53 protein-coding genes are annotated in these 50640 nt (G+C 75.0%); 27 read left to right on the forward strand and 26 right to left on the reverse strand.

Annotated elements, in window-relative coordinates; genetic code table 11:
- A partial coding sequence (locus tag ACI795_RS17385; protein WP_457076822.1) for a superoxide dismutase [Ni] occupies positions 1-184 on the reverse strand: 184 nt, incomplete at its 3' end.
- A 124-nt stretch (positions 185-308) separates the two neighbouring features.
- Positions 309-1811, reverse strand: coding sequence for an amidohydrolase family protein (locus ACI795_RS17390; RefSeq protein ID WP_457076823.1), 1503 nt, complete (start codon positions 1809-1811; stop codon positions 309-311).
- A 232-nt stretch (positions 1812-2043) separates the two neighbouring features.
- Between ACI795_RS17390 and ACI795_RS17395 the strand changes: the two genes are divergently transcribed.
- From ACI795_RS17395 to ACI795_RS17415, 5 genes are read left to right on the forward strand one after another with little or no spacing between them, the layout of a single operon-like run.
- Positions 2044-3249, forward strand: a complete 1206-nt coding sequence (locus tag ACI795_RS17395) for a CaiB/BaiF CoA transferase family protein (RefSeq protein ID WP_457076824.1) — start codon at positions 2044-2046, stop codon at positions 3247-3249.
- A complete protein-coding gene (locus ACI795_RS17400) occupies positions 3246-4103 on the forward strand; it encodes a citryl-CoA lyase (RefSeq protein WP_457076825.1) in 858 nt (285 codons plus the stop codon). The genes ACI795_RS17395 and ACI795_RS17400 overlap by 4 nt, the downstream gene beginning before the upstream one ends.
- Positions 4096-4977 carry a DODA-type extradiol aromatic ring-opening family dioxygenase gene (locus tag ACI795_RS17405; RefSeq protein WP_457076826.1) on the forward strand — a complete coding sequence of 294 codons (882 nt, stop codon included), beginning with the start codon at positions 4096-4098 and terminating at the stop codon, positions 4975-4977. The genes ACI795_RS17400 and ACI795_RS17405 overlap by 8 nt, the downstream gene beginning before the upstream one ends.
- Positions 4974-5333 carry a hypothetical protein gene (locus ACI795_RS17410; RefSeq protein WP_457076827.1) on the forward strand — a complete coding sequence of 120 codons (360 nt, stop codon included), beginning with the start codon at positions 4974-4976 and terminating at the stop codon, positions 5331-5333. Before ACI795_RS17405 ends, ACI795_RS17410 begins: the two co-directional genes overlap by 4 nt.
- Before the next feature lies 1 nt (position 5334).
- Positions 5335-6306, forward strand: coding sequence for a quinone oxidoreductase family protein (locus ACI795_RS17415; protein ID WP_457076828.1), 972 nt, complete (start codon positions 5335-5337; stop codon positions 6304-6306).
- A 38-nt stretch (positions 6307-6344) separates the two neighbouring features.
- On the opposite strand, the gene ACI795_RS17420 is transcribed toward ACI795_RS17415, so the two are convergent.
- On the reverse strand, positions 6345-7172 hold the full coding sequence (locus ACI795_RS17420) for an IclR family transcriptional regulator domain-containing protein (protein WP_457076829.1): 828 nt from the start codon (positions 7170-7172) through the stop codon (positions 6345-6347).
- 226 nt (positions 7173-7398) lie between these two features.
- Between ACI795_RS17420 and ACI795_RS17425 the strand changes: the two genes are divergently transcribed.
- The gene (locus ACI795_RS17425) at positions 7399-9423 is read left to right on the forward strand and encodes an FAD-dependent oxidoreductase (protein WP_457076830.1); all 2025 of its coding nucleotides are present in this window, start codon (positions 7399-7401) and stop codon (positions 9421-9423) included.
- On the opposite strand, the gene ACI795_RS17430 is transcribed toward ACI795_RS17425, so the two are convergent.
- Complete coding sequence (locus ACI795_RS17430) at positions 9386-10852, reverse strand: aldehyde dehydrogenase family protein (RefSeq protein ID WP_457076831.1); 1467 nt, start codon at positions 10850-10852, stop codon at positions 9386-9388. The two genes, ACI795_RS17425 and ACI795_RS17430, sit on opposite strands and share 38 nt — an antisense overlap.
- Before the next feature lie 503 nt (positions 10853-11355).
- Here ACI795_RS17430 and ACI795_RS17435 point away from each other — a divergent pair.
- The 8 genes from ACI795_RS17435 to ACI795_RS17470 all read left to right on the forward strand — a co-directional run bounded on the left by ACI795_RS17435 (position 11356) and on the right by ACI795_RS17470 (position 19881).
- Positions 11356-12897: a GAF domain-containing protein gene (locus tag ACI795_RS17435; protein WP_457076832.1), complete on the forward strand. Its 1542-nt coding sequence runs from the start codon at positions 11356-11358 to the stop codon at positions 12895-12897.
- Positions 12894-13613, forward strand: coding sequence for a response regulator transcription factor (locus tag ACI795_RS17440; RefSeq protein WP_457076833.1), 720 nt, complete (start codon positions 12894-12896; stop codon positions 13611-13613). Before ACI795_RS17435 ends, ACI795_RS17440 begins: the two co-directional genes overlap by 4 nt.
- A 200-nt stretch (positions 13614-13813) precedes the next feature.
- Positions 13814-14518: a 4-carboxy-4-hydroxy-2-oxoadipate aldolase/oxaloacetate decarboxylase gene (locus ACI795_RS17445; RefSeq protein WP_457076834.1), complete on the forward strand. Its 705-nt coding sequence runs from the start codon at positions 13814-13816 to the stop codon at positions 14516-14518.
- On the forward strand, positions 14515-15216 hold the full coding sequence (locus ACI795_RS17450; RefSeq protein WP_457076835.1) for an alpha/beta hydrolase: 702 nt from the start codon (positions 14515-14517) through the stop codon (positions 15214-15216). The genes ACI795_RS17445 and ACI795_RS17450 overlap by 4 nt, the downstream gene beginning before the upstream one ends.
- A gap of 18 nt (positions 15217-15234) precedes the next feature.
- A complete protein-coding gene (locus tag ACI795_RS17455; RefSeq protein ID WP_457076836.1) occupies positions 15235-15513 on the forward strand; it encodes a muconolactone Delta-isomerase family protein in 279 nt (92 codons plus the stop codon).
- A gap of 127 nt (positions 15514-15640) precedes the next feature.
- The gene (ligA, locus tag ACI795_RS17460) at positions 15641-16015 is read left to right on the forward strand and encodes a protocatechuate 4,5-dioxygenase subunit alpha (RefSeq protein ID WP_457076837.1); all 375 of its coding nucleotides are present in this window, start codon (positions 15641-15643) and stop codon (positions 16013-16015) included.
- The gene (locus tag ACI795_RS17465; RefSeq protein WP_457076838.1) at positions 16015-16872 is read left to right on the forward strand and encodes a class III extradiol dioxygenase subunit beta; all 858 of its coding nucleotides are present in this window, start codon (positions 16015-16017) and stop codon (positions 16870-16872) included. Before ligA ends, ACI795_RS17465 begins: the two co-directional genes overlap by 1 nt.
- 273 nt (positions 16873-17145) lie before the next feature.
- Positions 17146-19881, forward strand: coding sequence for an endo-1,4-beta-xylanase (locus ACI795_RS17470; RefSeq protein WP_457076839.1), 2736 nt, complete (start codon positions 17146-17148; stop codon positions 19879-19881).
- A gap of 86 nt (positions 19882-19967) precedes the next feature.
- On the opposite strand, the gene ACI795_RS17475 is transcribed toward ACI795_RS17470, so the two are convergent.
- Positions 19968-20240 carry a hypothetical protein gene (locus ACI795_RS17475; RefSeq protein WP_457076840.1) on the reverse strand — a complete coding sequence of 91 codons (273 nt, stop codon included), beginning with the start codon at positions 20238-20240 and terminating at the stop codon, positions 19968-19970.
- A 181-nt stretch (positions 20241-20421) separates the two neighbouring features.
- Here ACI795_RS17475 and ACI795_RS17480 point away from each other — a divergent pair, with 181 nt between their 5' ends.
- Positions 20422-21111 carry a response regulator gene (locus tag ACI795_RS17480; RefSeq protein WP_457076841.1) on the forward strand — a complete coding sequence of 230 codons (690 nt, stop codon included), beginning with the start codon at positions 20422-20424 and terminating at the stop codon, positions 21109-21111.
- Positions 21112-21125: 14 nt separating this feature from the next.
- Here ACI795_RS17480 and ACI795_RS17485 read toward each other — a convergent pair whose 3' ends face one another.
- Together ACI795_RS17485 and ACI795_RS17490 are read right to left on the reverse strand one after the other, a co-directional pair.
- Positions 21126-21581, reverse strand: a complete 456-nt coding sequence (locus ACI795_RS17485; RefSeq protein ID WP_457076842.1) for a pyridoxamine 5'-phosphate oxidase family protein — start codon at positions 21579-21581, stop codon at positions 21126-21128.
- 146 nt (positions 21582-21727) lie between these two features.
- Positions 21728-23467 carry a GAF domain-containing protein gene (locus tag ACI795_RS17490; protein ID WP_457076843.1) on the reverse strand — a complete coding sequence of 580 codons (1740 nt, stop codon included), beginning with the start codon at positions 23465-23467 and terminating at the stop codon, positions 21728-21730.
- 184 nt (positions 23468-23651) lie between these two features.
- On the opposite strand from ACI795_RS17490, the gene ACI795_RS17495 reads away from it, so the two are divergent.
- Positions 23652-23933, forward strand: a complete 282-nt coding sequence (locus ACI795_RS17495; protein ID WP_457076844.1) for a hypothetical protein — start codon at positions 23652-23654, stop codon at positions 23931-23933.
- Positions 23934-23948: 15 nt separating this feature from the next.
- Here ACI795_RS17495 and ACI795_RS17500 read toward each other — a convergent pair whose 3' ends face one another.
- Both ACI795_RS17500 and ACI795_RS17505 read right to left on the reverse strand, forming a co-directional pair.
- Entirely contained in the window at positions 23949-24938 is a 990-nt protein-coding gene (locus ACI795_RS17500; protein ID WP_457076845.1) for a PfkB family carbohydrate kinase, read from the reverse strand.
- Between the two features lie 28 nt (positions 24939-24966).
- On the reverse strand, positions 24967-25374 hold the full coding sequence (locus ACI795_RS17505) for a four-helix bundle copper-binding protein (protein WP_457076846.1): 408 nt from the start codon (positions 25372-25374) through the stop codon (positions 24967-24969).
- Between the two features lie 164 nt (positions 25375-25538).
- Between ACI795_RS17505 and ACI795_RS17510 the strand changes: the two genes are divergently transcribed.
- Positions 25539-25814 carry a hypothetical protein gene (locus ACI795_RS17510; RefSeq protein WP_457076847.1) on the forward strand — a complete coding sequence of 92 codons (276 nt, stop codon included), beginning with the start codon at positions 25539-25541 and terminating at the stop codon, positions 25812-25814.
- Here ACI795_RS17510 and ACI795_RS17515 read toward each other — a convergent pair.
- Genes ACI795_RS17515 through ACI795_RS17525 form a run of 3 tightly spaced genes read right to left on the reverse strand, consistent with a single transcriptional unit; the run spans position 25795 to position 28551 of the window.
- The gene (locus ACI795_RS17515) at positions 25795-26415 is read right to left on the reverse strand and encodes a GerMN domain-containing protein (protein WP_457076848.1); all 621 of its coding nucleotides are present in this window, start codon (positions 26413-26415) and stop codon (positions 25795-25797) included. The genes ACI795_RS17510 and ACI795_RS17515 overlap by 20 nt on opposite strands.
- Positions 26412-27809, reverse strand: coding sequence for a sensor histidine kinase (locus tag ACI795_RS17520; protein WP_457076849.1), 1398 nt, complete (start codon positions 27807-27809; stop codon positions 26412-26414). Before ACI795_RS17520 ends, ACI795_RS17515 begins: the two co-directional genes overlap by 4 nt.
- Positions 27810-27822: 13 nt before the next feature.
- On the reverse strand, positions 27823-28551 hold the full coding sequence (locus ACI795_RS17525) for a response regulator (protein ID WP_457076850.1): 729 nt from the start codon (positions 28549-28551) through the stop codon (positions 27823-27825).
- A 142-nt stretch (positions 28552-28693) separates the two neighbouring features.
- Here ACI795_RS17525 and ACI795_RS17530 point away from each other — a divergent pair, with 142 nt between their 5' ends.
- The 3 genes from ACI795_RS17530 to ACI795_RS17540 are packed head-to-tail and all read left to right on the forward strand — an operon-like array spanning position 28694 to position 29528.
- A complete protein-coding gene (locus ACI795_RS17530) occupies positions 28694-29110 on the forward strand; it encodes an STAS domain-containing protein (protein ID WP_457076851.1) in 417 nt (138 codons plus the stop codon).
- Positions 29107-29397, forward strand: coding sequence for an STAS domain-containing protein (locus tag ACI795_RS17535; protein WP_457076852.1), 291 nt, complete (start codon positions 29107-29109; stop codon positions 29395-29397). The genes ACI795_RS17530 and ACI795_RS17535 overlap by 4 nt, the downstream gene beginning before the upstream one ends.
- On the forward strand, positions 29394-29528 hold the full coding sequence (locus tag ACI795_RS17540; RefSeq protein WP_457076853.1) for a hypothetical protein: 135 nt from the start codon (positions 29394-29396) through the stop codon (positions 29526-29528). The genes ACI795_RS17535 and ACI795_RS17540 overlap by 4 nt, the downstream gene beginning before the upstream one ends.
- Here the strand turns inward: ACI795_RS17540 and ACI795_RS17545 are convergent.
- The 10 genes from ACI795_RS17545 to ACI795_RS17590 all read right to left on the reverse strand — a co-directional run bounded on the left by ACI795_RS17545 (position 29504) and on the right by ACI795_RS17590 (position 40186).
- Positions 29504-31201 (reverse strand): MDR family MFS transporter, encoded by a 1698-nt coding sequence (locus ACI795_RS17545; protein WP_457076855.1) that lies wholly within the window; start codon positions 31199-31201, stop codon positions 29504-29506. The genes ACI795_RS17540 and ACI795_RS17545 overlap by 25 nt on opposite strands.
- Before the next feature lie 17 nt (positions 31202-31218).
- Complete coding sequence (locus tag ACI795_RS17550) at positions 31219-31833, reverse strand: TetR/AcrR family transcriptional regulator (RefSeq protein ID WP_457076856.1); 615 nt, start codon at positions 31831-31833, stop codon at positions 31219-31221.
- A gap of 68 nt (positions 31834-31901) precedes the next feature.
- Positions 31902-33353 carry an NADH-quinone oxidoreductase subunit N gene (locus ACI795_RS17555; RefSeq protein WP_457076857.1) on the reverse strand — a complete coding sequence of 484 codons (1452 nt, stop codon included), beginning with the start codon at positions 33351-33353 and terminating at the stop codon, positions 31902-31904.
- A 13-nt stretch (positions 33354-33366) separates the two neighbouring features.
- Positions 33367-34854, reverse strand: coding sequence for a complex I subunit 4 family protein (locus ACI795_RS17560; protein ID WP_457076859.1), 1488 nt, complete (start codon positions 34852-34854; stop codon positions 33367-33369).
- Between the two features lie 7 nt (positions 34855-34861).
- The gene (locus ACI795_RS17565; RefSeq protein ID WP_457076860.1) at positions 34862-36799 is read right to left on the reverse strand and encodes a proton-conducting transporter transmembrane domain-containing protein; all 1938 of its coding nucleotides are present in this window, start codon (positions 36797-36799) and stop codon (positions 34862-34864) included.
- Positions 36796-37098 (reverse strand): NADH-quinone oxidoreductase subunit NuoK, encoded by a 303-nt coding sequence (locus ACI795_RS17570; protein ID WP_457076861.1) that lies wholly within the window; start codon positions 37096-37098, stop codon positions 36796-36798. Before ACI795_RS17570 ends, ACI795_RS17565 begins: the two co-directional genes overlap by 4 nt.
- Complete coding sequence (locus ACI795_RS17575; protein WP_457076862.1) at positions 37095-37631, reverse strand: NADH-quinone oxidoreductase subunit J; 537 nt, start codon at positions 37629-37631, stop codon at positions 37095-37097. The genes ACI795_RS17570 and ACI795_RS17575 overlap by 4 nt, the downstream gene beginning before the upstream one ends.
- A 4-nt stretch (positions 37632-37635) precedes the next feature.
- On the reverse strand, positions 37636-38565 hold the full coding sequence (locus ACI795_RS17580; protein ID WP_457076863.1) for an NADH-quinone oxidoreductase subunit H: 930 nt from the start codon (positions 38563-38565) through the stop codon (positions 37636-37638).
- Positions 38562-39791, reverse strand: a complete 1230-nt coding sequence (locus ACI795_RS17585) for a hypothetical protein (protein WP_457076864.1) — start codon at positions 39789-39791, stop codon at positions 38562-38564. The genes ACI795_RS17580 and ACI795_RS17585 overlap by 4 nt, the downstream gene beginning before the upstream one ends.
- Positions 39782-40186 (reverse strand): NADH-quinone oxidoreductase subunit A, encoded by a 405-nt coding sequence (locus tag ACI795_RS17590; protein WP_457076865.1) that lies wholly within the window; start codon positions 40184-40186, stop codon positions 39782-39784. The genes ACI795_RS17585 and ACI795_RS17590 overlap by 10 nt, the downstream gene beginning before the upstream one ends.
- Positions 40187-40208: 22 nt before the next feature.
- On the opposite strand from ACI795_RS17590, the gene ACI795_RS17595 reads away from it, so the two are divergent.
- The 7 genes from ACI795_RS17595 (at position 40209) to ACI795_RS17625 (ending at position 45593) form a co-directional block, all read left to right on the forward strand.
- Positions 40209-40580, forward strand: a complete 372-nt coding sequence (locus tag ACI795_RS17595) for an ArsR/SmtB family transcription factor (RefSeq protein WP_457076866.1) — start codon at positions 40209-40211, stop codon at positions 40578-40580.
- A gap of 148 nt (positions 40581-40728) precedes the next feature.
- Positions 40729-40914, forward strand: a complete 186-nt coding sequence (locus ACI795_RS17600) for a hypothetical protein (RefSeq protein ID WP_457076867.1) — start codon at positions 40729-40731, stop codon at positions 40912-40914.
- A 64-nt stretch (positions 40915-40978) separates the two neighbouring features.
- A complete protein-coding gene (locus ACI795_RS17605) occupies positions 40979-41503 on the forward strand; it encodes a DUF421 domain-containing protein (protein ID WP_457076868.1) in 525 nt (174 codons plus the stop codon).
- Between the two features lie 5 nt (positions 41504-41508).
- Entirely contained in the window at positions 41509-43074 is a 1566-nt protein-coding gene (locus ACI795_RS17610) for a Na+/H+ antiporter (protein WP_457076869.1), read from the forward strand.
- The gene (gene mug / locus ACI795_RS17615; protein WP_457076870.1) at positions 43071-43598 is read left to right on the forward strand and encodes a G/U mismatch-specific DNA glycosylase; all 528 of its coding nucleotides are present in this window, start codon (positions 43071-43073) and stop codon (positions 43596-43598) included. The genes ACI795_RS17610 and mug overlap by 4 nt, the downstream gene beginning before the upstream one ends.
- Before the next feature lie 31 nt (positions 43599-43629).
- Positions 43630-44841 carry a pyridoxal phosphate-dependent aminotransferase gene (locus ACI795_RS17620; RefSeq protein WP_457076871.1) on the forward strand — a complete coding sequence of 404 codons (1212 nt, stop codon included), beginning with the start codon at positions 43630-43632 and terminating at the stop codon, positions 44839-44841.
- Positions 44838-45593, forward strand: coding sequence for a nitrilase-related carbon-nitrogen hydrolase (locus ACI795_RS17625; protein ID WP_457076872.1), 756 nt, complete (start codon positions 44838-44840; stop codon positions 45591-45593). Before ACI795_RS17620 ends, ACI795_RS17625 begins: the two co-directional genes overlap by 4 nt.
- A gap of 100 nt (positions 45594-45693) precedes the next feature.
- Here the strand turns inward: ACI795_RS17625 and ACI795_RS17630 are convergent, their stop codons facing one another.
- The 4 genes from ACI795_RS17630 to ACI795_RS17645 form a co-directional block, all read right to left on the reverse strand.
- Positions 45694-47367 (reverse strand): FAD-dependent monooxygenase, encoded by a 1674-nt coding sequence (locus ACI795_RS17630; protein ID WP_457076873.1) that lies wholly within the window; start codon positions 47365-47367, stop codon positions 45694-45696.
- 150 nt (positions 47368-47517) lie between these two features.
- Positions 47518-48765: a DUF3500 domain-containing protein gene (locus ACI795_RS17635; protein WP_457076874.1), complete on the reverse strand. Its 1248-nt coding sequence runs from the start codon at positions 48763-48765 to the stop codon at positions 47518-47520.
- The gene (locus ACI795_RS17640; protein ID WP_457076875.1) at positions 48755-49606 is read right to left on the reverse strand and encodes a fumarylacetoacetate hydrolase family protein; all 852 of its coding nucleotides are present in this window, start codon (positions 49604-49606) and stop codon (positions 48755-48757) included. Before ACI795_RS17640 ends, ACI795_RS17635 begins: the two co-directional genes overlap by 11 nt.
- On the reverse strand, positions 49603-50520 hold the full coding sequence (locus tag ACI795_RS17645; protein ID WP_457076876.1) for an alpha/beta hydrolase fold domain-containing protein: 918 nt from the start codon (positions 50518-50520) through the stop codon (positions 49603-49605). Before ACI795_RS17645 ends, ACI795_RS17640 begins: the two co-directional genes overlap by 4 nt.
- Positions 50521-50640 lie beyond the last annotated feature (120 nt).

Raw genomic sequence — 50640 nt, forward strand, 5'->3', positions numbered from 1 at the left:
GCTGCTCCTTGATCATGATCGCCCGGGTCCGGTAGACCGGGTCCTCGTTGCTCTGGTACTTCTCCTGGATGGCCTTGACCGACTCGGCCTCGATGCGGGCCTGGGCCGGGTCGTAGACGCCGCAGGGCAGGTCGCAGTGGGCCGACACGGTCGTGCGCGAGAACAGCGCGCGGAGTCGGGGCATCGGAGAGCTCCTCTCGGACGGCGCCGGCCGGTGCGACCGACGTCCCCGGGCAGCCAACCTCCTCACCTGCACTTGAGCGCAACCCCGCCCGCGCCGGGGTCCGACGCGGGCGGGGTCGCGGAGGTCAGTGCGTGCGGTGGACGTCGTCCGAGGGCTCGCCGAAGACGCCGCCCCGAGCGCCGTGCGTGGAGTGCGACTTGTACTCGGTGTAGGTGTACGGGTTGTCCAGCACCTCGTCGCCGGGCAGGTCCGGGTTCATGCCCGAGGCCCAGACCTCCTCGCCGAGGGTGGACCGCAGGTGCTCGACGGTCGACTCGACGGTGCGGCGCACCGCCGGCAGGTCCGCGCCGACCAGGCGGTGCGCGGACTTCACGACCCGGCCGTCGACCAGCACGGTGTGCACGTCGCCCCGCTGCGCCTGGAAGGCCACGTGGCCGTAGGGGTTCAGCAGCGGGAAGGACACCGGGGACGCGTCGTTCTTGATCAGCACGACGTCGGCCTTCTTGCCCACCTCGAGGCTGCCCAGGTCCTCGCGGCCCAGCGCCTTCGCGCCGCCGCGGGTGGCCCAGTCGACGACCTGCTCGGCGCGCAGGTGGACGTGGGTGACGGTCTCGCCCTTGGCGTGCGCCTCCAGGTGCTCGCGCGACCGGTCCGCGCCCAGCGTCGTCCGCATGGCGGAGAACAGGTCGCCGCTCCACCACACGCTGGTGTCCATCGACAGCGAGACCGGGATGTCGTGCCGGCGCACCTGCCAGGTGGGCGGGTAGCCCTGCCCGGCGCTCTGCTCGGACTCGGTGGAGACCGAGATCGAGCCGCCGGTCGCGGCGATGCGGTGGTAGGAGTCGGTGGTCAGGGTGGCGGCGTGCACGTAGACCGTCTCCGGGGTCATGAAGTCGTGCTCGTGCATGAGCCGGATGCCGTCGTCGTTGGTGGCGCCCCAGACGCCGGCGTGCGTGGTCACCGGCAGGCCGAGCTCGCGGGCGACCTCGAACGCCGCCTTCTCCGGGAACGTCGGGTCGCCGGTGACGTCGAAGGCCAGCTGCAGGCCGAGCCGGCCCTCGTCGCGGCGGCGGTTCAGGAAGCCCTGCACGGCCGGGTCGGCGGTCCACTCCCAGGGCCCGGCCTGGATGTTGCCGTAGGCCAGCACGAACCGGCCGGGGACGGCGAGGAGCGCGTCGGCGGCCGCCTCGGCGTGGTCGACGGTCTGCAGGCCGTGCGACCAGTCGACGGTGGTGGTGACGCCGGCCTCCAGCGCGTCCCACGCCGACACCAGGTTGCCCGCGTGCACGTCCTCGGGGCGGAACGCCTTGCCGTGCTCGAGGTAGTACCAGACGAAGTACTGGGTCAGCGTCCAGTCGGCGCCGTAGCCGCGCATCGCGGTCTGCCACATGTGCCGGTGGGTGTCGATCATGCCGGGCATCACGATGCCGCCCGCGGCGTCGATCTCCAGCGTCCCGGCGGGCACCTCGAGGGCCGGGCCGACGGCGGCGATGCGGTCGTCGACCACCAGGACGTCGGCCTCGCGCAGCACGGTGTGCGCGTCGTCCATGGTCAGCACGGTGCCGCCGCGCAGCACGACCGGCCGGCCGGCCGGCTGGTCCACGACTCCGGTGTCGGGATCGGACACGGTTCCTCCAGGGGTCCAGGCTTGCGGACGGGCGTCCGTCCAACGGTCACCACAATCGGGCCCACCTTGTTCGTGGCGCCCGCCACATGTCAAGGGGAGGTGGGCCCCTCGCGCGCGGGCGCATCCGGGCCGGAGACGGGGTTGACACGGGCGGCGGGCCGTCGAAGACTCCGAACGTCCGCCGGACGGCCGTCCGCATGGCGGCCCTCACCGTCGAGGAGTGCCTGACCCGATGCCCGAGCACCCCGCGCTGCCCGGCGCCGAACCCCGCCCGGTCCGTCAGCAGGGCCCGCTCAGCGGCCTGCTGGTCGCCGACTTCTCCCGGATCCTGGCCGGCCCGTACGCCACCATGCTCCTCGCCGACCTGGGCGCGGAGGTGGTCAAGGTCGAGGGCCCGAACGGTGACGACACCCGCACCTGGCAGCCCCCGGTCCGCGACGGGGTCTCCACGTACTACCTGGGCGTGAACCGCAACAAGCGGTCGATCGCCCTGGACCTCAAGGACCCCGGGGACGTCGCCGCCGCGCGCGAGCTGGCCCGCCGCGCCGACGTGCTGATCGAGAACTTCAAGACCGGCGGTCTCGGCCGGTTCGGGCTGGACTACGAGACGGTCTCCCGGGACAACCCCGGCGTCGTCTACGCCTCGATCACCGGCTTCGGCAGCCAGCCCGGCGGCGCCGAGCTCCCCGGCTACGACCTCATCGTGCAGGCGATCTCCGGGCTGATGAGCCTCACCGGCGACCCCGACGGTGACCCCTACCGCGCGGGCATCTCGGTGTTCGACGTGATGGCCGGGCTGCACGCCACCATCGGCGTCCTCGCCGCCCTCAACGCCCGGCACGAGACCGGCCGCGGCCAGCACGTCGAGGTCAACCTGCTGTCCTCCGCGCTGTCCGGGCTGGTCAACCACGCCAGCGCGGTGGTGGCCGGCGGGGTGGTGCCTTTCCGGATGGGCAACAGTCACCCGAGCCTGTTCCCCTACGAACCGCTGCCGTGCTCCGACGGCGACCTGATCATCACCGCCGGCAACAACGGGCAGTTCCGCAAGCTGGTGGAGGTGCTCGGCGTGCCGGAGTTGGCCGACGACCCGCGGTTCAGCCGCAACGAGGACCGCACCGCCAACCGGGACGAGCTGCGCCCGCTGCTGGTCGAGCGGCTGCGCACCCGCACCAAGGACGAGTGGTTCGCCGACATCATCGCCGCGGGCGTCCCGTGTGGTCCCATCAACACCGTGGACCAGGGTGTCGCGTTCGCCGAGCGGATCGGGCTGGACCCGGTCGTGTCGGTCGGCGACGGCAGCTCGGCCGTCCCCTCGGTGCGCAACCCGATCACGTTCTCCGAGACCCCGGCCGGCTACCGGCTGCCACCGCCCGGGCTCGACGAGCACGGCGCGGAGATCCGGCGCTGGCTGACCACCTCGCAGGAGGACGCGCGATGAGCGACCGCCCCGAGTACCCGACCGCGCTGGGGGCCTCGAGCCTGGAGTCGATCACCCTGCTCGGCACCGACCTGGCCCGTGACGTGATGGGCTCGGTGGGCTTCGGCGAGCTGGCGTTCTGGCTGGCGACCCAGCGGCGGCCCACGCCGGGGGAGACCCGGGTGTTCGAGTCGGTGCTGGCCGCGCTCGCCGACCACGGCTTCACCCCCACGGCGATCGTCACCCGGCTCACCTGGCTGTCCGCCCCCGACTCCGTGCAGGGGGCGCTGGCCGCCGGGCTGCTGGGCGGCGGCTCCCGGTTCCTGGGCGTCACCGAGGACTGCGGCCGCTTCCTGCACGACGTGCTCACCGGCGTGGACGGCGCGCTGCCCACCGACGACGCCGGCTGGGACGCCCTCGCCCTGGAGACGGTCACCGCGCAGCGCGCCGCCCGCCGGTTCGTGCCGGGCCTGGGCCACCACGTGCACAAGCAGGGCGACCCGCGCACCCCGCGGCTGTTCGAGATCGCCGCGGAGGAGGGCCTCTACGGCCCGCACCTGTCGCTGTTCGCCGCCATCGGGCGGGTGCACCCCCAGGTGCTCGGCAGGACGCTGCCGCTCAACGGCGCCGGTGTCTGCGGCGCCGCGCTGGCCGACCTGGGCCTGCCGCTGGAGCTGCTGCGCGGCTTCGCGCTGCTGGCCCGGACCGCCGGGCTCATCGGCCAGCTCGCCGAGGAGCTGCGGCACCCGGTGGCCAACGACGTCTTCCTCTCGGTCGACCTGAACAACCGGTCCGTCGACCCCGACCCGTACGTCCCCGACGCTCTTCCGTCCACTCCTCCTCCCACTGAGACCAACGGAGGTACTCATGGCTGAGCTGGCCGCGGTCATCGCGTCCACCCACCACCCGTTCTACTACCGGGCCAAGACGTCGACCGGTGCCGACCGGCCGCCGTTCGCCGACGAGTGGGTGGCCAAGCAGGAGGCGTTCGCCGAGACGCTCGACCGTGCCGACCCCGACGTGCTGGTGATGGTCGGCAGCGACCACTTCCACCAGCTGTGGCTGGACAACATGCCGCAGTTCCTCGTCGGCAAGGCGCCCTTCTTCGACGCCAACTGGTACAACGAGGAACGCGAGTTCGGCCTGCCGAAGATGACCCTGCGCGGTCAGGAGGACCTGGCCGCGCACATCCTGCGCACCGGGCTGGACGACGGGTTCGACCTGGCGTTCAGCAACGAGCTGCGCATCGACCACAGCGTCACCTGCCCGATCATCGCGCTGCGGCCGGAGGCCGACCTGCCGATCGTGCCGGTCTACACGAACATCTTCGCCCCGCCGCTGCCGCAGCCGAAGCGGTTCGTCCAGCTCGGCAAGGCGCTGCGCACCTGGGTCGAGTCCTGGGAGTCCGACAAGCGGGTCGCGATCATCGGCACCGGCCACCTCAGCCTCGAGCTCGGCGGGCCGCGCCAGTTCGGTGAGCACGGGCCCGACCCGGAGTTCGACCGCAAGGCCGTCGAGTGGATCGCCAGCGGCGACATCGAGGGCTGCCTGGCGGAGGTCTCGCTGGAGTCGCTGCACCACCCGGGCAACGCCACCCACGGCTTCATGGACTTCATGCTGATGATGGGCGTCGCCGGGGAGGGCCAGAAGGCCGATCACGTCGACACGCTGGACCTGTTCCACACCATGGAGGCGTACTTCACCTGGTACCCCAACGGGGTGCCGAGCACGGGCGGGGTGTCGGCGTGAGCAAGTACCTGCTGGACAAGTTCCTCTACACCGTCGACCGCGACCCCGAGCTGGTCGAGCGCTACCGCGAGGACCCGGCCGGCACCGTCGTGTGGTGGGAGCGCGAGCGGGCGAACCAGCTGCTCAACTGCATCGTCGACGAGAAGACGACCTGGCTGGCGTTCACCGAGGAGGAGCGGCGGGCGTTGCGCGAGCACGACCACGTCGCGCTGTTCCAGCTGGGGGCGCACCCGTTCCTCACGCTGACGCTGTTCATCGCCATGTTCGAGCGCGACCACGGGCCGCTGGAGTACCAGAAGGCCTACGGCAGGGCGATGGAGCACATCTCGATGCCCTACCCGGACATCGCGACCTGACGTGCGCGCGGTCCTGGTGCAGGAGCCGGGCCGGCCACCGGCGGTGGGGGAGCACCCCGCCCCGGGAGCCGGCCCCGGCCGGACGGCGGTGCGGGTGACGGCGGCGCCGGTGGTCCCGCTGGACCTGCTGTGCGCCTCGGGCACCTCCTACTTCGGGCGCCCGGCGGCGCCCTACGTTCCGGGGGTGCAGGGCGTCGGCGTGGTCGAGGAGTCGGCCACCTGGGCGCCCGGCACCCGGGTCTGGGTCGCCACCTCCGCGGGCATGGCGCCCGGTGACGGCAGCCTGGCCGAACGCTGCGCCGTCCCGGACGCCGACGTGGTGCCGGTGCCCGACGGCGTGCCCGACCCGGCCGTCGCCGCGTTGGGGCTGTCCGCCGTCGCCGCGTGGATGTCGCTGACCTGGCGCGCCCGGCTGCAGCCGGGCGAGACCGTGCTGGTGCTCGGCGCCGGCGGTGCGGTCGGTCAGGTCGCCGTCGGCGCCGCCCGGGTGCTGGGTGCCCGCCGGGTGGTGGCGCTGTGCCGTTCCGACTCCGCCGCGGACCGGGCCGCCCGGGCCGGCGCCGACGAGGTGGTGCGCACCGGCGGGGGCGCCGCCGCGCTCGCCGAGCGGCTCGGGGCCGCCTGCGGAGGCGCGGTGGACGTCGTCGTCGACCCGGTCTTCGGCGAGGCGGCGACCGCGGCCAGCCGGGTGCTGGCGCACGGCGGCCGGCTGGTGAACCTGGGCGGCTCGGGGGCGGACTCCGCGGAGTTCTCCTCCGCGGTGCTGCGCAGCCGCTCCGCCGACGTGCTGGGCTACACCAACAACGCGCTCACCCCGGAGCAGCGGGCCGGCGCGCTGACGGCGGTGCTCGGGCACGCGGCGGCCGGCGCGCTCGGCGTCGAGCACGAGGTGCTGCCCCTGGACCGCGCCGCCGAGGCCTGGGCGGCCACGGCAGCCGGTGGCGGCCGCCGGCAGGTGCTCGTCCCCGCCTGACCTCACCCGCCTGAGGGCGGAGATGGCCATCTCCGCCCTCAGGCGGTGCCGCGGACCTCGGCGGTGCGCGGCACCTCGACGTGCGGGCGGGACTGCCACAGCGCCCACTCGGCGCTGACCTCGCCGGCGGTGCGCAGCAGCCGGGGCAGGTGCTCACCGAGGAGCCGGTCGGTGCTGGTCTCCGCGGCGTGCACGGTCACGTTCATCGCGGCCCGGACGGCGCCCGAGCCGTCGCGCACCGGGACGGCGACCGAGCGGACCCCGGGCGCCAGCTCCTCGTCGGCCAGCGCCCAGCCCCGGGCCCGCACCTCGGTGAGCTCGCTGTGCAGCTGCTCGGCCGAGGAGCCGATGTAGGGCGGCAACCCGGCCCGGCTGGGCTGGGCGAGCACGGCGTCCAGCTCGGCGGGGGAGAGGGCGGCCAGCAGCACCTTGCCCTGCGACGTCTGCGCCGCGGGGAAGCGGGTGCCGATCTCCACCCGCAGCGCGATGAGCTTCGGGACGGCGACCCGGGCGACGTAGACGATGTCCGAGCCGTCCAGCTGGGCCATCGAGGACGACTCGCCGGTCTGCGCCACCAGGCGCTCGAGGTGCGGGCGGGCGATGTCCCACAGGCCCAGCGCGCCGACGTAGGCCATGCCCAGGGTGAGCACCTTCGGGGTCAGGGAGAAGCCGTTCCCGGCAGTGCGGACGAAGCCGAGCTCCTCGAGGGTGAGCAGCAGCCGGCGGGCGGTGGGCCGGGCGAGCCCGGCCGCGGTGGCCACCTCGCTCAGCGTCATCGTCGGCCGGTCCGCGCCGAAGCACGCCAGCACGTCCAGCCCCCGGGCGAGGGCCTCCACGAAGTCCGGTCCGCTGCCGCGCCCCGCCATCGGTGGCCCCCTTCCGTCGTCCGGCAGCGCTCAGGATGGCACGGGCCGACCCGCCGGTCACCCCTGGCGGCGCCGCAACGGACAGTCGTCCGTTCAACTACCGGGCCGTCGGCGCGGGTGGGGCCTTCAGCTGTGACCCTTGACACACGGTGGGGGCATCGGTAGGCCTGGGGTGGCCGTATCGCGGACTGCCGTACGCGAGGCCCCCACGACCCAGGAGATGCAGATGAGCGCTGGCGGAGCCGACGTCGAGACCGACGTCCTGGTGGTGGGGTCGGGGCCGGCGGGCGCGTCCGCCGCGCTGTTCCTGGCCAGTTACGGCACCCGGACCCTGCTCGTCACCAAGTACAGCCGGCTGTCGGACACCCCCCGCGCGCACATCACCAACCAGCGCACGATGGAGGCGATGCGCGACCTGGGCGTCGAGGAGACGCTGATGGCGCTCGCCACCCCGTGGGAGCAGATGGGCAACACCACCTTCTGCACCAGCCTGGCCGGTGAGGAGCTGGGCCGGATCCCCTCCTGGGGCACCGACACGGTGCGGCACGCCGACTACGAGCTGGCCAGCCCCTGCACCATGCTCGACGCACCGCAGACCATCACCGAGCCGGTGCTGGCCAAGGCCGCCCAGGAGCGCAGCGCCCGGCTGCGGTTCGACACCGAGTACCTCGGTCACGTGCAGGACGACGACGGCGTGACGACGACGGTGCGCGACCGGCTCACCGGCGCTGAGCACACCATCCGCTCCCGGTACCTGATCGGCGCCGACGGTGCCCGCAGCGCCGTCGCCACCGACCTCGAGCTGCCCTTCGAGGGCCCCGGTGCGGTGGCCGGTGCGCTGAGCATCGTCTTCACCGCCGACCTGACCCACCTGGTCGCGCACCGGCCCTCGGTCCTCTACTGGATGCTGCAGCCCGGTGCGGAGAAGGAGGGTGTCGGCCTCGGCGTCCTCCGGATGATCAAGCCGTGGACCGAGTGGATGCTGATGTGGGGCTACGAGGTCGCCGCCGGCCCGCCCACCCTCACCGACGACGTCGTCCGGGAGCTCGCCGTGGCCCTGGTGGGCACCGACGACTTCGAGATGGAGGTGACCTCCCGGTCGCCGTGGACGGTGAACCACCACTTCGCCACGACGCTCTCCCGCGGCCGGGTCTTCTGCGCCGGGGACGCGGTGCACCGGCACCCGCCGACGAACGGCCTGGGCTCCAACACCTCCATCCAGGACTCCTACAACCTGGCCTGGAAGCTGGCGCACGTGGTGGCCGGCACCGCGTCGCCGCGGCTGCTGGACAGCTACGACGCCGAGCGGGCGCCGATCGCCCGGCAGATCGTCGAGCGGGCCAACCAGAGCATCGCCGACACCGGCCGCATCCTGGAGGCCCTGGACCTGACCGACACCACCGACGTCGACCGGCTGGAGCGGCAGCTCGCCCTGCGCAAGGCGCCGGGGCCGGAGGGGGAGAAGGTGCGGGCGGCGCTGCGCGAGGCGATCGCCTACAAGGCGCACGAGTTCGACGCGCACGGTGTGGAGCACAACCAGCGGTACGCCTCCGGGGCGGTCGTGCCCGACGGGACGCCGATGCCGGGGTACCGGCGCGACCCGGTGCTCTACGCCCAGCCCACCACCTGGCCCGGCGCGAAGCTGCCGCACACCTGGGTCACCCGGGCGGGCCACCGGGTGTCCACGCTGGACCTGGTCGGGCACGGCCGGTTCAGCGTGGTCACCGGCATCGGCGGGCAGCCGTGGCTGGACGCGGCGACCGCCCTGGGCGAGGAGCTGGGGCTGACCATCACACCGGTGTCGATCGGGCCGGGGGAGCCGTTCGAGGACCCCTACGGCACCTGGGCCGACCTGCGGGAGATCGGCGACGCCGGGGTGCTGCTGGTGCGGCCGGACTGCTACGTGGCGGCCAGGCACCTGCCCACCCCCGCGTCGGCCGGGCAGGCCGCGGACTGGCTGCGGACCGCGCTGACCGCCGTGGGGGGGGGGGGGGGGGGGGGGGGGGGGGGGGGGGGGGGGGGGGGGGGGGGGGGGGGGGGGGGGGGGGGGGGGGGGGGGGGGCGGGCGCGGAGGCCGCGGGGGCCCCCCCCCCCCCCCCCCCCCCCCCCCCCCCCCCCCCCCCCCCCCCCCCCCCCCCCCCCCCCCCCCCCCCCCCCCCCCCCCCCCCCCCCCCCCCCCCCCCCCCCCCCCCCCCCCCCCCCGGCGGTGGGGCTCAGCGGGGCGGCAGCCCGACCGAGTGGGTGTCCATGAACTCGCGGATCCCCTCGATGCCCAGCTCGCGGCCCATCCCGCTGGCGTTGAAGCCACCGAAGGGGGCGCGCTCGTCGAGCACCGCGGCACCGTGCGAGTTGACGAACGTGTAGCCGGTGCGCAGCCGGGCGCCCACGGCGGCGGCGCGATCCCGGTCGCCGGTCCACACCGAGGAGCACAGGCCCGACCAGGTGTCGTTGGCCCGGGCGATGGCGTCCTCCTCGTCGTCGAAGGGCAGGATCGGGATCGTCGGCCCGAACTGCTCCTCCACGACCACGCGGGCGTCGTCGCTCGGGTCGAGCACGAGCGAGGGGCGCAGGAAGTTGCCCCGGGAGACGTCCGCACCCGGCGCCGCCTCACCGAACTCGCGCACCTCGAAGCCGGCCGCGCGGGCGGAGTCCACCAGCTCCTGCACGTACTCCTTCTGCTTGGGGCTGTGCAGCGGGCCCATGTTCACGCCCTCGTCCAGCCCGTGGCCGAGCCGGACGCCGGACAGCGCCGCCGACAGGCCGTCGACGACCTCGTCGTAGCGGGAGCGGTGCACGTAGATGCGCTTGGCGGCCATGCAGATCTGGCCGGTCGAGTCGAACGTGCCGCTGTACAGCTTCTGGAAGGCGTCGTCGTCGAGGACGGCGTCGGCCAGGACCAGGGCCGGGTCGTTGCCGCCCAGCTCGAGCGCCACCCGGGTCAGCGACTCGCTGGCCATCGCCATGATGCGCTTGCCGCCGCCGGGGCTGCCGGTGAAGCAGACCTTCTTGACCCGGTCGTCCTTGATCAGCGCCGCACCGATCTCGGCGTCGGCGCCGGTGACCACGTTCAGCACGCCCGGGGGCAGCAGCTCGGCGACCTGCTGCACGGTGCGCACGGTGGCCAGCGGGCAGGACGGCGGCGGCTTGACCACCACGGTGTTGCCGGCGAGCAGCGCCTGGGGCAGCGAGGCGGCGAGGATGGCCAGCGGCCAGTTGAACGGCACGATGATCGTGACGACGCCCAGCGGCAGGTACGAGATGCGCAGGTCGGTCGGCGGCCCGGGCAGCTCGACGACCCGGTCGACCTCGTCGACCAGCGCGGTGGCCAGCCCGAAGCGGTGGGCGAACACGATGGAGTCGACGAAGGACTCCATCCGGATCTTGCCGTTCTCCCGGGTGAGCACCTCGGCGGTCGCGGGGCGGTCGGCCTCGAGGGGGGCCAGGGCCGCGGTGATCAGCTCGGCGCGCTCGGCCGGGGTGCGGGCGGCCCAGGCCGGGAAGGCGCGGTGCGCGGCGGCGACGGCCTGCTCGGCCTGCTTGGCGCTGGCGGCCGCGGCGTAGCCGACGATGGAGACGCCGTCGGTGGGGTCGATGACCTGGAGTGAGTCGTCGGCGGTGTGCACCTCTCCGTTGATGAAGAGGTCGGTCGTGATCTCGGGCAGGTCTGCGAGGGACGGCACGGATGCTCCCGGGGGTCGTCGGTGACCTGGGCCGGTACGTGCGGCCCGGGGTGGTTCCCCTCCACCGTAGGCAGCCCGGCGCCCGCGCGGAAGGCGGATCGGACAGTTGTCCGCTGCGCCTCGCGGCCCGGCCGGTCCGGCTACGTCATCCGTCCCGGGCCGGTGGGTCGCGCGGCCGGCGACGGGCCCGGTGGCTGGACGGATGACGTAGCCGGGTCGGGCCGCTGGGCGCGGGACAGCCGGGGCGGACCCGCGGTTGCATCGGTTCAGCGACCCCGCCGAGAGGAGCACGCCCGTGGCTGCACCCGCCAGCACGCCTGCTCGTCCGGGACGGGGGTCGCGGACCCGGACCGGCGCCCCGGCGACCGCCCTCGTCGCGGGGTGACCGGCCGGTGGCGGACCCCCGCGGGGTGACACCCCGTCCTGTTGCGACGGCCGACCTGCCACGCTCTGGGCGTGCGGCCGCACCGGTGCGGCCGGACCCGAGCTGGGGGTGGGTGGCGATGGGCGCAGGGACGGCGGCGCAGGAGCAGACCGCGCAGGACCTGCTGGTCGCCCTGGTCGAGGTGTCCGCCGACGGCCTCGGCGTGCTGGACCCGGCCGGCCGGCTGGTGCGGGTCAACCGCGCCGGCCGCGCCATCCTCGGCCTGGCCGACGGGGACCTGCCGCCGGGCTTCGTCCCGTTCGGCACCTCGGCGGCCGGCCTCGGGGTGCCCGACGGCAGCGGCGCGCTGCTCACGGTCACCACCGCGGACGGCCGGCGGCGCACGCTGGAGTACCGGCTGACGACGCTGCCCGACGGGCACGCCGCGGTCTGGTTCAGCGACGTCACCGACGAACTGCGCCAGCAGGACCGGCTGACCGCGATCACCCGGGCCGCCGCGCGGGTCGCCGGCGTCCGCTCGCTGCGGACCACGCTGGACGCGGTGGCCCAGGAGGTGGTGCGGACCGCCCAGCTGGGCGCGGTGCAGATCTTCGCCCTGGACGACCCGCGGGCCGAGGTGCGCGTGCTGGGCATGGCCGGGTTCGGTGACGCCCCGGACTTCACCGAGCGGCTGTCCGCGGTGCGCCGGCTGGGCGCCCACGTCCGGTTCATGGACGCCTTCGAGACCGGCCGGCCGGTGGTGGTCCGGCACCGCAAGCCGGTGATCATGGCCGACCCGCGGTGGGCCCCGTTGCACCGGGTGATGGACACCCCCGACTGGGACAGCTTCGCCTCGGTCCCGCTCGTGGTCGGCGGGCGCACCGTCGGGGTGATGAACGCCTACTACCGACCGGGGGAGGACCCCAGCGCCAGCTCCCTGGCGTTCCTCGAGGCGATGGCCGACCAGGCGGCGGTCGCCATCCACATCGCGGCGCTGCTGGCCCGCACCCGGTCCGAGGCGGAGTCCGACGAGCGGCGCCGGCTCGCCCGCGACCTGCACGACTCGGTGGTGCAGCAGCTGTTCTCCATGCGGCTGCAGGCCGGCGCGCTGCGCGCCCAGCTGGACGCCGGGGACGCCGGCCCGGCCGGGGTGCGGGCCGCCGCCGGCGAGCTGGCCGAGCTGGCGCAGAGCGCGCTGGCGGACCTGCGCGGGCTGGTCTTCGAGCTCCGCCCGCTGGAGCTGGCCGACCGGGGCCTGGTCGAGGCGGTGCGCGCGCACGCCGACAGCGTGGAGGTGCGCACCGGCCTGGTCATCGAGGTGCTCGCCGACGGTGACGTCGAGCCCGCCTGGGAGCTGACCGTGCAGGAGGACGTCTACCGCGTGGTGCAGGAGGCGCTGCACAACGTGGTCAAGCACGCCCGCGCGTCCACGGTGGAGATCCGGTTCGGCCTCGACCCGGTGGAGCACTGCCTGGTGGTGACCGTGCTGGACGACGGGTGCGGCCCCGCCGAGGCGCCGGCCGGCCCCACGCTCGGACTGGTCTCGATGCGCGAGCGCGCCGAGCGGTGGGGCGGGCGGTGCGCCGCCGGGCCACGCGACGGTGGTGGCTGGCAGGTGCGGCTCACGCTGCCGCTTGTCGAGCAGCTGCCAGAACGGACACGGGGAGGACTGGACCAGTGAGCGAGCAGGAGCGCGGCACGCAGGAGCGGGGTGCGCAGGAGACCGCTGCGCCGGGGGCCGGGGTGATCCGGCTGATGGTCGTCGACGACCACGCCGTCGTCCGCCGCGGGATCCTCGCCTACGTCGACGCGGTGCCCGCCCTGGAGGTGGTCGCCGAGGCCGGCGACGGCCAGGACGCGCTGGCCCAGCTGGCCCAGCGGCAGACCACCGGTGCCCCGCTGCCGGACGTCGTCCTGATGGACCTGCAGATGCCGCGGATGGGCGGCATCGAGGCGACCGAGGCGATCGCCCGGGTGCACCCGGGCGTCGCGGTGGTGGTGCTGACCAGCTTCGGTGAGGTGGAGCGGGTGCACGCGGCGCTGGCCGCCGGCGCCTCCGGCTACGTGCTCAAGGACGCCGAGCCGGCGGAGGTGGTCGCCGCGGTGCGGGCCGCGGCGGCGGGGGAGGTGCACCTGGACTCCGCGGTCGCCCGGCAGCTGACCCGGCGGATGTCCGGGCCGCAGGTGGGGCTGGCGGCGCTGACCGTGCGCGAGCGGGAGATCCTGGTGCTGGTCGCCCAGGGGCACTCGAACCGGGAGATCGCCGACCGGCTGGTGATCAGCGAGCGCACCGCCCGCACGCACGTGAGCAACGTGCTCTCCAAGCTGCAGCTGACCTCCCGCACGCAGGCCGCGCTGCTGGCCATCCGCGACGGGCTCATCCCGCCGCCCAGCTGATCACGACGGATGACGTAGCCGGCACCCGTCGGACCGCCCGGTGACGAGATGACCGCCGACGGATACCGCTGGGCACGACGCGGGCTAGCGTGAGGTGTCACCGGTCACTCCTGACGGCGGCACACCGACTCCGAGGAGAGCGCGCACCCGATGCCTTCCGACCAGCAGCGCACCGTCCCGACGGGAGGGGACCAGCCGTGGTGAGCCGGCACGTCATCGTCACCGACACCCCCCGGCCGGACGCCGACGCCGTCGCGGTTCTCGGCAAGGCGGGGGTGGCCACCGCGCACGAGGCGATGGGCCGCCGGGGCCTCACCCACCCGGTGCTCCGTCCGATCTACCCCGGTGCCCGGATCGCCGGCCGCGCCGTCACGGTGCTCAGCCAGCCCGGCGACAACCTGATGATCCACGCCAGCATCGAGCAGTGCGGCCCGGGTGACGTGCTGGTGGTGACCACCACCTCGCCGTCGACCGACGGCATGTTCGGCGAGCTGTTCGCCACCCAGCTGGCCACCCGCGGCGTGCTCGGGCTGGTGATCGACGCCGGGGTGCGCGACGTCGCCGACCTGACCGCGATGGGCTTCCCGGTGTGGTCGCGGGCGGTCTCCGCGCAGGGCACGGTCAAGGCCACGCCCGGCTCGGTGAACGTGCCGGTCGTCGTCGCCGGCGCGCTGGTCCACCCCGGCGACGTCATCGTCGCCGACGACGACGGCGTGCTCGTCGTCCCGCGCGCCGACGCGGCCGAGGTGGCCGAGGCGGCCACCGCGCGGGAGGCCAACGAGCAGGCCAAGCGCGAGCAGTTCCAGGACGGGGTGCTGGGCCTCGACGTCTACGGGATGCGCGAGAAGCTCGCCGCCCTGGGCGTCACCTACGTCTCCGCGGACGAGCTGGAGGGCCGGGCATGAGCACCTTCGTCCTCGTGCACGGCGCCTGGCACGGCGGCTGGTGCTGGGACCGGGTCGCGCCGCTGCTGCGCGCCGCCGGCCACGAGGTGCACACGCCCACGCTCACCGGCCTGTCCGAGCGGGCGCACCTGCTCTCCCCGCAGGTCGGGCTGGACACCCACACCGAGGACGTCGCCCGGCTGATCGAGGTGCTCGACCTCACCGACGTGGTGCTGGTCGGGCACAGCTACGCCGGCCACGTGGTGAGCATGGTCGCCGACCGGCTCCCCGACCGGATCCGCCGGCGGGTCTTCCTCGACGCCTTCGTCGGGGTGGACGGCGAGACGGCGGTGTCGCTCCAGCCGGAGACGGTGGCCCACCACTGGGCGGAGTCCGCGGCCGAGCAGGGCTTCGGCTGGCTGGTGCCGGTGCGCAAGCTGTCGGTGCTCGGGGTGACCGAGCAGGCCGACGTCGACTGGCTCACGCCCCGGCTGACCCCGCACCCGTGGAAGACCTACACCGACCCGCTGCGGCTGTCCGGCGCCGCCGACGCGGTGCCGGCCGCGTTCATCGAGTGCGTCAGCTGGATGCGCGTGTTCCGGTCGCAGGCCGACCGGGCGCGCGAGCGCGGCTGGCCGGTGCACGAGCTGGAGACCGGGCACGAGGCGATGGTCACGGCGCCGAAGGCGCTCGCCGACGTGCTGCACGAGCTGGCCTGAGCGGGAGGAGACCTGCAGATGGAGTTCCTGGTCCGGTCCGAGAACCGGCTGCCCGCCGACTTCCCACCCGAGCGGCGGGCGGAGCTGCGCGCCGGCGAGCGGGCGCGCGCGATGGAGCTGCGCGAGGCCGGGGTGCTCAAGCGGCTGTGGCGGGTGCCCGGTCGCAACGCCACGGTCGGCCTCTACGAGGCGGCCGACCCGGCCGAGCTGCACGACGCGCTGATGTCGCTGCCCATGGCCCCCTGGCTCGACGTGCACGTCGAGGCGCTGGCCACCCACCCCCAGGAGCGCACGTGAACGGCAGCGCGCACGTGAACGGCAGCGCGCACGTGAACGGCAGCGCGCACGTGAACGGCAGCGCGCACGTGAACGGCACCGGCACGGACACCAGCAGGCAGCACGGCCGACGGGCGAGGAGGCCCTCATGACCACCGACCAGAGCAGCGCACCACCGCGGCCGAAGATCGACGTGCCGGGCACGCCGATCTTCGACGGCGCCACCAGCCGGCGCGGCTTCCGGATGAACAAGCTGTTCATGAGCCTGCGCACCAAGGAGGCCCGGGACCGCTTCCTGTCCGACGAGCCCGCCTACTGCGCGGAGTTCGGGCTCACCCCCGAGCAGACGAAGGCGGTCACCGACCGTGACTGGCAGGCGATGATCGACCTCGGCGGCAGCATCTTCTACGTGTACAAGCTCGCCATGATGGACGGGCGTTCCATGCAGTACCTCGGCGGTGTGTTCACCGGGATGACCGAGGACGAGTTCAAGGCGGCGCTCGCCGCGGGAGGGCGGTCCTGATGGCCGAGGTGATCTGGGGGCTGGCGACGTCGCACGTGCCGTCCATCGGTGCGGCGATGGACCGGGACAAGACCCAGGACGACAACTGGAAGCCGCTGTTCGACGGCTACCAGCCCGCCCGTGAGTGGCTGGCGGAGCACAAGCCCGACGTGGCGATCGTGATCTACAACGACCACGCCAACGGCATCGACCTGGACATCGTGCCGACCTTCGGCATCGGCACCGCCGACCGCTACCCGGTCGCCGACGAGGGCTTCGGCCAGCGGCCGGTGCCCGAGGTGGTCGGCCACCCCGAGCTGTCGCTGCACCTGCTGGAGAGCCTGGTCGACGACGGGTTCGACCTCACCGTCTTCCAGGAGCTCGAGGTCGACCACGGGCTGACCGTGCCGCTGTCGGTGTGGACGCCGGACCCGGGGGAGGCGTGGCCGTGCCCGGTCGTGCCGTTGCTGGTCAACGTCATCCAGTACCCGCAGCCGACCGCGGCCCGCTGCTACGCGCTGGGCAAGGCGCTGGGCCGGGCGATCCGCAGCTTCCCGGAGGACGTCACCGTCGGGGTGCTCGGCACCGGTGGCATGTCCCACCAGCTGGCCGGGGCCCGGGCGGGGTTCATCAACTCCGACTTCGACCGCCAGTTCCTGGCCGAGATCCAGTCCGACCCGGAGAAGCTGGCCGCGCTGTCCCGCGAGGACTACGTCCGGCTCGCCGGCTCCGAGGGCATCGAGATGATCATGTGGCTGATCATGCGCGGTGCGCTCAACGACGACATCACGCGGGTGCACGACACCTACTTCGTCGCGGCCTCGAACACCGCGGCGGCGCTGGCGCTCTTCGAGAACAAGGTGCTGCAGCCGGCCTGACGCAGCCCGCTGCGCACCACCGAGCCCGGTCCCGCCCGCGCGGGGCCGGGCTCGGTCGTGTCCGGGGTCATTCGCGCCCTGCCGGCGACACGCCGCCGCCGCGCCGCCGACACGCCGCGTTCACCGCGAACCGGCCGCCCGCGGTCTGTTGACTTCCCCCGAAGTGGTGAGCTTCACTTCGGTCGGTGCGGTACCGGAAAGTTCCGATAACCGCCCGGGATCCATCCGGAAGCACAGTGGCTGCGCGATCCATCCCGAGGAGAACACACGCACATGAGACAACGACGTCTGGCCGGCGGAGCAGCGATGCTCGGCCTGGTGGCGGGGGCCGGCGTGGTCGCCGCGCCCGCGGCCACCGCCGCACCGACCACGGTGCACACCGCCGGCTTCGAGACCGGCACCGACGGCTGGTTCGGCCGCGGTGACGCGAAGGTCGCGGTCAGCACCGACGAGGCCCGCACGGGCGCGGCGAGCCTCGCCGTCACCGGCCGGCTGCAGAACTGGCAGGGTCCCGGCATCGATGCCCGCGGCTTCATGCCCGCGGGCCGGTACACCATCGAGGGCTGGGTCAAGCTCCCCGCGGGCTCGGGCACGGACGAGGTGACCCTCAGCGTCGCCCGGACGCCCACCGGTGGCGCCACCGCCTACGACTCCGTCGCCTTCGAGGTGGCGGTCTCCGACAGCGGCTGGACCAAGGTCGGCGGCACCTACGAGTTCGCCGGCGGCGTCAGCCAGCTGGAGCCCTACTTCGAGAGCCCGGACGCCACCCAGGCGTTCTTCCTCGACGACGTCTCGATCACCGGCGAGGCGGCCGCGCCGCAGCAGCCGGGCACGCTCGCCCCGCTGACGACCGACTTCGAGTCCGGCCTGCAGGGCTGGGGCCCGCGCGGCGACGCGAGGGTCGAGCGCACCACCAGCGACGCGCACGGCGGCTCGGCCAGCCTGCTGGCCACCAACCGGCTGCAGAACTGGCAGGGCCCGGCCGTTGACGTCACCCGCAACCTGGCCGTCGGCGAGACCGTGCAGGTGACCGTCTGGGCCAAGCTGGCCCCCGGCCAGGGGTCGGCGTCGCTGCGCGCCTCGATCCAGCGCGACCGCGGCAGCCAGACGAACTACGAGAACATCGGCGGCGCCAGCGCGGTCGTCACCGACTCCGCCTGGACCCGGCTGCAGGGCACCTACACCCTCGGCGCGCCGATCGACAAGGCGCAGCTGTACGTCGAGGGTGACGCGAACAAGAGCTTCCTGATCGACGACGTCACCGTCGCGCCGTTCGCCGAGACCCCGATCCAGGACGTCCCGGCGCTGCAGGACGTGCTCGGCGCCCAGGGCTTCGAGCACGTCGGCGTGGCCATCGACTCCCGGGAGACCGTGGGCCGGGCCGCCCAGCTGGTGACCAAGCACTACGGCGCCATCACCCCGGAGAACGACGGCAAGCCCGAGGTCGTCCAGCCCACCGAGGGGACGTTCGACTTCACCAACCTCGACCGGCTGCTGGACTTCGCCGACGCCAACGGCGTCGACGTCTACGGCCACGTGCTCGCCTGGCACTCGCAGACCCCGGCCTGGTTCTTCAAGGACGGCGACCGCGACCTGACCAGCAGCCCGGCCGACCAGGCCCTCCTGCGGGCCCGGCTGGAGGCGCACATCAAGGGGATCGCCGACCACGTCAACGCGCGGTACCCCGACGGTGACAGCCCGATCTGGGCCTGGGACGTCGTCAACGAGGTGATCAACGACGGCGACAACGCGAACCCGCACGACATGCGCGACAGCCGCTGGTTCCAGGTGCTCGGTGAGGAGTTCGTCGACGAGGCGTTCCGGCTCGCCGACCGGTACTTCCCGGACGCCGAGCTGTTCATCAACGACTACAACACCGAGATGCCGGAGAAGCGCGCCGACTACCTGGAGCTGGTGCGCAGCCTGATCCAGCGCGGCGTGCCGATCGACGGCGTCGGCCACCAGGTGCACGTCGACTTCGCCCGCCCGGTGGAGTGGGTCGGTGACTCCCTCGCCGGGGTGGAGCGGCTCAGCGCCGAGACCGGACGCCCGCTGCTGCAGGCGATCACCGAGCTCGACGTCAGTGACTCCAAGGAGAACAACGGCGCCGACGTCAGCAACGGCACGGTGCCGCAGCACTCGCCGGCCTACGCCGACGACGCCGACGCGGCTGCCGAGCTGGGCTACTACTGGCGTGACCTCTTCGACGTGTTCCGGGACCACTCGGACTCCATCGAGTCGGTGACCGTGTGGGGGATCAGCAACGCCCGCAGCTGGCTGCGCACCTGGCCGGCGGCCCGGCCGTGGGAGCAGCCGACGCCGTTCGACGACGACCTGCAGGTCACCCCGGCCTACTGGGGCATCGTCGACCCGAGCCGGCTGCCGGCCCGCCCGGCGGACGTCTCGCCGCCGCGGATCGCCGCCAAGGACCCGGTTCGGGCCACCTCCACCGGCGTCGACGGTGCCGAGGTGACCTACACGCCGCCGGTCACCGGCGACACCCGCGACGGCGCGCTCGTGCCGACCTGTGACGAGCCCTCGGGCGCGCTGTTCCCGATCGGCACCACGACGGTCACCTGCACCGCCACCGACCGGGTGGGGAACGAGGCCACCCCCGGGACGTTCGACGTGGTGGTCACCCCGCCGGCCACCACGACCCGGGTGTACCAGCAGATCAACAACGGGCCGGTCGTGCGGGCGAACGCCAAGCAGACCGTCCAGCTGGTCGTGCAGTTCGGCAACAAGGGCAAGGGCGTGCTGGTGGGCAGCAGCTTCCAGTACTCCTGCACCCAGACGTCGGGTCCGGCGATGACGCTGGAGCTGGCGCCGGGGTCGGCCCGGCAGGTCGGCAACCGCGACTACCCGGCCGGCCAGAACGCCAACTTCACCCTGCGCGGCAAGCCCACGCAGGTCGGGACGGCGTCGTTCGACTGCACGCTGTCGATGACCGACTCCTTCGGGGCGCCGGTGACCGCGACCACCTCGGTCACCATCGACGTCCGGAAGTGACCGCCCGGGCCTGAGGGCCCACCGCACACAGCCGGCCCCCGTCCACCGTCAGGTGGGCGGGGGCCGGTCGCGTGCGGCGGTGGTGGTCAGCGGCGCCGCCCCCGGCGGAACCAGGCCAGCGGACCGATCCAGCCCACCGCGATGGCCAGCGCCCACCGGGCCTTGCTGCCGTTCACCTCGGCCGCCGGCCGGGTGGCGAGGTCGGCCCAGGCGCTGGCGGCCAGGGACAGCTGCACCGAGCCCAGCGTCAGCACCACCGCCCGCTGGCGGTCGGTCAGCTCGGCCCACGGGCGCAGCCACACCGGTCGCCGTCGTCCACCGCGCCCGCGCTGCGACACCGGCTCCGGGTGCTCGTCCATCGTCTCCTCCTCGCCGTGCGGTCGGCCCGTCCGGCTCCAGCCTGCACCGTCGGGCCGCGTGGTGCGGTGGCCGGGGGCGTCGCTGCCCGGGACCTTCGACCCGTGTGCAGCACGGACCCCAGCCTCTAGCGTGGGGGACCGGCGCGCCCGGAGACACCGGTGCGGGAGAGGCAGGCAGCTGGTGAGCACGGATGCGGCGACCACCCCGGTGCGGGTGTTCCTGCTCGACGACCACGAGATCGTGCGGCGGGGCGTCGCCGACGTGCTGGAGACCGACCCGGGCATCACCGTGGTGGGCGAGGCGAAGAACGCCGCCGAGGCGCTGGCCCGGGTGCCCGCGCTGCGCCCGGACGTCGCGGTGCTCGACGTGCGGCTGCCGGACGGCGACGGCGTCAGCGTCTGCCGCGAGCTCCGCTCGAGGATGCCCGACCTCGCGGTCATCATGCTGACCAGCTACAGCGACGACGAGGCGCTCTTCGAGGCGATCATGGCCGGCGCCGCCGGCTACCTGCTCAAGCAGATCCTCGGCCACGACCTGGTCTCCGGCGTGCGCACCGTCGCCGGGGGCGGTTCGTTGCTCGACCCCACCGCCGCCGCGGCCGTGATGGAACGGATGCGCCGGGCCGCCGAGCCGGCCGGGCCGCTGGCGAAGCTCAGCGACCAGGAGCGCACCGTGCTCGAGCTCATCGGGGAGGGGCTCACCAACCGGCAGATCGGCGAGCGGATGTTCCTGGCCGAGAAGACCGTCAAGAACTACGTGTCGCACCTGCTGGCCAAGCTCGGCCTGGAGCGGCGCACCCAGGCGGCGATCCTCGCCACCGAGCTGCGCGGCGGCTCGGGCCCGGTGGCGCAGCGGGTGCCCCGCCGCTGATCGGCCGGTGTCGGTCAGGCGCCGGCGAGGGGCGCGGTGACCGGCCTGGTCGCGGGCGTGGTGGCGGTGCCCAGCGTGATGCGCCGGCCCCGGAGCAGGGTCGTGCCGATCGCCACGTAGCAGGGGTCGTCGGCGGGTGCCCAGGCGCGGGCGCCGGTCGCGTCCAGCGCCGCGACCTCCACCGGGTCGCCGATCAGCCGGGAGGCGCCGACGACGGTCACGTTCCACCCGGTGCGGTCGGCCCGGTCGTGCTCGTCGACCTCGAAGGCGACGACCGCGCCCCGGCTCGCGGCGGCGACCTTGCTGCCGCGGCGGGTGGGGATGACGATCTCCGCGCCCACGACGGCGAAGGAGACCGGCTGGATCGCCGGCAGCGCCCCCTCGGTGTAGGCGATCCGCCCGATGGCGGCGGTCTGCAGCAGCAGCCGGCACTCTGCGTCACTGAGCACCTCGAGGACGCGGTCGGTCACGGGTTCCTCCTGGGCGCGCGGGCGGTCGACCGTGCCGTGCACGATCGTCTGCCGTTCCACTGTGCCCCGTCGGGCCGTGCGGCACCCGGGTCCTAGGTCCCGACCCGGCGGGGGTCCTGCCCGGCCGGCGGCTGCCGCGCGGTGGGTCAGCCGCGGCCGGGGACCGGCAGGGGTGCGCACCAGCGCAGCCGGGTGCCGCCCTCCGGCAGCGCCACCACGTCGCTGTGCCCACCCCACCGGCGGGCCCGCTCCTGCATGTTGCGCAGACCGCTGCGCGCCACGGTGGCGCCGATGCCGCGCCCGTCGTCGACCACCTCGAGCACCACCTCGTCGGCGACGTCGAGCGTCACCGTCACGTGCCGCGCGCCGGAGTGCCGGGCCGCGTTGCTCACGCCCTCCCGGACCACGGCCTCGACGTCGACCGCCAGTTCACCGGTGACCAGGTTGTCGACCGCGCCGGACATCCGCACCGTCGGGTGCAGCCCGTCGCCGGTGCCCTCGGTGACGACGTCCAGCACGCGCCGCCGCAGGCTGTCGGCGTGGTCGGCGCCGTCGGTGGTGTGCAGGTCGAAGATGGTGGTGCGGATGTCGCGGACCGTCTCGTCCAGCTGGTCGATCACCCCGCGCAGGCGCTGCTGCACGGCGGGGTCGCGGACCCGGCCGGTCGCCGCCTGCAGGCTCAGCCCGGCGGCGAACAGCCGCTGGATCACGTGGTCGTGCAGGTCCCGGGCGATCCGGTCGCGGTCCTCGTAGACGTCGAGCTGACGGGCCACCTGCTGGCGCACGGCCATGTCCAGCGCCAGCGCGACCTGGTCGGCGAAGGAGCTGATCAGCGGGCCCAGCGTCGGGTCGAAGGGGTCGCGCCCGCCGCGGCGGCAGGCGATCACCACCGCGGTCTGGCTGTCGGCGCCCCGCAGCGGGACGGCGATCACCGGCCCCCAGGACGGCTGCGTGCCGGGCCCGGCGGCATCCAGCCCCGACACGTCCAGGGTGACCACGCCGTCGGCCTCCGCGACCGCCGCCAGGACGGGGCTGTCGGCCAGCCCCACGGTGCTGCCGGCGAGGCCGTGGAGGTCCTCGCCGCGCTGGGCCTGCACCTCGAAACGGTCGGCGCCGTCGGTGGCGCGGACCAGCCAGGCGCCGTCGGCGTCGGTGAGCTCGGCGACCCGGTCGACCACCAGCTGGAAGGCGGCCTCGGGCGAGAGGCCACCCAGCAGGGCGGCGCGGACGTCGGCCACGGCGGTCAGCCAGCGACGGCGGACCTCGCCCTCGGCGTAGAGCCGCGCGTTGTCGATCGCGATGCCGGCCGCGCCGGCGAGCGCGGTGAGCACCGCCTCGTCCTCGGCGGTGAAGGCGCCGCCACGCTTCTCGGTCATGTAGAGGTTGCCGAACACCTCGCCGCGGACGAGCACCGGGACGCCGAGGAAGCTGCGCATCGGCGGGTGGTGCGCCGGCATGCCGACCGAGGCCGGGTGGGTGCTCAGGTCGGTGATGCGGAGCGGGCGCGGGGCGGTGATCAGCTGACCGAGCACGCCCTTGCCCTCGGGCAGGTGGCCCATCCGGGCCGCCAGCTCCTCGTCGATGCCGACGGTGATGAACGCGCCGAGCCCACCGCTGGGGCGCAGCACCCCCAGCGCCCCGTAGCGGGCGTCGACGAGCCCGGTGGCCGCCTCCACGATCTGCCGGAGGGTCGCGTCCAGGTCCAGGCCGCTGGAGACGCTGAGGAAGGCGTCGAGCAGGTCCTGGACCCGCTCCTGCGAGCGGGCGACGGCGGCCAGCCGCTCCTGCACCTCACCGAGCAGCTCGGTCAGGCGCATGCCGGCCAGCGGCGAGGGCGCCGCAGGCGCGGGCTCGGTGGCGTCGGTGCGGGGCGCGCGGCTGCTCATCGCGCCCAGATTGGCACTGCTCCTGCGGTGCGGGGAGCCCGGGGTGCCCGTTCCCGGACGCGGCGGAGCCGCGGACCCGGGACCCTCGGCGCGGCGGCCCGTGGGACGGGCGCTTCCCGGGTGCGCGGATCGGCGGCATCCTCGGACGGGCAGCCGCGACCGCGGTTCCAGGAGGGAGTTCGGGATGGACCGGAATGCGGAGTGCCGGGCCCGGGAGGTCGGGGACGTGGTGGTCGGGGACGTCGCCGTCCGCCGGGTGGCGTCCGGGGCGACGGCGACCGGGGGCCTCGCGGTGGGCAGCTGGGCGGTCGGTGCGCTCGCCGTCGGCTCGTTCGCTGCCGGGGGCCTCGCGGTGGGGGCACTGGCGATCGGGCTGCTGCGCATCGGCCGGCTCACCGTCCGCCGGGCGGAGTTCGGCGAGCTGCGGGTGGACCGTCTCGTGGTCGGTGGGCGGGAAATGGGCTGACCGCCGCCGGCGGCCTCAGCCGCGGGCGGCCTCGAGCTCGGCGAGCGTCGGCGGGTCCGCGCCCGGCCGGGTGCAGGCGAGCGCGGCGACCAGCGCCGCGTCGTCCAGCAGCGCGACGAGGTCGGCGTCGGGGAGGCCGAGCAGCGTCGGCCGGTCGAGCACGCCGGTGCGCACCAGCCCGGCGAACAGCCCGGCGGCGAGGCTGTCGCCCGCGCCCACGGTGTCGACCACCCGCACCGCCGGCACCTCCCGGCGCAGCAGTGGCCCGCCGGGCCGGGCGGCGCGCAACGGCCGGCCGCCGTCGGTGACCAGCACGAGCGCCGGCCCCTCGGCCGCCCAGCGGGTGGCGGCCTCGTCCAGGTCGGCGCCGGGCTCCAGCCACGCCAGGTCCTCGGCGCTGACCTTGACGACGTCCGCGGTGCGCCGCAGGCGGGTGACCCGCGCGCGGACGGCCTCGGCGTCGTCGGTGAGCGTGGGCCGGACGTTGGGGTCGAAGCTGACCAGCGCCGTCCCCTCCGCGCGGACCCGGGCGACCAGCCCGGCGATCGCCTCGGACCCCGGTGGCGTCCAGCTGGAGATCGACCCGACGTGCACGATCCGGGTGCCGGCCGGCCAGACCCGGTCCAGCTCCTCGGCGGTCCACTGCCAGTCGGCTGCGCCCCGGGTGTGGAAGGAGTAGCTGCCCGACCCGTCCTCGGCCAGCGCGACCACCGCGAGGCTGACCGGGTCGCCGGCGGGGAGCAGCGCGTCGGTGGCCACGCCGTTGCGCGCGGCGTGGCCGCGCAGCAGCTCCCCGAACGGCCCGGCGCCGACCCGCGCCATCAGGTGCGTCGGGGCGCCCAGCCGGGCCGCGGCCACCGCCACGTTCAGCGCGTTGCCGCCGGGGAAGGCGGTGTACTGCGGCGGGGGAGGGGAGTCGGGCCGGGTGCCCGGCGCGGCGGTGTCCCCGGCGGCCGGTGCGGCCGGGATCAGGTCGACGACCAGCTCCCCGCAGACGGTGATCACCGCCACACCGTAGCGGCGCGCGGCGCGGTCAGCCGAGCGAGGCGATCAGGTCGCGGCAGGCCTGCTCGCACCGGCGGCAGGCCTCGGCGCAGACCCGGCAGTGCTCGTGCATCTCGGCGTGCCGGCTGCACTCGTCGCCGCAGGCCCGGCAGGCGGCGGCGCAGGCCTCCAGCACCGCGCGGGTCAGGTTGGCGTCGTAGCCGGTGTGCCGGGACAGCACCCGGCCGGTGGTGTCGCAGACGTCGGCGCAGTCGGCGTTGGTGCGGATGCAGGTGGTCAGCTCGGCGACCATGTCCTCGCTGAGGCAGGCGTCGGCGCAGGCGGTGCAGGCCTGGGCGCACTCGAAGCAGGCCTCGATGCACGCCAGCAGCTTCTCCCGGTCGATCCCGCCGAGGTCCTTGGGGTAGGTGTCCAGCATCTGCGCGGCGACGGTCATGCGGTCCTCCTGGTGTCCGAACGGTGCGGCCGACGGCGCCGGCCACGCGGTCCCGGCTGCGCTACCCCGCCCACCAGGGGATGCACCTTTGCGATCGGGTGACGGAACGCCACATGCGCGACGCAGGGCTTCCCGGACGCCGTCTCACCGCTCAGGGTGGACGCATGGTCTCCGTCTGGGTACAGAGCGTGCACAACCTGCACTGCCCCCGATGCGACAGCCGGCTCGTCGAGCAGGCCGGGCGCTTCGCCGTTGCCGAGCGGCCGGCGCCGGTCTACGTCGGCGAGGTGGGCACCCTGCAGTGCCCCGAGGCGCACGTGCTGCCGCCGCGCGACGTCCTCTACGCGCACCGGGAGCAGCGCGGCCTGCCCCGGGCAGCTCCGGTGCTGGAGGTCGACGCGCCCTCCGCGGAGCGGCCGCTCACGATGGTGGAGCGGTGAGCAGCGGGGCGTAGTCCTCCGCCCGCAGCGGCGCCGAGGTCAGCTCGCCCGACGGCAGCGGCGCCTCGACCGGGAGACCGTTCCGGCTCAGCAGCACCTGCTCCACCCCGGGCAGGCTGGTCGCGGTCAGCACGATCTGCGCGACCGTGCGCCGGCTGTCCCGGCCCGACGGCGCGTCGACGTCGTCCTCGAACGAGACGGTCGCCGTCGTGCCGGAGAGGTCGGCCAGCTCCAGCTCGGTGCCCGGCGGCAGGGCGGTCGACAGCTGGTCGTCCCGCTCGGCGCGGGTCGGGCCCTCGGTGAGGTCGCCGAGCAGGTCGGCCAGTCGACCGGCGGTCCCGCCCGGGGGGACCGCGCGCGGCCGGGGGACCAGCACGTCCGTGGCGTCGACCAGGTACACCTGTGGCTGGCCGGCACTCGGCCGCGCCGGCACGGCCGACGACGGCGCGGTGCTGGGGGAGGCGAGGGCCGAGGGCACCTGGGAGGTGGGGATCGCCTCCGGCGGCCCACCGGTGGGCACGCCGCAGGAGGCCAGCGCTAGCGGCACCGTGAGGGCGATCGCGGTGCAGGCCAGGGCGGCGAGATGACGCGGCGCCCTCACGACGCCGCCGCCGGCAGTGCGATGCTGAAGCGGGCTCCGCCGGCGGGGCTGGGCGCGCACCAGGCGGCGCCCCCGAGGTGGCTGGCGGTCTCCGCGACGATCGCCAGGCCCAGCCCGGCGCCGGGCAACGACCCGCGGGCGGCGCGGGGCCCGCGGGCGAACCGCTCGAACACCCGCTCCCGGTCCTCGGTGGCCACGCCCGGGCCGGCGTCGTCGACGTGCAGCACGACGGAGTCCCCGAGGCGCTGCACCTGCACCGCGCTGAGCCCGCCGGCGTGCCGGTCGGCGTTCTCCACCAGGTTCCGCACCGCCCGCTCCAGCGGGAGCTTGCGCGCCAGGACGGTGGTGCTGGGGTCGTCGTCGGCGGTCAGCAGGTCGACCGGGTGACCGGTGCGCTCGAGCACCTCCCGCACCAGGGCCGCGACGCTCACGACCGGCGGGGCCGCCCCGGGTGACGCGTCGGCGTCGGGGGCGTCGCGTGCGTTGTCCAGCTTGGCCAGCTCCAGCAGGTCGTCGAGGGTGCGGCGGAAGCGGTCCAGCTCGGACTGCACCAGCGTCAGCGCCTCACGCCCCCGCGGGGTGAGGTCGTCGCGTCGGCCGGCCAGCACCTCCACGGTGGTCACCAGGCTGGTCAGCGGGCTGCGCAACTCGTGGCTGACGTCGCCCACGAAGCGGGCGTCCCGCTCGATCCGGGCCGACAGCGCGTCGACCATGCTGTTGAAACTGCCCACGATCGCCACCAGGTCGGGGTCGTCGGTGGGCGGCAGCCGGGTGGCCAGGTCGCCGCCGGCGATCGCGGTGGCCGCGCCGGCCACCTGCTCCAGCGGCTGCACCGCGCGGCGGCTGGCCCAGCTGCCGAACGCCGCGCCGGCGAGGGTGGCCGCGCCCGCGCCGGCGGCGAGCACCGCTCCCAGGGTGCGCAGCGAGAGCTCCAGCTCGGTCAGCGCCGACAGCTCGTAGAACTCCACGTCGGTGCCGGGCAGCCGGGTGCCGACCACCACCCGCGGCCCGACCCGCGAGTCGGTGCGTGCGGTCGCCGGCTCACCGCTGGCCACCTGCTCCTGCAGCGCCGGCGGCACGTCGCGCGCGCCGACCTCCAGGCTGGAGGAGTACCAGGAGCCACCGCTGCGCACGACGACGTCCGCGCCTCCGGAGGGCACCAGGTCGCCGAGCACGTCACCCACCTCGGTGCCGGCGGTGGACAGCCGGCTGCGGAGCAGGCTCGCGTCGGAGAACGCCTGCCGGACGGCGGAGCGCTCCCGCTGGTCGAGCAGGTAGTTGCGGGCCAGCACGAAGGTGGTGACCACCAGGACCGCGGAGACCAGCAGCGTGCCCGCGGCGAATCCCAGCACGATCCGGGCGCGCAGCCCCCGTGGACGCTGGGTCCATCTCACTGCATGCCCAGACTCACTGCACGTCCAGCCGGTACCCCAGCCCGCGCACGGTGACCACGACCTGCGGGTTGCCCGGGTCCAGCTCGATCTTGGTGCGCAGCCGCCGCACGTGCACGTCGACGATCCGCTCGTCGCCGAAGAACCCGTGCTCCCAGACCCGGCTGAGCAGGTCCTGGCGGCTGAGCACCCGGCCGGGCACCGACGCCAGCTCGCAGAGCAGCCGGAACTCGGTCAGCGTGAGGGCCAGCTGCTCCTCGCCGCGGTGCACGGTGCCGGCCTCCTGGCGCAGCACCAGCGGCGCGTCGGCGTGGGAGTCCAGCACCGCCTCCGGCGTGGGCTGCTCCGCCGTACCCGGTCGCGGGGCACCGCTGGACACCCGCCGGCGCAGCGCGCGCAACCGGGCGGTGACCTCCTTGAGCTGGAAGGGCTTGGTCACGTAGTCGTCCGCACCGGCCTCCAGCGCGGCGACGATGTCGTGGGTGTCGGCCCGGGCGCTGACGACGATGATCGGGAGGTCGTGCTCCCGCCGGACCTCGCGGATCACGGCGAAGCCGTCCATCGCACCGAGCATCAGGTCGACCAGCATCAGGTCGGGGACGGCGGCGGCGACGCGGCGAACCGCGTCCTCCCCGTCGACCGCCTCCTCGACCAGGTAGCCCTCGTCCTCGAGTGCCCAGCGGAGCGCAGTGCGGATGTGGTCGTCGTCCTCGACGACGAGGAGACGCGGCGGCACGGGGGACATGCTGCCATCGCCGCCGGTGAGCGACGTCGCCGCGGGGTGGTCGTCATCGGATCGCAAACGAACGGATGGGTCGATCGTCACCCCCCGCGGGCACGCTGACCACTGACCGCACCGAGCCCCGCGGCGGCCCGAGGAGGACCGGATGACCACCAGCACCGCAGCCCGCGAGACCACTGCGCGACCGGACTCGGGGCGACCGGACTCGGGGCGACCGGACTCGGGGCGACCGGACTCGGGGCGACCGGACGAGGCCGTGGGCGACGAGCGGCTGGTGCACCTCTGCGAGGCGGACGTGTGCGACGGGCTGGCCGACGTGCGGTGGCTGCTGCACCAGGCGCTGCTCGGCGGCGCGCGGCGGATCGTCGTCGACCTCACCGAGGTGCCGCACCTGGCCAGCCCGGCGCTGGCCAGCTTCCTGTGGGCGCACCGCATCTGCCGCGCCCGCGGGGGTGCCGTCGTGCTGCGCGGTGCGGACCGACGCACCCAGGACGTGCTGCGCCGCACCGGGCTGCAGCACGTGCTGCAGGTCGAACCGCGGCGGCCCCGGGTGGCTGCGTGACCGGGTCCGTGCACGAGCCGGGGGCGGCCTACCTGGAGTTCGTCGACGCCCAGGCCGGTGCGATCCGCGCCGGTGGGCGGCTCAGCGTGCAGGGCGCCGACCTGATGCACGGCGCCGTCCTGGTCCTGCAGGGCCGCGGGCACCGGCGGGTGACCCTGGATCTGGCGGGGGTGCAGGACGTCGACGACGACGGCCTGCACGCCCTCCGTTCGCTGCAGGACGCGATGTCGGCCACCGGGCGGGAGCTGGTGCTGCTGCACCCGCCTGCCGGGGTGGGCGCGCGGTGAGCGCCCGGCGGAGCTGCCCCGGGTGCGGGGCGCACGACCCGGAGGAGGTCAGCGACCCCGGCGACGACCCGGCCTGGTGGTCGCGGCTGCGCTGCCGCGACTGCCGCTACGAGTGGGCTGCCGGCGTCTGAGCGTCCTGCTCGGGCGCGGAGCCGGTGACCACCACGTCCGGGCCACCGTCCGCTGACGGGGTGTGCCCGGTGCCGCCGGCCGGTGCGGGCAGGTCGCGCTCGTCGGTGACCGCCTCGCCCCGGGCCACCATCCCGGCGACGTCGGACAGCGGGATCTCCTTGATCAGCAGCGCCAGCACCAGGGCGATGCCGAATGCGGGCAGCAGGTAGCCGAACACCGGGGCCAGCGAGTCGGCGTAGGCGGCGACGATCGCCTCGCGCAGCGGCTCACCGGCGGCCTGGACCGCCGCGGGGACGAGCGTGTCCGGGGAGACGATCCCCGCCGCCGCGGCCTCCTCGGCGTTGGCGGTCAGCGCGACACCCAGGTTGTCGGCCAGCCGGCTGGTGAAGATGGTGCCGAACACCGCCACACCGAGGGTTGCGCCGACCTCGCGGAAGTAGTTGTTGGTCGCCGTCGCCGAGCCGATGTCGCGCGCCGAGACGGCGTTCTGCGCGACCAGCACCACGATCTGCATGATCAGGCCGAGCCCCAGCCCCATGACGAACAGCTGGGTGCCGACCACCCACACCGGTGTCTGCCCGCTGAGCGTGGTCATCCACGCCATGGCCGCGGCGACGGTGGCCACCCCGGCCACCGGGAAGACCTTGTACCGGCCGGTCCGGGTGGTCGCGATGCCCGACCCGATCGCGGTGATGAACAGGCCGCCCATCATCGGCAGCATCAGCAGGCCGGAGTTGGCCGCCGAGGTGCCCGAGGCCATCTGCAGGAAGGTCGGCACGAAGGCCACCGCGGAGAACATCCCGAGCCCCACGGCGGCGCCCAGCGCGGTGGCCACCACGAAGCTGCGGTTGCGGAACAGTGACATCGGGATGATCGGCTGGGCCGCGCGCAGCTCGACGCGGACGAACGCGACCGCGGAGACGGCGAACAGCGCCATCAGCCCGAGGGTCCGCGGGTCGGTCCATCCGTCGCTGCCGCCGAGGTCGGTGAAGAAGATCAGCGACGCGGTCGCCGAGGACAGGGTGATCACGCCGAGCACGTCGACCGGTTCGGTGTTCCGCTTGCGCGGCAGGGCGAGGGCGAACCAGGCGACGACGAGTGCGGCCACGCAGATCGGCACGTTGATCCAGAAGCACCACTGCCAGCCCAGGCTGGGGTGGTCGGTGAAGAACCCGCCGACCAGCGGCCCGGCCACCGCCGAGAGGCCGAAGACCGCACCGAGCGGCCCCATGTACTTGCCGCGCTCCCGCGCCGGGACGATGTCGGCGATGATCGCCTGGGACAGGATCATCATCCCGCCGCCGCCGAGGCCCTGGACCCCGCGCCAGAGGACGAACGCGCCGAAGCTGGGGGAGAGGGCGGCGCCGACGCTGGCCACGGTGAACAGGCCCAGCGCGACCAGGAACAGGGTGCGCCGGCCGAACAGGTCGCCGAACTTGCCGTAGACCGGCATGACCAGGGTGCTCGCCAGCAGGTAGGCGGTGGTCACCCAGGCCATCTGGGAGACGCCGCCCAGGTCGCCCACGATCGTCGGCATCGCGGTGGAGATGATCGTCTGGTCCAGGCTGGAGACCAGCATGCCGGCGACGAGCGCCGAGAAGATGAGGTTGATCCGCCGTCGGGTCAGGACGATCGGCGGGGCGCCGGCGGGCGCGGGGGTCGCGGTGGACACGGGTCTCCTCGGGAGGGTCAGGGCGTGACGGGCGGGCGGGGCGCGAGCGCGGCGACGTAGGCGGCCCGGGTCCGGTCGATGTGGCTGTGCAGGGGCGAGCCGTCGTCGGCGTCGATCCAGCTGCGGCCGGCCAGGCGGAGCAGCGCCTGGGCGGTGGTGGCCAGCGCGGTGCAGCCGAGGTCGGGCTCGGGCAGACCCCGACGGGCGGCGACGAGCGCGGCGATCTCCGCCTCGTGCGCGATCTCCCGGGCGATGTGGCCGGCCAGCAGCCGGGGCTCGGCCTGGGCGAGCTGCATCGCCTGCAGCAGGCCCTCCCGACCTTCCTGCTCGACCAGCTCGGTCGGGTCCAGCAGCAGGAGCAGGTCGCTCAGCAGGTCACCGGTCGGGCCGCCGGCCAGGAAGGCGGCCCGCGCCTCCGGGCTGCCGGAGGACGGGTCCTCGCCGAGGAGCGCCGCCTCCTTGGACTCGAAGTAGTTGAAGAAGGTGCGCAGGGAGACCCCGGCGGCGGCGCAGACCTGCTCGACGGTGACGCCGTCGAGGCCGTGCTCGAGGGCGAGGGCGGTGGCGGCGGCGCGGAGCTGGCGGCGGGTGGCCGTCTTCTTCGCCTCGCGCAGCCCGGGAGATCCTTGCACGACGTGCATTGTTGCACGGCGTGCAAGCAACGGGGGGCATGCCACCCGTTCGGGTTCGCCGGTGGCCCTCAGCCCGGCGTGCCGGCCCCGGCGAGCGCGGTCACCAGCCCGGCGGCGAGCCCCACGGCGAGGACCCCGACCGCGCCGGCGGCCGCGGCGCCCCGCGCCCACGGGCGGTCGGGCGGCTCCGGCACGTCGCCCCGTTCGTCGCGCCCGGCGTCCGCCTGCCCGTCGTCCCGGGACAGCGCGGGCACCAGCCACCGCAGGTAGTAGGCCAGGCTGACCACGGTGTTCACCGCGGCGACGACCACCAGCCAGGCCAGGCCGCCGTCCCACGTGGCGGTGAAGACGGTCAGCTTGCCGAGGAAGACCGCCGTGGGCGGGGTGCCGACCAGGCTGAGCAGCGCGATCACCAGCGCGGCGGCCTGCCCCGGGCGCCGCCGCGCCAGGCCCCGGGAGTCGGTGAGCGCCGTCGTCCGCGGGTCGCCGGCGAGCACCGCGAACGCGGTGAGGTTGGAGACCGCGTAGCCGATGAGGTAGGTCAGCAGCGCCGGCACCGCGGCGTCGGTGGCGTCGAGGACGGCCACCGGCATGAGCAGGTACCCGACCTGGCTCACCGTCGACCAGCCCAGCAGCCGGCGGGCGTCGGTCTGCCCGAGCGCGGCGAGGTTGCCCAGCGTCATGGTGACCGCGGCGAGCACCCCGATCAGCAGCGGCCAGGGCAGCGAGCCGGGCAGCACGTCGACGAGCCGCGCCGTCGCCACCAGGGCCCCGACCTTCGGCACGGTGGTGAGGAAGGCCGCCGCCGCGGTGCCCGCGCCCTGCGTCGCGTCGGGCACCCAGAAGTGCAGCGGCACCCCGCCGGCCTTGAAGAGCAGGCCGCCCAGCACGCCGACCGCCCCGACGGCGACCGCGGCCGCGGGGGCGCCGGCCAGCCCGTCGGCCAGGCCCGCGTAGGCGGTGCTCCCGGCCACGCCGAACAGCACGCTGCAGCCCAGCAGCAGCAGGATGCCGGACAGCGCGCCGAGCAGGTAGGTCTTCAGCGCGGCCTCGGCGGCCCGGGCGGTGCGGCCCAGCCCGACGAGCGCGTACAGCGGGATGCTGGACAGGAGGAACCCGACCGCCAGCACCAGCAGGTCGTCGGTGGCCGCGAGCACCACCGCGCCGAGCGACCCGAGCAGCAGCAGCGCGTAGGTCTCGCTCTCGCGCACCTGCCCGGCGAGCTCCTCGACCCCCAGGCCGATCACCAGCAGGGTCGAGGTGATGACGACCAACCGGGCGATGCCGGTCGGGGTGTCGAGGACGAAGGCGCCGAACACCGTCCGTGCCGGGTCGCCCAGGGCGAGCGCCGCGGCCACGCCGGCGGCGAGCAGGGCGGCGGCCGCGACCAGCCGGGCTTCCCACTGCCGCTGCTGGGGCAGGAACGAGCCGGCCAGCAGGGTGGCGACTGCGCCGGCGAGCAGGCAGATCTCCGGCAGCAGGGCCAGCGGGTCCATGTCGATCACCTGCGGGGCGATCACCGCGGGGCCCCGGTCATCGGCTCACCAGGTCCACGACGAGGGACGCGGCCGGGGCGATGACGTCCAGCAGCGGCCAGGGGACGACGCCGATGGCCAGGGAGAGCGCGAGCAGCCCGACGACCGGGGCCGCCTGCACCGCCCGCACGTCGGTGAACCCGACCGACCGGCCGCGGGTCTCCCCGGTGAAGACCTGCTGCAGGGCACGCAGGAACAGCGCGGCGGTGAGCAGGATGCCCGGCAGCGCCATCGCCGCCCACGCCGTCGCCCCGATGCTGCCGGCGAAGACCTGGAACTCCGCGACGAACCCGCTGAAGGCCGGGATGCCCAGCGAGCCGAACGCGGCGACGGCGAACAGGCCGGCGAGGACCGGCGCGGTCCGGGCCAGCCCGCCGTACTCGCCCATGGCGTAGCTGCCGGTGCGCTGGTGCAGCACCCCGGCGAGCAGGAAGAGCGCTCCGGTGAGCAGCCCGTGGCTGACCATCTGGGTCACCGCGCCGGTGACCGCGAGCTCCCGGGCCGCCGTCCCGCTGCCGACCAGGCCGGCCGCGCCGACCGCCACGAGCACGTACCCCATGTGGTTGATGGAGGTGTAGGCGATCATCCGCTTGAGGTCGGTCTGGGCCAGCGCGACCAGCGCCCCGTAGAGCACCGAGGCGATGCCCACGGCGAGCACCACCCAGGCCGCGCCCTGCCAGGCGTCCGGCATCGCCGGCATCGCGATCCGGACGAACCCGTAGGTGCCCATCTTCAGCAGCACCGCCGCCAGCACCGCCGACCCGATGGCCGAGGCGTCGGTGTGCGCCGGCGGCAGCCAGGTGTGGAAGGGGATCGTGGGCGTCTTGATCGCCAGCCCGACCAGCAGCGCGGCCAGCACGAACCCGGCGGCGACGGGGGAGTCGGCCAGCGGCGCGGCGGCCACCAGCTCCGGGATGTCGAAGGTGTGCGGGTCGGCCGCCAGGTACAACCCGATGAAGCCCAGCAGCAGCGCGAGGCTGCCGAGGAACGTGTAGAGGAAGAACTGCAGCGCCGAGCGGCCGGCGTCCCGGCCGTGGCCCCAGCCGGCGATCGCCGCGTACATCCCGACGATCGAGAGGTCGAAGAAGAGGAAGAACAGGATCAGGTCCTGGGCCACGAACAGACCCAGGCAGGTGGCCTGCAGGGCCAGGAAGAGCGCGGCCAGCTTCCGCGGTCGCCGGTCCTCGCGCAGCGAGTACACCGCACAGGCGCAGAAGACGACGGCGGTCAGCGCCACCAGCGGCAGCGACAGCCCGTCGACGCCGAGGTGGTAGCTGCTGTTGACCGAGGGGATCCACCGGACCTGCACCTCGTGTGCCAGGCCGCCGCCGGCCGGTGTCTCGTAGCCGACGCACAACGCGATCACCAGGGCCAGGTCGGCGGCGGTCGCCGCCACCCAGGCCCAGCGTGCGGTGCTGTCGGACACCCGCACCAGGGCGAGCGCCGCCGCAGCGACCAGCGGCAGGAACACGATCACGGTGAGCACGTGGGGACTACCTTCCGACCAGCAGGAGGGCCAGCGCGGCGGCGAGCACCACGACGGCCTGGACGTAGTACTGGTGCAGCAGGCCGGTCTGGGCGCGCCGGGACAGGGCGCCCAGCCGCCGGGTGCCGGTGGCCAGGGCGCGGACCAGCCGGTCGGGCCCGGCCAGGTCGGCCCGGCCCGTCGCACCGGCCAGCCGCACGGTCGACCGGCCCGCGCCCGCGGTGACGGGGGCCAGCGCGCCGTCGTCGAACCGGCCCAGGGCGCCAGCGGCGCGCAGCGCCGACCGGCCGGCCCCGGTCGTCGCCCGGGCGAGCACCCGGTCGTCGAAGCGGGCACAGACCTCTGCGGTGCGCCGCACCGGCCGGACGACGAGCAGCTCGGTGGCGCGGGCCAGCCCCAGCCAGTTCGCCAGCCACCCGACCCGATCGGCCTTCCGCCAGAACGGCCACCTCGGCGACAGCAGGACGACGGCGACCGCCAGCGCCGCGGACAGCACCATCTCCCAGACCGAGGCGGTGGGGGAGCCGGTGTCGCCGAGGGCGCGGCGCAACGCCTCCCCGACCGGCGGGAGGGCGAGCAGTCCCAGCACCGCGGCGCCCGCGGCGAGGACCACCAGCGGTGCCTGCTGCAGTCCGCCGACCCGGCGGGTGCCCTCCTCCTCGGTGTCGTAGGCGGGGTCGGCCGGCACCGGCCGCCAGACCAGCCACAGCACCTTGCCGGCGTAGCCGGCCGACAGGGCAGCGGCCGCCAGCCCCACCAGGTACAGCGGCAGCGACTCCTCCCGCGCCCCGGCGAGCACCGCGTCCTTGGTGGCCCACAGCGACAGCGGGACGACGCCGGCCAGGGCAAGCGCCCCGAGCGCGGCGCACACCCCGACCACGCGCCAGCGCCGGGCGGCGCCGTGCAGCGCGGTCAGCTGCTTGGTGCCCAGCGCGCTCAGCCACGCCCCCGCCACCAGGAACAGCAGCGCCTTGGTGGCGGCGTGCGCGATCAGGTGCGCGGTGCCCCCGGCGACCGAGCCCACCCCGGCGCCGAGGACGACGAAGCCGAGCTGGGCCGCGGTGGAGGCGGCCAGCAGCTGCTTGAGGTCGCGCTGCGCGACGGCGACCGCACCGAGCAGCAGCGCGGTCAGCGCACCCACCCAGGCGGCGGTCGGGCCGGCCCAGCCGGTCGCGGCCAGCAGCGGCTCCGTGCGCAGCAGCAGGTAGCCGCCCATCGCGACCATCGCCGCGGAGTGCAGCAGCGCGCTGACCGGGCTGGGCCCCTGCATCGCCGCCGACAGCCACGCGGTGAACGGCAGCTGCGCGGCCTTGCCCAGCGCCGCGACGAGCACCCCGGCGGCGGCGACGTGCAGCCACGGACCGCCGGCCGCCGCCAGTTCGTCCAGGGCGAGTCCGGTGCCGCCGGCCAGCGCGGCCCCGGCGGCGAGGTAGAGCCCCAGGTCGGCGGTCCGGGTGGTGAGGAACGCCGTCAGCCCCGCCCCGACCCGGTGCTGCTCCTGCCAGCGGAAGCCGATCAGCGCGTAGGAGGTCGCGCCCATCACCTCCCAGGCGAACAGCAGGGTGGGCAGCGTGCTCGCCACGACCGTGACGACCACTGCCGCGAGGAAGAGCAGCATCTGCCCGGTGAACCGGCTCCGGGCGCGTTGGAAGGGGGCGTCGACGTCGCCGGCGGAGAAGACCAGCACCAGCAGGGCCACCGCGGCCACCGCGGGGAGCACGACCGCGGCCAGCGCGTCGACCGCGAGCCCGAACGGCGCGCCCGGCAGGAAGGGGGCGGTGGTCGCCGGCCGGCCCAGGGCGACGGTGACCGCCAGCGCGAGCACGACCGCGGCCGTCGCCACCCCGGCCGGCAGCGCCGCCCGGTCGCCCCGCCGGCCGAGCACGCACAGCACGGCGCCCACGGCGGCCGGCAGCGCGGCCGTCGCCCACAGGGCTGGGGTCACTGGGAGAGCTCCGTGGCCATGTCGGTCATGTCCGACTGCCTGGCCCGGTGCAGCAGTGTCGCGACGGCGAACCCCATCGCCATCTCCACCGTCATCGCGGTGATGACCACGAGCAGCAGCACCTGGCCGTCGGGGGAGGGGGAGAGGAACCACCAGAAGGCGGCCGCGGCCAGGATGACGCCGTTGAGCATCAGCTCCAGCCCCATCATCACCATGACGACGACCTGCTGGGAGATCGCGCCGTAGAGGCCCACGCTGAACAGCGCGGCGGCCACCACCAGCACCGTCTGCAGGGTCATCGGCCCGCCCTCCGGCGCAGGTCGGCACCCATCCGGTCGTAGCGGCTGCGCGGCAGGGCCAGCACCAGGGCGGCGACGATCGTGGCGAAGAGGACCGGCGACACGGTCAGCATCACCAGCATCTTCGACTCCATGACCGCCTCGCCCAGTGACGTCACCAGGTCGGCGGCGGGTGCGCCGCGGCGGGTGGGCCAGGGCACCAGCACCGCACCGGCGGCCAGCACGACGAAGGTGCCGATCGAGACCGCCAGGGCCGGGCGCTTCCCGTGCACCATGCTCATCGGCATGAGCGCGGGGTTCATCCCCATGAACATGATCATGTAGATGGCCATGATCGCCATCTCCATCACCATCATCAGCACGGTGATCACGCCGAGGAACTGCAGGTCGAACAGCAGCAGCGTCAGCCCGACGGCGACGAACGACGCCGCGAGCGCGTAGGTGGCCCGGGCCATCGAGTCGACCCGGAAGACCGCGACCCCGGCGGCGACCGCGATCACCCCGAGCACCCAGAAGACGATCCCGCTCAGCACTGCCTCACCCCCGGACCACGACGACGGACACGACGAGCAGCTGCAGCAGGGTCAGCGGCAGCACGACCAGCCAGGCGGGTGCGACCAGCCGCTCCGGCCGGAGCACCGGCAGCCGGCGCCGCAGCGCCACGAACACCGCGAGCAGGACGGCGGTCTTGAGCAGCGTCCACAGCCAGGCCGGCAGCAGCGGCCCCTGGCCACCGCCGAGGAAGGCGGTGGCGCCGAACGCTGCCCCCGCGGTGAGCAGCGCGTAGCGGCCGGCGGCGAGCAGCCAGCGGTCGACGCCGGAGGTCTCGGCGAGCACCCCGCCGGCGGTCGTGGCCCCCGCCGCCGCGGCGAACGGGCCCCAGACGGAGAAGGCGAGCACCGCGCCGCAGAACACCACGAAGGCGACCGGCATCCAGACGACGAACCACAGGCCCTGCTGCGCCGTGACCAGGTCGCCGAGCCGCAGGCTGCTCGCGGCCACGGCGGGGGTGGTCAGCGCGAACATCAGCGGCAGCTCGTAGGCCAGCGCCTGGGCCAGGAACCGGAAGCCGCCGACCAGGGCGTGGGCGCTGTTGGGGCCCCACCCGGCCAGCCAGATCGCCGCCCACAGCAGCACGTCCATCGCGTTGAACCAGACGACGCCCACCGCGAGGTCGGCGACCGTCCACCCGCCCAGCGGCACCACGACCACCATCAGCAGCGCCGCGGTGAGCAGCCCGGCGCCACCGACCCGCCAGAGCAGGACGTCGGCGGCGAGGGTGCTGCGGCGGCGCTGCCGGAACAGCCGCGCCGTCTCCGCGACCGGGGTCAGGAAGCCGCCCGCCGGCCGGTGACCGTGCGATCGGGCCGCGAGGGCGCCGTCGAGGCACGCGGCAGCGGCCGCGACGGCCAGCAGCAGCGCCGCCGCCAACGGCACCCACGCGGAGGAGACCTGGTCGACCGTCACGACGCCGCCTCCGCCGGGGCGGGGTCGGGTGTCTCCAGGTCCGCGGTGTCCAGGTCGAGGCTGGCCACGACGAGCCGGGCGGCGGCCAGGTCGAGCCCGGTGACCAGGTCGGCGACGTCGCCCAGGGTGGTCGGCCGGGCGGAGGCCGTGCCGTCCAGCCAGTGCAGCAGCCGGTCGTGGGCATCACCTTCGGGCAGCTCGCCCAGCCCGCGCAGCGACGCGCGCAGCAGCCGGGACCGCCGGATCCGGCGGGCCAGCCGGTCGGCGTCCCGCTGGTGCAGCTCCCCGTCGAGCGCGGCGTCGCGGAGCCGGGCGGCGCGCACCGCCGCGTCGGTCCAGCCGGCGAGGGCGAGCAGCGTGGCGACGGCGTCCCAGCGGCCCGCAGCGGAGCGGTGCACGTCCTGCGCGAGCGGGGGCTGCCCGTCGGCCGGCAGCACCTCCGGGGTCGCCGCGACCACCAGGTCGCCCTGCAGCGTGGTGTGCAGCAGCAGGCCGGCGGGCCAGTGCGGCAGCACCGGCCCCAGTGGCAGGTGCAGCACGTCCAGGTCGAGGCCGTCGGGGTCGGCGAGCTGGTCGTCGCCGCCGGCGCCGGCCAGCCCGATGCCGCCCGGCATCGGCATGCCCATGTCCATGTCGCCGTGGTCCATGTCGCCGTGGTCCATGTCGCCGTGGTCCATGTCGCCGTGGTCCATGTCGCCGTGGTCCATGTCGCCGTGGTCCATGTCGCCGTGGTCCATGTCGCCGTGGTCCATGTCGCCGTGGTCGGCCATCGCATGGTCGTCGTCGGGACCCGGGTCGTCGAAGCCGGCCGGCTCCGCCGCGCCGTCCCCGCCCTCCGCCGTGCGCTCGCCGGGCACCGGGTCGGTCGCACCGGTGCCGGGCGCCGGCTCGGCGGGCCGGTCCGCCGCGTCGCGGCGCTGGCCGGCGTCGTCGGCGAGCTCGGCCAGTGCGGCGTCGAGCGCGGCCGCCACCGCGGCGGGCTCGTGCACGGCCGTGCGGGCGCGCGGGCCGGGCAGCTGGGTCCAGACGTGGTCGACCGCGGCCGCCAGCCGGGGCCCGGGCCGCCCGCAGACGACGAGCAGGTCGGCGTCCGCGGGGGAGAGCGCCAGCCGCCAGCCCCGGTCCCGCGCATCCCGCTCCACGGCGCACCGGGTCGCTGCCCAGCCGGGTGCCTCGGTGACGAGCACCGCGGTGCGCCGGGTGGCCAGCCGGGTGATCAGGCCCATCGCAGCGCACCCTCGCGCCAGGCCCACAGCACCCCGGCCATGAGCACGCCGAGCAGGACGAACATCTCGACGATCGCGGAGGTGCCGATCGTGGCGACGACCGTCGCCCACGGGTACATGAACAGCATCTCGACGTCGAAGGCGAGGAACAGCAGGGTCAGCGGGTAGTACCGGGCCTCGAACCGGGAGAGTGCGTGCTCGGTGGGGCGCCAGCCCGACTGGAAGGGCAGCGCGGGCACCGCACCGGGAGCCACTGCGGTGCGGCGGTGCACCAGGTGTGCGACCAGCGCGCCGCCGACGGCGAGTCCGAGCATCAGGGCCGCGCTCAGGTAGGCGGACACCTGCACCTCCACGACGTCGAACCCGATGCTGACCGCCGCCGCATACCCGTGCACCCGCACGGGTAACCCGCGCGTCGTGAACCACGCGCACCCCGTCGACCCCGACCGCGTCGCCGCCGTGCGAGCGCGGGTGCCCTCGCGCGACGAGGCGGGGGAGCTCACCGCCGTCCTCAGCCTGCTGGCCGATCCCACGCGGGCCCGGGTGCTGTACGCGCTCGACCAGGTGCAGGAGCTCTGCGTGGGCGATATCGCCCTGGGGCTGGAGGCGACCGAGGACGCGGTCGGGTACGCGCTGCGCCTGCTCCGCACCGCCGGCTTCGTCACCACCCGGCGGGTGGGTCGCGTCGTCTACTACCGGCTGGCCGAGGGGTTCCCCGAGCCGCTGCGCGAGCACTGCCTGCGGAGCCTGGTGGAGTTGCCACGCACCCACCCGGCCGGGGAGGAGTGACGGCGCCGCCCCCGGGACCGGCGGATTGAGAGCTCATGACGATCCGACGACGGGGGCCGTGTCCGGATGCGCTCGCGCCGGTCAGCAGGGCAGATTCCGATCACGAGGCGGGAGCCGGTCTCCCGCCCACAGCCCACGGGGGTGTCCCATGGCCGAACTCCTCGCTGCGCCCAGCCAGCGCCGAGCCCAGCCCAGTGCACTCGCTCGGATGTCCTGCTGCCCCTCCTGCACCGCGGCGGAGGTCGACGACCACCCGGCCGAGTTCGACCCGGGGTCCTGGGTGGCGGCGCTGGTCTGCCGCTCCTGCGGGCACGAGTGGTCGGTGAGCTGCTGACCCGAGCAGCAGGTCGGCCGGTCGCCGATGTGCGACCCGCCCGATCCCGGGTAGCGGGCTGACCATGTGGTTCGACAGCTGGTCCGACCTGGGGCGCATCCTCGCCGTCGGGACCTCCGCCTATGTGACCGTCATCGTCGTCCTCCGGCTCTCCGGCAAACGGACGCTGGCCAAGCTCAACGCCTTCGACCTCGTGGTCACCGTGGCGCTGGGCTCCACGCTGGCCACCATCCTGCTCAGCTCGGACGTCTCCTGGACCGAGGGCGCGGTGGCGCTGGGGCTGCTCGCCGCGCTGCAGTTCGTCGTCGCCTGGGTCACCAGCCGGCGGCCGCAGCTGCGCGACGGGGTCACCGCCCACCCGGCGCTGCTGCTCTACCGCGGGCAGCTGCGGCAGGACGTCCTGCGGCAGCAGCGGATGAGCGAGGCGGAGATCCGCCAGGCCGTGCGGGCCAGCGGCCAGGGCGACCTGTCGAAGATCGCCGCCGTGGTCCTGGAGAGCGACGGCAGCGTGAGCGTCGTCCCCGAGTCCGCCCTCGGCGACGGCTCCGCGCTGGCCGAGGTGCCGGGCGCCACCACCGTCCGGCACTGACCGGCGTGGACTCCCTCGCGGTCTTCGGGCTGCTGCTGCTCGGGGTCGTCGTCCTCACGCCGGTGGCCGACCGGATCGGCATACCCCAGCCGGTGCTGCTGACCATCTACGGCCTGGCGCTGGGCGTCGTCCCGTTCGTGCCGTCACCGGACCTGCCGCCGGAGCTGATCCTGCCGATCGTGCTCCCGCCGCTGCTGTTCGCCACCACCCAGTCGACCTCGCTGCGGGAGCTGCGCTCGGCGGCCCGCCCGATCCTCGGCCTCGCGGTCGGGTTGACCCTGCTCACCGCCGCCGTGGTCGCGGTGGTCGGGCACGCCCTCGGCCTGCCCTGGGCGGTGGCGATCGTGCTCGGCGGCATCGTGGCGCCGCCCGATCCGGTCGCGGCCAGCGCTGTGGCCAGCCGGCTCAAGCTGCCCCCGCGGCTGGTCACGATCCTGGAGGGCGAGGGGCTGTTCAACGACGCCACCGCCCTGGTCGTCTACCAGCTGGCGGTGACCGCGGTGGTCGCCGGCGGCGTGACGGTGACCCAGGTCGGCGTCGGCTTCCTGGTCGCCGTGCTGGGCGGCACCGCGCTGGGCCTGGCCGCCGGCTGGCTGGCCCGCAAGGCGCTCGGCCTGCTGCACGACGCGGCCACCGAGACCACCGTGACCCTCGCCGTGCCCTTCGGCGTGTACCTGCTGGCCGAGGAGGTCGGCGCCTCCGGGGTGCTCGCCGTCCTGGCCGCCGGGCTGTACCTGCGCACCGTCGCCACCAGCGAGGTCACCTCCGCCGGATGGCTGCTGGGCCGCTCGGTCTGGCAGTACGTCGAGTTCGCCGTCAGCGGCCTGCTGTTCGCGTTCCTGGGGCTGGAGCTGACCACCGTCTTCGGCAGCACGGAGGTGCTGGGCGACACCCGCACGCTGCTGGTCGGCGCCGCGGTCATCGGGGTGCTCGTGGTCGTCCGGTCGGCGGCGATGTTCGCCGCCTCCGCCCGGGCCGGCCGGCGGGCGCGGCGCACCGAGCAGGCCGTGCCGTACGGCTGGCGGGAGTCCGCGGTGGCCTCCTGGGCGGGGATGCGCGGTGTGGTCACGGTCGCTCTCGCGCTGGCGCTGCCGGCCACCGTCGACGGTGGCGGGCCGTTCCCGGCCCGGGAGGAGGTGGTCCTGGTGTCGCTGATGGTCGTGGTCGTGACCCTCGTGCTGCAGGGGCTCACCCTCGCCCCGCTCATCCGCCGGCTGGGCGTGGCCAGCGACGCCGACGTGCAGCTGGACGTGCGGCGGTTGCAGCGCCGGATCACCGAGGCGGCGCTGGAGCAGGTGCGCGCGGCCACCGACGTGCCCGACGAGGTCCGCGACGCCGTCCTGCAGCAGTACGAGGGGCGGCTGGGCTACCGGCGGTCCATCGAGGGGCTGATCGACGGCGAGACCCGGGACGAGCGGGCCGAGGAGCAGCTGCGCGAGCTGCTGGGCCGCGCCAGCGAGGCCGAGCGCGAGGCGGTGCTCGAGGCCCGCCGGCGTGGCGAGGTGAGCCCGGCCGCCGCCGACGACGTGCTGTTCGACGTGGAGGCGCGGGCGTTGCGGTACGAGTCGTGACCCAGCCCGGCAAGCCGCTGCGCGACGTGGTGGCCCCCGACCTCGACGTGCTGTTCTGCGGGATCAACCCCTCGCTGCGCTCGGCCGAGGTCGGGCACCACTTCGCCCGGCCGGGCAACCGCTTCTGGCCCGCACTGCACCGGGGCGGGCTCACCCCCCGGCTGCTGACGCCGGCCGAGGACCGCGAGCTGCTGGCGTACGGGCTGGGGGTCACCAACGTGGTCGCCCGGCCCACCCGCACCGCCGCCGAGCTCTCCCCGGAGGAGTTCCGCGAGGGCGCCGAGCAGCTCGCCGCGCTGGTGGCGCAGTACCGGCCGCGGGTGCTCGCGGTGCTCGGGGTGACCGCCTGGCGGGTGGCCTTCGACCGGCCGAAGGCGACGCTGGGCCCGCAGCCGGAGCGGGTGGGCGGCGCGCTGACCTGGGTGGCGCCCAACCCCAGCGGCCTGAACGCCCACCACCAGCTGCCCGACCTCGCCCGGCTCTACGGCGAGGTGCGCGAGGCCGCCCGTGCGGTCCGGGGCTGAACCGGGGGTCGGCACCTGGGAGGCTGCCCGCATGGGGTCAGGGGAGCGCGCACCGCAGCTGGCCGGCCGGCTGCGCGGGTTCGGCACGACGGTCTTCGCGGAGATGAGCGCGCTGGCGGTGGCCACCGGCGCGATCAACCTGGGGCAGGGGTTCCCCGACGAGCCGGGCCCGCCGGAGGTGCTCGACGCCGCCCGCGCCGCCCTGGGCACCGACCTGGACCAGTACCCGCCCCTGCCCGGGCGGCCGGAGCTGCGGCAGGCGGTCGCCGAGCACCAGCAGCGGTTCTCCGGGCTGACCTACGACCCGGACACCGAGGTGCTGGTCACCGCCGGGGCCACCGAGGCGCTCACCGCGGCGCTGCTGGCGCTGGTCGAGCCCGGCGACGAGGTCGTCGTCCTGGAGCCGATGTACGACAGCTACGCCGCCGCCGTCGCGATGGCCGGGGGAGTGCTGCGCCCGGTGCCGCTGCGTCCGGTGCCCGCCTCCCCGCAGCCGGGCGGGGCCGGCCACTGGACCTTCGACGAGGCCGAGCTGCGTGCGGCGGTCACCCCGCGCGCCCGGCTGCTGTTGCTCAACACCCCGCACAACCCCACCGGCACGGTGCTCACCCGCGCGGAGCTGGCCCTGCTCGCCGACGTCGCGACCGCGGCGGACCTGCTGGTGCTCACCGACGAGGTGTACGAGCACCTGGTGTTCGACGGCGTCGAGCACGTCTCCCCGGCCACGCTGCCGGGCATGCGGGAGCGGACCCTGGTGGTCAGCAGCGGGGGCAAGACCTTCCGCACCACCGGCTGGAAGGTGGGCTGGGTGTGCGGCCCGGCGGAGCTGGTGGCCGCGGTCCGCACCGCGAAGCAGTACCTGACCTTCGTCAACGCGGGGCCGCTCCAGCCGGCGATCGCCGCCGGGCTGCGGCTGCCCGACGCCTACTTCACCGGCATCGCCGCGGACCTGCAGCGCAAGCGCGACCAGCTCGTCGGCGGGCTGGCCGCCGCGGGGCTGCCGGTGATCAGCCCGGAGGCGACCTACTTCGCCACGGTCGACGTCCGCCCGGTGCAGCCGGACGGCGACGGGGTGGCGTTCTGCCGCGCGCTGCCCGAGCGCGCGGGGGTGGTGGCGGTGCCGAGTGTGGTGTTCTACGACCCGGCGCACGCGCACCTGGGCCGGCACCTGGTGCGGTTCGCCTTCTGCAAACGGGACGAGGTGCTCGGCGCGGCCGTCGAGCGGTTGCGAGGGATGGCATGAGGATCGCCGCGGTGCAGCACGACATCGCCTGGGAGGACCGGGAGGCGAACTTCGCCCGGCTCGCCCCCCAGGTGGCCCGTGCGGTCGGCGCCGGTGCGGAGCTGGTGCTGCTGACCGAGACCTTCTCCACCGGCTTCTCGATGACCCCGGGCATCGGCGAGCCCGAGGGCGGGCCGTCGGCGCGGTTCCTCGCCGGCCAGGCCGCCGAGCACGGGGTGTGGGTCGCCGGCACGTGTCCGGAGGTGGACGCCGACGGCGACCTGCCGTTCAACACCTTCGTCCTCGCCGGGCCGGACGGCGCCACGCACCGCTACCGCAAGCTGCACCCGTTCGCGACCGAGCGGGAGCGGTTCCGCTCGGGCACCGGACCGGTCACCGTCGAGCTCGGCGGGCTGCGGGTCACCCCGTTCATCTGCTACGACCTGCGCTTCGCGGACGTCTTCTGGGCCGCCGCACCGGGCACCGACGTGTACCTGGTGCCGGCCAACTGGCCGGCCGCCCGGCGGCACCACTGGCAGACGCTGCTGCAGGCGCGGGCGATCGAGAACCAGGCCTACGTGGTCGGCTGCAACCGGGTCGGCACCGCCGGCGACGGGGTCGAGCACGCCGGCGACAGCCGCATCGTCAGCCCGAGCGGCGAGCTGCTGGCCACCGCGGCCGGCGTGGAGACGATCGTGCTCGCCGACGTCGACGCCGCCGAGGTGGCGGCCACCCGCGAGCGGTTCCCCTTCCTCGCCGACCGGCGCGGTTGAGCCGCCGACCGGCGCGGTTGAGCCGCCGACCGGCGCGGTTGAGCCGCCGACCGGCGCCGCTGAGCCGCCGACCGGCGAGGCGGAGCGGCCGACCGGCGGCTCAGGCGGGCTGCGGGGCGGCCGACGCGGTGGGTCGGACCGCTGCCGCCCCGGCACAGTCGTCCCCGGCGTCGTGCCCGATCACCCGGCGGAGCAGGGCCACGGGGTGCTCCGGCGCGCCCCCCCGCCAGGCCACGTGCTGGTCGGGGCGGACCAGCAGCAGGTCCGCGCCGTAGCGGGCGCGCTGGCCGGGCACCGTGCTCAGGTCGAGCACCTCGAGGGGGATGCCCAGCCGGGCGGCCGCCTCGGCGAGCCCGGCCGGATCGGCCGCGGCGCCGAGCCGCAGCAGGGTGAGCTCCGGACCCAGCGCGTCGAGCACCGAACGGCCGTCGGGCAGCCAGGTGTGCGGCAGCCGGGCGCCCGGGTGCGCCGACGGGGTGAAGGTGGACAGCTCCGGCTCCGGCACCGGGCGGCCGTCGGGGACGACGACAGGGGAGTCCGGGTAGTCGTAGCCCAGCACCAGCCCGAGGCTGTGGAACTCCGGGTCCTTGACCTGCAGGCCGCGGGCGAGCGTGGCCCGCAGCGCCGCCCCCTCGGCGGTCTCCGCGTCCAGGTCGCCGGTGGCGAAGGACGGCGCCAGGAAGGCCTCCTGCGCCCCGGCCGCGGCGATCGTGCGCTCGGCCACCGGGCGCCGCTCGGCCTGGTAGCTGTCCAGCAGCGACTCCGGGGCCCAGCCGCGCAGCACCGCGGCGAGCTTCCAGCCGAGGTTCACCGCGTCGCCCACGCAGGTGTTGAAGCCGTGCCCGCCCCACGGGGGGTTCAGGTGGGCGGCGTCGCCGACCAGGAACACCCGCTGGCCCCGGTACCGGTCGACCAGCAGCATCCGCGCCGACCAGGGATCGGTGGCGAGTACCTCGACGTCGATGTCCGCGCCGGCCAGCGTCCGCACCAGCTGCACCGGGTCGACCTGCTCGGCCTCCGCGTCGACGCCCTGGACGATGGCCCACCACGTGCCCTGCAGGTCCAGCCGCCCCATCAGGCCGCCGCGCTCCGCGCCGATCACCCAGTAGTGCACGCCCAGTGCGCACAGCTCGCGCTGCTCGAGCTGGGGTGAGCGGAAGGTGATGCTCACGTTCGGCAGGCTCCCCGACGAGCCGGCGTACCGGGCGCCGATCGCCCGTCGGGTGACCCCGCTGCTGCCGTCGCAGCCCAGCAGCCAGGACGCGGAGACCTGGTGCCGCCGGCCGTCCGGGTCCTCCAGCACCACGGCGGCCTCGGTCGGCCCGTCGGTGACCTCGACGGCGCGCCAGCCGGTGCGGATGGTGACCGACGGCACCTCCGCGACGGCGTCCCGGAGGAGCTGCTCGACCAGCGGCTGCGGGGCCTGCTGGCCGGGCTCGGCGTACTCGTCCCGGCGCCCAGTGGTGAGCCCGAACGCCTCGGGGAAGCGGGTGATCTCGTGCCCGAACAGGCCGGTACAGAAGACGACGTCCTGCGCGTGCGCGACGGGGAGCGGCGCCAGCGCGCGCAGCCGGTCGGCCAGCCCCCAGCGGCGCAGGTGCTCCATCGTGCGCACGCTGGTGGTCTTGGCGCGCGGGCGGAGCGGGTCGAGCGCGGTGCGCGGCTCTACGACCAGCACCTCGATGCCGCGCCGGCCGAGCTCCAGCGCGGCAGCCAGGCCACTGGGCCCCCCGCCGGCGATCAACACCGGGACGCGGGCTGGCACGGTGGTCATGGTGATCTCCTGTCGTGGGCTGCGGTGCCCGGAGCTCGAGCCGGGAGTGGTGGGGCCGTGCAGGCCGCCGACGCCGGTCCAGCATCGGTGGCGGAGGTCACGTCGCCGTAGGTCGATGCCATTGACCGGCACAGTGAGGCGGATCCGTCCTCAGGACCCGTGCGCGGCCTGCCACTGCCGGACCCAGGCCCGGCCGTAGTCGTTGCCGTGCGGGGTGCGGAGCACGGTGTGCACGTGGAAGGGCTTGGGCGTCCGGTAGTCGAGGAAGACGCCGCAGTGGTGGTCGAGCTCGGCGATCAGCACCGGCGACTGGACGCGGTAGTAGAAGACGTCGCCGGGCTCGCAGCCACCGATCCAGCTGAACCAGGTCTCGTCCAGGTGCTCGGTCACCTCGCGCATGCGGGCCCGGCGGGGGCCCTGGGGGAGGAGGCCGACGAACTGCTCCACGATCGCCAGCACCAGCCGCTGCGCCTCGGGCGGCATTCTCGCGACCGGGACGCCCTCGACCGGGATGACCCGGTTGTCCTGGAAGGCGCCGGCCAGGTGCCGCTCGTCGCCGGGGTGCACCCGACCCGGTGGCATGGCCGGGTCGACCATCTGCGCGTAGACGGTGGCGGCCTGCCGCTGTTCCGGCGGCAGGGCGGCCATCACCGCCAGGCCGGCGGCGATCCGCTCGGTGAACGACTCGGTGCCGGCGTGCGGGCCCGCGTCGATCTCGTTGGGCTCGGCGCCGAGGAAGACCGGGGAGAGCTGCATCCGGCCCTCGACGACCAGGCAGTTGAGGGCGCAGTGGTGCCCGAACAACTGCCAGCCCCACGGCGCCCGCAGGTCGGGGGTGCCGTAGACGGCGATGTTGTAGCTGAACTCGTTGAGCACGTTCTCCAGGCCCACGACCTCGCCGAGGAACCCGTTGATCACCATCATCGCGTGGGCCAGCTGGAAGCCCTCGGGGGACAGCGACGCGCGGACCAGCGCCAGCGCCTTCTCCCGCACCTCCGGCGGCTGGAACTCCAGGCGCAGGCCGGTGTCGAACTGCATGAACTCCGGGTTGGCCCAGGTCTGCCACTCGGGGGCGTCCACCGGGAAGCTGAGGCGCTCCCGGTCCCCGGCGGGCAGCGCGGCGAGCAGGTCCTGCGCCGCCGCGACCATGGCCGCGATCGGCGCCTCCTCCCCGGGCTCGGCGGGGGTCAGCGGGTACAGGCCCGCACGGAGGGTGCCGTCCTCGGTGACCCCGCGGAACTCCTGCAGGTACAGCGGCGCCCAGCCATCGACCAGCCCGCCGGTGAAGGTGCCCGGGGTCCGGGCGTGCTCCCGGTAGGCGTAGGGGTCCAGGCCGCGGACGTCGGCCAGCCGGGGGTGGTCGTGCGGGAAGAGGTACTGCCGGAACTCACCGGTCATGGCGGGCCTCGTTCCCCACGACGCGGTTGCGCAGTACGCCCAGTCGTTCCACCTCGACCTCGACGACGTCCCCGGGCTGCATCAGCCACGGGGGCGTGCGGGCGTAGCCGACACCGGACGGCGTGCCGGTGGCCAGCAGGTCGCCCGGTCGCAGGGTGAAGGTGCGCGAGATGAGCGAGAGCGTGTCACCGACGGTGTAGACCATCTCGTCGGTGCGGCCGTCCTGGACGGTCTCGCCGTTGACCCGGGTCTGCACCCGCAGGCCGTCGCGCAGGTCGCCGACCTCGGCGGCCGGCACCAGCGGCCCCAGCGGGCCGGACCGGTCGCCGTTCTTGCCGAGGATCCACTGGCTGGTGAGCTTCTGCGCCCGCCGGGAGGTCAGGTCGTTGAAGGTCGAGTAGCCGACGACGGCGGCGAGCGCCTCGTCGGAGGTGGCATCGACCAGCGTCTTGCCGACGTAGGCCACCACCTCCCCCTCCCAGTCCAGCCCGTCCTCGTCCGCGGGCACCGGCACCTCCGCGCCGTCCACCGTCAGCGACTGCGTCCAGCGGGCGAACAACGTCGGGTACGGCGGGATCTCCTGGTCGCGGAAGCTGCCCTCGGCGACGTGCTTGAGGTAGTTCAGGCCGATGCAGACCACCCGGGCGCCGGGCAGTACCGGCGGCACGAACTCGACCTCGGCGGCGGCCACGGCCGGTCCGGTCGGTTCGTCCGTCAGGTGCGCGGCGGGGGCGGCCCAGAACTCCGCCAGCGACGCCAGCACCCGCACCTCGGTGCCGTCCGCGGACAGCGACGCGACCTCGACCTCGTCGCCGTCCCGGCAGATCCCGACGATCCTCATGCTCGGTCTCCTTCGTCGATCAGGTGGCGCCGCAGGAAGGTGACCGTGCGGTCGACCGCGTCCGCGGCGGCGTCGGGGGCACCGAGCCACATGTGGTCGGCGCCGTCGTAGCTGTGCAGCTCGACGTCGGCCCCGGCGGCGGCCAGCGCGTCGTGCAGCCGCTCGCTCTGCATGCACGGCACGAACCGGTCGGTTCGGCCGTGCAGCAGCAGGACCGGCGGGGCGGCGGAGGAGACGTGGGCGATCGGGCTGGCCTGTGCCGCCAGTGCGGGCACCTCGGGAGCGGCTGCCCCCAGCAGCTGGGCCTCGCGGCTGGCCGGGTCGCCCGGGTCGTTGCCGAGGTCGGTCGCCACCGCTGCGACGTCGCTCGGCGCGTACCAGGCGACGACGGCGGCGACCGCGCTCGACGGTCCGGTCACCCCGACCTCACCCTCGAGCGTCGGGTCGGTCACCAGCCCGAGCAGCTCGGCCAGGTGTCCGCCGGCCGACTCGCCCCACGCGGCGATCCGGTCGGCGTCCACGCCCAGCTCGCCGGCGCGCGAGCGCAGCCAGCGGACGGCGGCCTTCGCGTCGTGCAGCTGTGCCGGCCACACCGCCTCGCCCGAGAGCCGGTAGTCGACGCTGGCCACCGCGATGCCCGCCGCGGCCACCTGCTCGAAGGGCGTGGGGGAGGCGTCCCGGTACATCGGGCCGGCGACGTGCCGGCTGCCCAGCCGCCACCCGCCGCCGTGCAGGAACAGTGCGACCGGATGCGGTCCGTCCCCGGCCGGCAGGTACAGGTCCAGCTCCAGCGGCCGGGCCCCGGGCAGCGCCGCGTAGGGCGTGCCGGCGAGCACCCGGACTCCGGCGGCACCGGTGCGAGCGGGCGGCAGCGGTGCCTCGTGGGCGGGCGGTGGGAGCGGGAGGGTGGGCACGGGTCTCCTCAGGGCACACCTCCGGGGGGGGGGGGGGGGGGGGGGGGGGGGGGGGGGGGGGGGGGGGGGGGGGGGGGGGGGGGGGGGGGGGGGGGGGGGGGGGGGGGGGGGGGGGGGGGG

Source organism: Modestobacter sp. SYSU DS0290 (assembly GCF_054050955.1).

Bases quoted from the DNA above. Each gene is read 5' to 3' on its own strand.
- ACI795_RS17395 (WP_457076824.1), top strand. From the start codon at position 2,044: ATGCCCGAGCACCCCGCGCTGCCCGGCGCCGAACCCCGCCCGGTCCGT.
- ACI795_RS17400 (WP_457076825.1), top strand. From the start codon at position 3,246: ATGAGCGACCGCCCCGAGTACCCGACCGCGCTGGGGGCCTCGAGCCTG.
- ACI795_RS17405 (WP_457076826.1), top strand. From the start codon at position 4,096: ATGGCTGAGCTGGCCGCGGTCATCGCGTCCACCCACCACCCGTTCTAC.
- ACI795_RS17420 (WP_457076829.1), bottom strand. From the start codon at position 7,172: ATGGCGGGGCGCGGCAGCGGACCGGACTTCGTGGAGGCCCTCGCCCGG.
- ACI795_RS17425 (WP_457076830.1), top strand. From the start codon at position 7,399: ATGAGCGCTGGCGGAGCCGACGTCGAGACCGACGTCCTGGTGGTGGGG.
- ACI795_RS17435 (WP_457076832.1), top strand. From the start codon at position 11,356: ATGGGCGCAGGGACGGCGGCGCAGGAGCAGACCGCGCAGGACCTGCTG.
- ACI795_RS17450 (WP_457076835.1), top strand. From the start codon at position 14,515: ATGAGCACCTTCGTCCTCGTGCACGGCGCCTGGCACGGCGGCTGGTGC.
- ACI795_RS17455 (WP_457076836.1), top strand. From the start codon at position 15,235: ATGGAGTTCCTGGTCCGGTCCGAGAACCGGCTGCCCGCCGACTTCCCA.
- ligA (WP_457076837.1), top strand. From the start codon at position 15,641: ATGACCACCGACCAGAGCAGCGCACCACCGCGGCCGAAGATCGACGTG.
- ACI795_RS17465 (WP_457076838.1), top strand. From the start codon at position 16,015: ATGGCCGAGGTGATCTGGGGGCTGGCGACGTCGCACGTGCCGTCCATC.
- ACI795_RS17470 (WP_457076839.1), top strand. From the start codon at position 17,146: ATGAGACAACGACGTCTGGCCGGCGGAGCAGCGATGCTCGGCCTGGTG.
- ACI795_RS17475 (WP_457076840.1), bottom strand. From the start codon at position 20,240: ATGGACGAGCACCCGGAGCCGGTGTCGCAGCGCGGGCGCGGTGGACGA.
- ACI795_RS17490 (WP_457076843.1), bottom strand. From the start codon at position 23,467: ATGAGCAGCCGCGCGCCCCGCACCGACGCCACCGAGCCCGCGCCTGCG.
- ACI795_RS17495 (WP_457076844.1), top strand. From the start codon at position 23,652: ATGGACCGGAATGCGGAGTGCCGGGCCCGGGAGGTCGGGGACGTGGTG.
- ACI795_RS17505 (WP_457076846.1), bottom strand. From the start codon at position 25,374: ATGACCGTCGCCGCGCAGATGCTGGACACCTACCCCAAGGACCTCGGC.
- ACI795_RS17510 (WP_457076847.1), top strand. From the start codon at position 25,539: ATGGTCTCCGTCTGGGTACAGAGCGTGCACAACCTGCACTGCCCCCGA.
- ACI795_RS17525 (WP_457076850.1), bottom strand. From the start codon at position 28,551: ATGTCCCCCGTGCCGCCGCGTCTCCTCGTCGTCGAGGACGACGACCAC.
- ACI795_RS17530 (WP_457076851.1), top strand. From the start codon at position 28,694: ATGACCACCAGCACCGCAGCCCGCGAGACCACTGCGCGACCGGACTCG.
- ACI795_RS17570 (WP_457076861.1), bottom strand. From the start codon at position 37,098: ATGACCCTGCAGACGGTGCTGGTGGTGGCCGCCGCGCTGTTCAGCGTG.
- ACI795_RS17585 (WP_457076864.1), bottom strand. From the start codon at position 39,791: ATGGGCCTGATCACCCGGCTGGCCACCCGGCGCACCGCGGTGCTCGTC.
- ACI795_RS17600 (WP_457076867.1), top strand. From the start codon at position 40,729: ATGGCCGAACTCCTCGCTGCGCCCAGCCAGCGCCGAGCCCAGCCCAGT.
- ACI795_RS17605 (WP_457076868.1), top strand. From the start codon at position 40,979: ATGTGGTTCGACAGCTGGTCCGACCTGGGGCGCATCCTCGCCGTCGGG.
- ACI795_RS17620 (WP_457076871.1), top strand. From the start codon at position 43,630: ATGGGGTCAGGGGAGCGCGCACCGCAGCTGGCCGGCCGGCTGCGCGGG.
- ACI795_RS17625 (WP_457076872.1), top strand. From the start codon at position 44,838: ATGAGGATCGCCGCGGTGCAGCACGACATCGCCTGGGAGGACCGGGAG.
- ACI795_RS17630 (WP_457076873.1), bottom strand. From the start codon at position 47,367: ATGACCACCGTGCCAGCCCGCGTCCCGGTGTTGATCGCCGGCGGGGGG.
- ACI795_RS17635 (WP_457076874.1), bottom strand. From the start codon at position 48,765: ATGACCGGTGAGTTCCGGCAGTACCTCTTCCCGCACGACCACCCCCGG.
- ACI795_RS17640 (WP_457076875.1), bottom strand. From the start codon at position 49,606: ATGAGGATCGTCGGGATCTGCCGGGACGGCGACGAGGTCGAGGTCGCG.